Here is a 57208-nt window from a genome sequence, read left to right on the forward strand (position 1 = left end):
CGTCTGGTCGCCCGCCTACGCCGGCGAGGTGGCGCTGTGCCGCGTACTGGCCGATCCGACAGGCGAGTTGGCGGAGCTCCGGGCGCAGACGGCGACGTACCCGGAGCCGTTGCGCGCGGCGCTGGTGGAGGCCGCGTGGGAGGCGGAGTTCTCCGTCGCGGCGGCGCGCAAGTCGGCGGGGTCGGGTGACACGCTGCACGTCTCGCTGTGCCTGTCCCGGGCGTTCGGCGTGCTGGTGCAGTCGCTGCACGCGTATCACCGCGTGTGGTGCCTGAACGAGAAGGGCGCGCTGGCGGCCGCCGCCGCGCTCCCGGGTGTGCCCGGTGACTTCACCGCGCGCGTGTCGGCGGCGCTCGCCGGTCTGGACGCGGCGGCGGTGGAGTCCGCGGGCGAGCTGGTGCGGGAGGTCAGGTCACGGCTGACCTGAGGGCACCGGCCGGGGGCGCTGCCGGGCGGGTCAGGTCAGCAGCCCCCGTATGCGCCGTGCGGTCGCCTCGTCACGGGCGGCCGTGAAGGGCAGGCTGTTGCCGCCCGTGATGCGGAACGGTTCGCCGGTGAGGGTGAGGTGGGCGCCGCCCGCCTCCGTGACCAGCAGCAGTCCGGCCGCGTGGTCCCAGGCGTACTCCCACGAGAAGGCGACGGCGTCCAGGACGCCCCTGGCGACGTCCAGGTACTCCAGGCCCGCCGATCCACACGGACGCGCCAGCACCCCGGGCTCCGTGAGTCCGAGCAGCGCCCGCTTCTGCTCGGGGGTCGTGTAGTCCGGGTGCGACATGGCCACCTCGAGCACGGCGCCGGGGGCGGGCGAGCCGGAACGCAGCGCCTCGCCGCCCAGCCGGGCGCCCCCGCCGCGCACGGCGACCGCGAGCTGGTCGGGCACGGGCGCGTACGTCCAGGAGGCGAGGACCTCGCCACGGTGCGCGAGCGCGACCAGGGTGCAGAAGCCGGGCTCGCCGTGGACGAACTGGCGCGTGCCGTCGACGGGGTCCACGATCCACACGGGCGCGTCGCCGTGCAGCGCCTCGTACACCGCCGGATCCGCGTGCACCGCCTCCTCGCCGACGACCACGGAGCCCGGCAGCAGGGCGGTCAGCGAGGCGGTCAGATGCGCCTCGGCGAGCCGGTCGGCGGCGGTGACGAGGTCGTGCGGGCCGTTCTTCTCGACGATCTCGTGCTCGGCGAGCTGCCGGAAGCGCGGCGTGATCTCGGCGGCGGCCGCCTTGCGCAGCGCCTCCTCGACGTCGGAGAGATCACCGGTCAGAAAGTCATCGATCATGCCACCAGCCAACCACGCCCCGCTGACATCGCGGGAGGCGGCCGGTTCCCCGCCCCGTAACCCCGCGTTCCTCCGCGGTTCGGCCCGGCCGGACGCCCGGGGGCGCCGCTCAGGTGCCGTCGGCGGAGAAGTGCTGGTAGTCGGGCGGTGACCAGTGGCCGCCCCACTGCCAGCCGGCGCCCTCCATGGCACGGGTGACGGCGTCGCCGGGCATGATCAGCCCCTCGGCGGCCGGGTCGCGCTCCAGGTGGCGGCCGGCGGCCGGCGGGTGGACGGCGCCCGAGCGGTCCACGTACGGGTTCTCCAGCGGGTTGATGTCGACGGCGTCGCCGTAGGAGTGGCGGGACAGGTGGCCGGCGTCGCCCGTCACCCGGCGGCAGTTGAAGGCGGAGGTGTTGTCGTCCGCCATGGCGCGCGCGTCGCTCCCGTCGTACTCCGCCATGACGCGCATGCGCCGGATCGGGAAGCGTTCGTCGAAGATCTCCCGGAAGACGCGCAGCACGGGGCGGACCATGTCCTGATGGACGATCAGTTCGCCGCGGTGGACGCGCCCGTCGAAGCCCCAGTGGTTCATGGTGATCAGCCGCAGCCGCTGCGGCGGCACCGGGCAGCCGGGCCCGTGGCTCGCTCCTAGCTTCTCCCCCGGCACGTCCCGCACGGTCGCCGCGAGCCGGGGCGCGTCGGCCGCGAGGGCGTGGCCGGGCAGGAGACCGAGCGCCAGCCCCAGACCCAGGGCGAGCGCGGCGCATCGGCGAGCGATATGCACCCTTTCAGGGTAATTATGTGGTGCCCGGCCCGCATCAGGCGGGCGTCAGCGCCCGGCGGGCGGTACGGGCAGGCCGTTTCCGCAGCTCGGAGCGACCGCGCCGCGCGCCAGCAGCAACAACGCGTCGACCAGGTCCTCTGCGGGCCCGCCGGTGGCCAGCCGGCGCAGTTGCAGGCCCATCACCAGGGCGACCGTCGTCGCCGCGTACCGCTCGGCGTCCGGGACGCCGAGACCGGTCAGGATCTGGGCGGCGAGCCGGTCGTACGCGGCGAACGCCTCGGCCGCCGCCTCCCGCAGCCGCTCGTCCCTCCCCGCCTCGACGTACAGCTCGAACGTGGCGATGTGCTCGCTGTCGAAGCCGATTCCGCCTGCCACCCGGCCGGCGAGCGCCGCCGCGCCCGCGATGTCGACGCCCTCGCCGCGGCACTGGTCGGCGAGTGCGGTGAAGCGCCGGGTCTCGTCGCGGACGAAGTGCAGCAGGCTCTCCCGCAGCAGGTCGTGCTGGGTCGCGAAGTGGTACGTCACCGAGCCGAGCGAGACCCCGGCCTCCTTGGCTATCCGCCGGTTGGTGACCGCCGCGACCCCGTCCCTGCCGATGATGTGCAGGACGGCCTCGATGATGCGCTGCCGGGTGGCGACGGCGCGGGCGGCGGTGGACATGGACGCCATTGTCCCATCGGCACGCTTCCGCTGGTCACGGGGTGGGGGTGCCGCCGACGGCCGCCAGGCCGTGCGGCGAGGGCGGACGCTTCTCGTACCACCGCTGATCGGCCTCCAGTTGGGCGGCGAGGGAGATGAGCCGTTCCTCGCTGCCCGCGGGGCCGAGGAGTTGGGCGCCGACGGGCAGTCCGGCAAAGGTGAGGCCGGCGGGCACGTTCACCCCGGGCCAGCCGAGCACGTTCCACGGCCAGGCGTACGGGCACGCCGCGGCGATCTCGATGTCGGTGCGCTGCGCGGACAGGCCGTCGAAGTCCCCGACCCGTGGCGGCGGGACGGCCGTGGTGGGGGTGAGCAGCACGTCGAAGCCGCCGAAGAAGGCGCCGATCCTGCGGTGCTGCGCTGCCTCGCGGGCGCGTGCGGCGGGCACGAGACGGCCGAGGCGGTGGCCGGAGCGGGTCGCGGACCGGGTGCGCGGGTCGAGCAGGGCGGGGTCGGGGTGGCGGTCGGCGTACGCGGCGATGCCGGCCGCCGCACGGGGCAGGAAGGCGAGCCCGATCAGGCCGTAACGGGGGCGGGCCTCCTCGACGTCGTGGCCGAGGCGGGCAAGTGTCTCGGCGAGCGCGGTGACCGCGCGGCGCACCTCGGGGTGGGCACGGGCGCCTGTGAGGGTGAGCGGCGGACGCAGGGCCAGGGCGATGCGCAGCCGTCCCGGTGGCCGGCGGGCCGCCGCCGACGCGTCGATCGCGGCCGGCCGGAAGCGCTCCCGCGGGTGGGCGCCCGCGGCCGCGTCGAGCAGCAGGGCGGCGTCGGCGACGGTTCTAGCGAGCGGGCCGTTGACGGTCAGGCCCTGGAAGCAGTCGTCGTACGGGTGGACGGAGACGCGCCCCCGCTGCGGCTTGATGCCCACGAGATGGGTCCAGGCCGCGGGAATGCGGATGGATCCCGCGCCGTCGGAGCCGAGCGCCGCGGGCACCAGTCCCGCCGCCACGGCCGCCGCCGAGCCGCCCGAGGAACCGCCGGGCGTGTGGCCGGTGGACCAGGGGTTGCGGGCGGCGCCGAAGGCCGGGCCTTCGGTGAACGGCCACTGGCCCAGCTCGCACGTGTTGGTCTTGCCGACGATCACCGCGCCCGCGGCACGCAGTCGGCGCACCGCCTCTCCGTCCTCCGCGGCGGGCGGGATGTCGCCCGCGCAGCCGAAGAACGTGGGCACACCGGCCACGTCGGTGTCGTCCTTGACCGCGATCGGCACGCCGAGCAGTGGCAGCCTCTCCCCCGCGGCGAGCCTGCGGTCGGCCGCGCGCGCCTCCTCGACGGCGGCCTCGCCGCGCACGGTACGGAAGGCGTTGAGGGTGCCCTGAGTTGCCTCGATACGGGCGAGCGCGCCCGTCACGAGCGCCTCGGACGTGGTCTCGCCCGCCGCCAACGCCCTTGCGTGCTCGGCCAGTCCGCCGAACGGGTCTGTGGACACGCTGCCCCCGCCTCCTTATTGTTCGTTCGAACGAACAGAACTGGAGGGTAACCAGATGCGGATCACCGGAGCAAGCGTTCTGCTCACCGGCGCGACCGGCGGTATCGGCGGCGCCCTGGCCGCCGAACTCGTGGCCCGCGGGGCCACGTTGACGGTGAGCGGCAGGCGCGCCGAGGCTTTGCGCCCCCTCGCCGAGCGCCACGGCGCCCGCGCGGTCGTCGCCGATCTGGCCCAACCGGACGACGTGCGCCGCCTCGCCGACGCAGCCGCCGGCACGGACGTCCTGATCGCCAACGCCGCGCTGCCCTCCAGCGGTGATCTCCTCGACTACACCCCCGAGCAGGTCGAGCGCGCCTTCGCTGTGAACCTGCACGCGCCGGCCATGCTCGCCCGCCTGCTCGCGCCCGCCATGGTGGCGGCGGGCCGGGGCCATCTGGCGTTCATCGGTTCCATCTCGGGCAAGGCGGCCACGAAGTCGGCGTCGCTGTACAGCGGCACCAAGTTCGGGTTGCGCGGCTTCGCGCTGGGGCTGCGCCAGGACCTGCACGGCACGGGCGTCGGGGTCTCGGTCGTCCAGCCCGGCTTCGTCCGGGACGTGGGGATGTTCGCGGAGACGGGCGCGAAGCCCCCGGCGGGCATACGGACGGTGTCACCGCGTCAGGTGGTGGCCGGCGTGATGCGGGCGGTGGAACGCGACGTCGCCGAGATCAACGTCGCTCCGCTCGAATTGCGGCTGCTCGGCGCCATAGCGGGACAGTTTCCCGGTTTCGCGGAACGTGTCCAGCGCGGCGGACCTGGCGAGAAGACGCTGCGCCGGCTGGTCGCGGCCCAGCGCGACCGCCGCTGAGAGAGCTTGTCGGCGGCACCTGTTACGGTCGCACCGCCCGTGCCGACCCAGGAGGTGTGCACCGTGCGCGAGGCCCGTCGCGCGGCCCTCGATCATGTGCTGCGTCTGATCGCCACTGCTCCGTGGAGCGGCGGTCTGGTGCTGCGCGGCTCCATGACGCTGACGGCGTGGCTGGGACCCGCGGCCCGGGAGCCCGGCGATCTGGACTTCATCGCCCTGGAGCCGGCCTCCGACTCGTTTCCGGACCCTCTCTCGCCCTTCCCCCACCTCGACGCGATCGCGGACGTGCAGCAGTGGCCCGAGGCCGCCCACGGCGCGGCCGCCGCCCAACTGTGGTTTCCGGAAGGTGAGTTCGACACCTTCGGCAGCCGTCCCGTTCTGCCGCCGGAGGGACTGCGCTGGCTGGGGCGGTCCGCATACGAGCCCGCCTCCCCGCACGAGGACCTGGTGGCGGCCGTGCGAGCGGACCCGCACGCGGCCGGTGGCGTCCTCCTCGACGCCGACGGCATCGAGGAGGACGGCAACTGGACGTACCGCGAGTACGAGACCGCCGGCGTCCGACTGAAAGTGCCCTTCCGGCGCCGCTGGGGCGAGCGGGGCGAGATCCACATCGACTTCGCGAGCGACGAGGTGCTGCCCGAGGCACCGGTGTGGACAGCGGTTCCTCAGGGGGACGGCGGACCGCCCACCCCGGTGCCGACCGCGAGCCCCGCGCTGTCCCTCGCGTGGAAGCTGCTGTGGCTGTGCACCGACGCCGCCGGGGACGGGGTGGCGGGCGCCAAGGACCTCTACGACGCCGTGCTGCTGGCCGAGTCGCCCCGCACCCGGCTGCGCTCACCACTGCTGCGCAAGGTGCTCGGCGAGCACGCGCACGGCTTCGCACCGGACACCGTGCACGGCTGGCAGGCCGACTGGCGCACCTTCCGCGCCGCGCACCCAGGGGTGACCGGCGACCTCGCGAGCTGGCGGGACCGCCTGGCGACGGCGCTCACGCCGGTGTGCGCGAACCCCGCGTCCCCATGAGCGCCACGTACAGCACCAGCGACGCCATCAGGCCCACCGCCCAGCCGTAGTCCGCGAGGGGCCGCAGGAACGGGATCAGACCCTCCGAGGGGAAGGGGCCCTTGCCCGGTGCCGAGTGGGAGCCGCCGATCGCGAGCACGCCGCCGACCGTGAAGGCGGCGACCGCGCGCAGATTCCAGCCGGACGTGTACCAGTAGCGTCCGCCCGGCGTGTAGAGCGCGGGCAGATCGAGGACGGTGCGCCGCACCAGCCAGTAGTCCGCGATGAGGATGCCGGCGACCGTGCCGAGCAGTCCGCCGACCAGCCCGAGCCAGGTGAAGATGTACAGCTCGGGCGTCGCGGTCAGCTTCCACGGCGTGATCAGCACACCGACGACACCCGTGATCAGCGCGCCCCTGCGGAAGTTGACGAGGCGCGGCGCCAGGTTCGCCAGGTCGTACGCCGGTGAGACGACGTTCGCCGCGATGTTCACCGAGATCGTCGCGACGAGCACGGTCACCAGCGCGAAGAGCAGTCCGAAGACGTTGTCCGTCTTGCCCGCGAGCGCGACCGGGTCCCAGACCGCCGCTCCGTACACGGCCTGCGAACCGGAGGTGACGAAGACGGACAGCAGGGCGAAGAGCGTCATCGTGGTCGGCAGCCCGAGCGTCTGGCCCCAGATCTGGGCGCGCTGGCCCGCTCCGAAGCGGGTGAAGTCGGGGATGTTGAGCGACAGCGTGGACCAGAAGGCGATCATGCCCATCAGGGACGGGAAGAACACCGGCCAGAAGTCCGCGCCCCAGCCCAGCTCCGACGGCTGGTCGAGCAGCGGCCCGAGGCCGCCCGCCTTGGCCGCGATCCATGCCAGCAGCACCAGCGCGCCGACGATGACGAACGGCGCGGCCCAGTTCTCGAAGCGGCGCAGGGCCTCCATCCCCCGGTAGATGATGGCGAGTTCGAGCACCCAGAACAGGACGAAGCACACCCACAGCGTCCACGGCTGGCCGCCGACCTTCGCCGCCTCCGCCCAGCCGCCGAACAGCTTGCCCAGCAGGACGAAGATGCCCTGGCCGCCGATCCATGTCTGGATGCCGAACCAGGCGCACGCCACGGCGGCCCGGATGATCGCGGGCAGGTTGGCGCCGCGCAGCCCGAACGAGGCACGGGCGAGCACCGGGAAGGGAATGCCGTACTTGGGCCCGGCGTGCCCGGTGAGCAGCATCGGCGCCAGCACGATGAGGTTGGCGAGCGCGATGGTGAACACGGCCTGCTTCCAGTCCATGCCGAGCGCGACGAGGCCGGAGGCGAGCAGCCAGGAGGGGATGTTGTGCGCCATGCCGACCCACAGGGCCGCGAAGTTGTACGTGGTCCAGCGGCGGCGCGAGACGGGCACGGGCAGCAGGTCGTCGTTGACGAAACGGTCGTCGGCGGGGAGGGCGCCCGGCGGGAGTTCGACGCGTCCTGCCGGGTCGGCTATGGGTCCTGTGGGGGGCACGGGCGGGACGGTCGCGGTCATGAGGCCTGGCCCTTCAGCAGATGCTCATCTGGTCAGTGCGGGGATGATCTGCGCGCCGTAGGCGTCGATCGTCGCTTCCTTCGCGTCGTGCATGTTGTAGACGGCGAACTGGTCCACGCCCAGGTCGCGCAGCGCCTTGAGCTTGTCGATGTGCGCCTCGACGGGCCCGAGGAGGCAGAACCGGTCCACGATCTCGTCCGGCACGAAGTCGGTGGACGGGTTCCCGGCGCGGCCATGGTGGCTGTAGTCGTAGCCGTGCCGCTCCTTGATGTAGGCGGTCAGCGCCTCGGGGACCATGTCGGAGTGCTCGCCGTAGCGGGAGACGAGGTCGGCGACGTGATTGCCGACCATGCCGCCGAACCAGCGGCACTGGTCGCGGGCGTGCGCGAGGTCGTCGCCGACGTACGCGGGGGCCGCGACGCAGACGGTGACCGACGACGGGTCGCGTCCGGCGTCGGCGGCCGCCGCGCGCACGGCCTTCACCATCCACTCGGTGAGGTACAGGTCGGCGAGCTGGAGGATGAACCCGTCGGCCTTCTGCCCGGCGAGTGCCAGAGCCTTGGGCCCGTACGCCGCCATCCACACGGGCAGCCTGCCCTCCTTCACCCAGGGCAGGCGGATCGGCTGCCCGTCGACGACCGCCTCGCGGCCCTCGGCGAGATCGCGGATCACGCCGATCGCCTCGCCGAGCCGGGCGAGGGTGTTGGGCTTGCGGCCCGCCACCCGCATGGCCGAGTCGCCCCGGCCGATGCCGCACACCGTGCGGTTGCCGTACATGTCGTTGAGCGTGGCGAAGGTGGAGGCGGTGACCTCCCAGGTCCGGGTGCCGGGGTTGGTGACCATGGGGCCCACGGTCAGCTTCTGGGTGTGTTCGAGGATGCGGCTGTAGATGACGAACGGCTCCTGCCACAGGACCGCGGAGTCGAAGGTCCAGCCGTAGCGGAAGCCGTTGCGTTCCGCGCGCCGCATCAGCCCGACGACGGCGGACGCGGGCGGGTCGGTCTGCAGGACGAGTCCGAAGTCCACGAGGTGGCCTCCTGGTTCTGGCTAGTTCAGGTACTGGCAGGTGGAGCGCGGGGTGTAGACGCCGTGGCCGGCGCGGCCCGTGAACGTGCGCCGGTCGATGACCACCTCGCCACGCGACAGCACGGTCTCCACCTGCCCGGTGACGGTCCGGCCCTCGTAGGCCGAGTAGTCGACGTTCATGTGGTGGGTCTCGGCGGACAGCGTCTGTTCGGTGTGCGGGTCGTAGATCACGACGTCCGCGTCGGCGCCGGGTGCGATGGTGCCCTTCTTCGGGTAGAGGCCGAACATCCTGGCCGGGGTCGCGCAGGCGATCTCGATCCATCGGCGCCGGCTGATGCGGCCGTCGACGACGGCCTGGTGGAGGAGGTCCATGCGGTTCTCCACGCCCGGCAGCCCGTTGGGGATCTTGGAGAAGTCGCCGCGGCCCAGCTCCTTCTGACCGCTGAAGCAGAACGGGCAGTGGTCCGTGGAGACGACCTGGAGGTCGTTGGTGCGCAGACCGCGCCACAGCGCGGCCTGGTGCTCCTTGGGCCGCAGCGGGGTGGAGCAGACGTACTTGGCGCCCTCGAAGTCCGGTTCGGCGAGGTTGTCGGTGGACAGGAACAGGTACTGCGGGCAGGTCTCGCCGAAGACGTTCAGCCCCTTGTCGCGGGCCGCCGCCAGTTCGGCGACGGCCTCCTCGGCCGAGACGTGCACGACGTACAGCGGCGCGCCGGCGACGCGGGCGAGCTGGATGGCCCGGTGGGTCGCCTCGGCCTCCAGGAGGACCTTGCGGACCTCGCCGTGGTAGCGGGGGTCGGTCTCGCCGCGGGCGAGCGCCTGCTCGACGAGGACGTCGATGGCGATGCCGTTCTCCGCGTGCATCATGATCAGGCCGCCGTTGGACGCGGAGCGCTGCATGGCGCGCAGGATCTGTCCGTCGTCGCTGTAGAAGACGCCCGGATAGGCCATGAAGAGCTTGAAGGAGGTCACGCCCTCCTCGACCAGCAGGTCCATCTCCTTGAGCGAGGACTCGTCGACGTCGGAGAGGATCATGTGGAAGGCGTAGTCCACGGCGCAGTTGCCGTCGGCCTTGGCGTACCAGGCGTCCAGGCCCTCGCGCAGGGAGCGCCCCACCGACTGCACGGCGAAGTCGACGATGGTGGTGGTGCCGCCCCAGGCCGCCGCCCGGGTGCCGGTCTCGAAGGTGTCGGAGGCGGACGTGCCGCCGAACGGCAGCTCCATGTGGGTGTGCGCGTCGACGCCGCCCGGGATGACGTACTTGCCCGTGGCGTCGATGACGCGGTCCGCGGTCCAGGACTCGGCGGCGGAGGTGCCGTGTGCGGCGAGTGCGGCGATCCGGCCGTCGTCGATCAGGACGTCTGCGTGGATCTCGTCGGCGGCGGTGATGACGAGACCGCCGCGGATCAGGGTGCGGGTGCTCATGGTCTCCTCGTGTGTGGACTCGGTCGGCCGGACAGGCCTAGACGGCGCGCAGGGCCTGTTCGAGGAGGGACGCGCCCTCCTCCGCCTCGGCGACGGTGAGCGAGAGCGGCGGGGCGATGCGCAGGACGCTGGTGTTGTGGCCGCCGCCCTTGCCGATCAGCAGGCCGCTCTCGCGCGCGGCCTCCAGGACCTTGCCGGCGGCCTTGGGGTCCGCCTCGTCCGTGCCCGGCCTCACCAGCTCGACGCCGATCATCAGGCCGCGTCCGCGCACCTCCCGTACGGCGGGGACGCCCGCGCCGATCGCGCGCAGCCGCTCGAGGAGCAGCCCTCCGACGCGCCGGGCGTTGCCCTGGAGGTCGTGCTCCAGCAGGTAGGAGAGGTTGGCGACACCGGCCGCCATGGTCACGGGCGAACCGCCGAAGGTGGAGATGGAGTTGGCGTCCAGGCAGTTCATGACCTCGGCGCGGGCGACGACGCCGCCGATCGACATGCCGTTGCCGATGCCCTTGGCGAAGGTGAGGATGTCCGGCGGGCCGTTCTGGGCGTGCGCCTGCCAGCCCCAGAAGTGCTCACCGGTGCGGCCCCAGCCGGTCTGCACCTCGTCGGAGATCCACAGGATGCCGTGCCGGTCGAGCACCTCGCGGAAGGCGGCGTAGAGCCCGTCGGGCGGGGAGGTGAACCCGCCGACACCCTGCACCGGTTCGGCGATCAGCGCGGCGACGTCGCGGGTGTGGCCGAGCAGGTCCTCCAGGTCGGCGACGCAGGCCTGGATGAACTGCGCGTCGGTCAGCCCGGCGTAGGGGCCCCGGGTGCGGACGCCGCCGTGGACGTACAGCGTCTGGAGCGGGGAGAGGCTGGTCGGGGACCAGGCGTGGTTGCCGGTGACGGAGACCGCGGAGAAGGACCGGCCGTGGTAGCTGTTGCGCATCGCCAGGATCTGGTTGGAACGGCGGTACGCGGTGGCGAGCAGCAGGGCGGTGTCGTTGGCCTCCGTACCGGAGGTGGTGAAGAAGACGCGCGCGTCGGGGATGCCGGAGAGGGCGGCGATGCGCTCGGCGAGCTCCACCATGGGGCGGTTGAGGTAGAGGGTGGAGGAGTGGATGATCCGCGCGGCCTGCTCGCTCACCGCCTTGGTGACCTCGGGCAGGGCGTGCGCGGTCATGGTGGTGAGGATGCCGCCGAAGAAGTCCAGGTAGCGGTTTCCGTCCGCGTCCCAGACGTGGCGTCCCTCGCCGTGGGTGATCTCGATGGGGCGGTCGTAGTAGAGGGCGAGCCAGTCCGGGAGGACGGCCTTGTGGCGCCCGTACAGGTCGGTCACGGCTGCACAAGCCCTTCGTACGCGTCGGGGCGGCGGTCCCGGTAGAACGCCCACTGCTGCCGTACGGCCTCGATCAGGTCGAAGTCGAGGTCGCGTACGACCAGTTCCTCCTCCTTGTCGCTGGCGAGGTCGCCGACGAACTGGCCGCGCGGGTCGACGAAGTAGCTGGTGCCGTAGAAGTCGTTGTCGCCGTACTCCTCGATGCCGACGCGGTTGATGGCGGCGACGAAGTACTCGTTGGCGACGGCGGCGGCCGGCTGCTCCAGCTGCCAGAGGTGGGAGGACAGACCACGGTGGGTGGCGGACGGGTTGTAGACCAACTGAGCTCCCGCAAGGCCTAGTTGGCGCCACCCCTCCGGGAAGTGGCGGTCGTAGCAGATGTAGACGCCGACCTTGCCGACGGCGGTGTCGAACACCGGCCAGCCCGCGTTGCCCGGCCGGAAGTAGTACTTCTCCCAGAAGCCCTTGACCTGGGGAATGTGGTGCTTGCGGTATTTGCCGAGGTAGCTGCCGTCGGCGTCGATGACCGCGGCGGTGTTGTAGTAGAAGCCCGCGCCCTCGCTCTCGAAGACCGGGACGACGATCACCATGCCGGTCTCGCGGGCGAGGTCCTGCATCCTGCGGACGGTGGGGCCGTCCGGGACGGGCTCGGCCCAGCGGTAGTGCTCGGGCTCCTGCACCTGGCAGAAGTACGGAGCGTTGAAGACCTCTTGGAATCCGATGATCTTGGCGCCCTGCCCGGCGGCCTCGCGGGCGTGTTCCTCATGTTTGGCAATCATCGATTCGGTGTCGCCGGTCCAGGTGGCCTGGACGAGGGCGGCGCGTACGACATGGGCCATGAGCTGCTCCTTCGACGGGACGCCAGAGAGCCTCTACGCACGTAGACGCAATACGCAGATGGAGAACGTAAGCCACGTCACACAGCGGGGCAAGACCATCGTCGTCAACCCGCAGAGTCGATCATGTTTCGCACCCGAGCGGTCGATTTCGGATCGGTTTCGTCTCGGTCAGGCACCGAGGTAACCGGCCACGCGCAGCGCGTGGACGAGATCGCGCTCGCGGTCCGGCGAGACGTCGCGGGCGGCGTCGAGCAGGGCGGGGACGAGCCGGGCCGGGTCGCGGCCTGCGACCCTGGCGGCGTCCTCGGCGGGGCGCACCTGCGCGTACGCGGCGAGCAGCGCACGGGCGCGGGCGCCGAGGCCCTCGTCCGCCAGCGCGAGCGCGGTGTCGGCGATCTCCTCGGCGGGCCGCGAGACCCCCTGGCGCAGCAACTGGTGCCCGTCGTCGGGCCGTCCGGCCGCGGCGAGCGCGTCGGCGGCCGCGGCGAGGTGCGCGGCGGGCTGGGACGCCACCTCCCACAGGAGAGTGCCCCAGTCGGCGTCCAGTCCGCCGCGGTGGAGCTCGGCGGCGAGCGCGGGCAGCCAGCCCGGCGGCCGGGCGGCGGCCTCGCACAGCACGACGTGCGCCTCGCCGCTGCGGCCCTCGGCCCGGAGCCGCCCGAGAGCGGCGACGGTCTCGCGCGCGGCCCGTTCGGCGCCTGCGGTCTCGTGCGCGGACAGGGGTGTCGGGGCCGGCTCGGGGGCTGCGGCAGCGCCTCCGTACCGCGCGCCCCGGGGCACGTCACCGGCGACGGGCAACACGGGCACGGCGACCGCGCCGCCCCCGTCGTCCTCCACCCCCGCGAACCGGGCCCCTCGCCGGATCTTCCGCTTCCCCCGGGAGGAGGCGCCGCGCTCTGCGGGTTCGCCGGCGGCGACCCTGCCGGGCCCGGGGACCCCGTACGGAGCCGTGCCGCCTGCGGCGGCGCCGGGCAGCGCAACCGCCCCGGCGTCTCCGGCCGCGCCGGTTCTCCCCGGGGCCCCGTGCCTGCCCGTCCCGTAGGGGCCGGCGTCGGCGCCCGGCGCGCCGAGGTCGGCCCCTGCCGGTGCGGAGCGGGGACCTGCCCTGCCAGGGTCGCCGTGCCCGCGAGGAGCACCGGGCTCGGCCGCGCCGACGGCGCCGGTCCCCGCCGCGCCCGTCGTGCCGGCCCGGCCGGGAGCCGCAGCCGTGCCCGCAGTGCCGGCCCTCGCGGGCCCGGCCGGGCTCGCGGCCCACTGCCCGTCGGGTGATCCGCCCATGACGGGCTGCCCGGGGCCGGCCGTCTCGGTCGCGTACGCCCCAGCCTCGCCGGGCATGCCGGTCGGCCAGGGCCCGTCGGGTCCCTGCTCCCCGGCGCCGGCCGGGCCGGACAGCGCGGCCGGACCGGTGGCGTCGGGTCCGGCCGGGGTGAACCAGGACGAGGGGTGGGGCAGCGACTCGAGGCGGGACGTCAGTTCCCTCACGCGCGACGTCGCGCGGGCGTGGTCGTCACGCGTCCAGGACAGTTCGTGTGTCAGGCGCTCCGCCGCCGCCGTGCCCTCCGGCTCACCGGCCAGCGACCGCAGCAGCTCCTCCGCGCGAGCCGCTGCATACGCCTGCTCGCGGCGCATCAGCTCCCGCCGCTCCTCCAGTGCCTCGCGTCCGCCCGGCAGCCGGTCGTGTGCCGCCGCTGCCGCCGCGTGGAGCGCACGGGCCCGGCCCCGCTCCCGCTCGGCGTGCTCCGGGCCCGTCGGCGCCGCAAGGTCGTGGAGCAGGGACTCGACCACGTCCCACGGAGGGATCTCGATCCCTTCCAGGCAGGCCCGCATTCCGTCGGGGTCACGCTGCCAGAAGATCGCGCACCAGCCGCCCGCGGGGTCGAGCCGCCTGGTCAGCTCTTCGAGGTACCGCGCGAACATCCCGACCTCCGCCGGGAGTTGATGCACCGCCATCGCTGCCCCTGACCACTCGGAGGTAGAACCCCAGGCATTCGACCGCAGGCGTGTTACGCCGGTGCTACACGCCGTTTTCGGCGGGGAACCGCGATGCCCCGAGACCGTCGGCCGCTCTCGTGAGCTTCCCGGGCCACGAGCAGTTCGGGTAGACGCGCCCGCGCCCGGTCGCACGCCGCGTCCATCGGGCCGGACACCGACCGCCCGACTCGGTGAACTCGTACGCGATCCGCGGCGGGTCTCGTCGCACTCGGTACGGCTCACGAAGCCGCCGTGCTCCATGGCGGGCAGGGTTCGTGAGCACCTTCGGCGTGACAGCCCGCGCCGTCACCGCGACCTGCGGCGGTAGCGAACCGGGGCCGCCCCTCAGGGTGGTCAGGCGGCCGGCACGAGGGCGCAGCGCACGACCAGTTCGTCCATGGACAGGCCGAGCGTCGCGGCGAGGGCGGCGACGGTGAAGAACGCGGGGGTGGGGGCGCGGCCCGTCTCGATCTTGCGCAGGGTCTCGGCGGACAGTCCGGCCGCCGCCGCGACCTCCACCATGCTGCGCTCGCCGCGCGCCTGCCTGAGCAGTCGGCCGAGCCTCTCGCCGCGCTCGCGCTCTTCGGGGGTGAGGGGGGTGCGCACCATGCCGTTATTCTAATCCCGGCCGTGCCGGTATAAGAATAACGGTGAGACCGGTATAGTAATTGGCATGGTGGAGATCAAGACAGACGCGTCGATCGAGGCGATGCGCGAGGCCGGCCGCATCGTGGCCCAGGCGCTCACGGCCGCGCGGGAAGCGGCCTTCGTGGGCGTCGCGCTCAGTGAGCTGGACAGGGCGGCCCGCGCGGTCCTGGACGAGGCGGGAGCCGGTTCCCCGTTCCTCGGTTATCACCCCGGCTGGGCACCCGCCCCGTTCCCGGCCGTCCTCTGCGTGTCGGTCAACGACGCGATCGTGCACGGCGTCCCGGGCGCCTACCGGCTCCGCGACGGCGACCTGGTCGGTCTCGACTGCGGAGCCGTCCGCGCGGGGTGGGTCGGCGACGCGGCCGTGAGCTTCACGGTCGGCCGCGCACGGCCGGCCGACACGCGCCTGATCCGGACGGCCGAGGACGCGCTCGCCGCGGGCATCGAGGCGGCCGTCGTCGGCAACCGCATCGGGGACATCGCCCACGCCGTCGGCACCGTGTGCCGTTCCGCCGGGTACGGCGTCCCGGACGGCCTCGGCGGGCACGGAGTGGGCCGGCGCATGCACGAGGACCCGGGCGTGCCGAACGAGGGACGCCCCGGCCGGGGCATGCGCCTGCGGCACGGCATGGTGCTCGCCATCGAGCCGATGGTCGCCGCGGGCGGCCGCGACGACCACTACACGGCGCGCGACGGCTGGACGGTGCGCACGGCGGACGGCAGCCGTGCCGCACACGTCGAGCACACGATCGCGGTCACCGACGACGGGCCGCGCATCCTCACGGCACTCTAGGAAGACGGCTCCCCCAGGGCGTCGTCGACCATCCGGCGGGCCAGCTCGTCGCCGAGTGCGGCGTCCGCCCCGCGGACGTACCGACGGGCCAGCCTGTCGCCGATCGCGACGGCCGCCTCGTGGCTCTCGATCGGGGCCGCGCGCACGTTCTTGAACAGGATGTAGGTGACGCCCGAGGAAGCGCCGCCGTATGTCGGATGCGGGTCGATGCCGAGTGCGTCGGCGGCGGCGTACGACGCCTCGCCGATGATCCCGGTCGGGCCCGTGTCGCCGACGACGGCGTACACGACGCGGTCCCGGTACACCAGCGCGGCCACGGTTCCGCCGCTGATACCGGAGTCCCGGTAGTCCCAGATGTCGCTCGGACCCGGCACGACGACGAACGGCAGCTTCGCGGCGTTGAGGTGCCTTCCGTTGGACTGCTGGAAGGAGGTGTGCGGCTGGAACCAGCGGTCGGTGGTGCTGTTGCACTTCCGCGTGCGCACCCCGTCGCAGTCGATGTCGAGGTCGGCGGTCCAGTGCACGACCCCGTTCTGTTCGCAGACGGGGACATCGGCGGGTGCGCCATTGTCCGTGCGGTACTTGCCGTTGGATATCTGCCGGCAGGTGCCGAGGGCGTCCAACAGGTCATCGGCGGGGACGGTGCCCTCGGCCGGCAGGGCTGCCCGGTGGGCGGCGAGGGCCCGTGGCGGCGAAGCCGTGGCGGTCGCGGCGGCGGCGGGCAGGGCCGCCGCGGCGAGAAGGACGGAACCGGCGGCGGCCGCGAGAGCGGTGCGTGATATGTACACAATGGTCCTTTCTGTCGAAAGGCTCCCTACCCGCGGGCGCGCGAACCGGCTCCGTTTGTCCGCCGGACGGGTTACCCCGTCGTGCCCCGGCCGCCCTCGCGCGTCACGGCACCGGGTGGACCACCATGGCCGAGCCGCCGCCCCGCCGTACCTTCTCGGCCGCGGCCAGCCACCGGCCGTCGGGCAGCCGCTGCACGCCGGTCGCCGCGCCGATCTCCGGGTTCAGCCGGAAGGCGTGGCCGATGCGCTGGAGCTCGGCGCGCAGCTCCTGGTCGTTCCACAGGTCCGGTTCCAGCTCGGTCGTCGCCTGGTTGCGCTGGCTGGCGCGCGGCGCGGCGATCGCGTCGACGAGCGGCAGCCCCCGGTCCAGATGCGCCGTCAGCGTCTGCAGGACGGTGGTGATGATGGTCGCGCCTCCCGGCGAGCCGAGCGCCAGCAGGGGCCGGTCGTGGTGGTCGAGCACGATCGTCGGCGACATGGACGAACGCGGCCGCTTCCCGGGGCCGGGCAGGTTCGGATCGTGGACCGCGGGATCGGCCGGGGCGAAGGAGAAGTCGGTCAGCTCGTTGTTGAGCAGGAAACCGCGTCCGGGCACGGTGATGCCGCTGCCGCCTGTCGACTCGATCGTCAGCGTGTAGGCGACGACGTTGCCCCACTTGTCGGCCGTCGTCAGATGCGTGGTGTTCTCGCCCTCGTACGTGGTCGGCGCGGCTTCGCCGGTCGAGCCGCAGGCGGCCGGCCGGCGCGGGTCGCCCGGTGCGAGCGGACTCTTCAGGACCGCGTCGTCCTTGATCAGGCACTCGCGCGAGTCGGCGAACCGCTGCGACAGCAGCCCCTTGACGGGCACGTCCTCGAAGGCCGGGTCGCCGACCCAGCGGCCCCGGTCCGCGAACGCGATCCGGCTCGCCTCGATGAAGCGGTGCAGGTACTGCGCCTGGGTGGCCTCGTCCTCGGACAGGTCGGAGCGCTCCAGGATGTTGAGCGCCTCCCCGACGCTGGTGCCGCCGGAGGAGGACGGCGCCATGCCGTACACGTCGAGCCCCCGGTAGGAGACCTTCGTGGGGGCGCGGCGGATCGTCTCGTAGGCCCGCAGGTCGCGAGGGGTCAGGTCGCCGGGGCGCACGACGCGGTCCGCGCCCTCGGCGACGGGGGGCTCCTGCACGGTGCGGACGATGTCGTCGGCGATGGGTCCCCGGTAGAGGGCGCCGACGCCCTTGCGGCCGAGCTCCTTGTAGGTGCGGGCCAGGTCCGGGTTCTTGAACACCGAGCCCACGACCGGGAGTCCGCCGCCGGGCAGGAAGAGTTCGGCGCTGGCCGGGAAGTCGGCGAAGCGGTCCTGGTTGGCCTGCGTCTGGGAACGGAACGTGGCGTCGACGGTGAATCCGTCCTCGGCCAGCCGCTCGGCCGGACGCAGCAGCTCCTTCAGCGGTTTGCTGCCCCAGGCCTCCAGAGCGCTCCGCCAGGTCGCGGGCGTGCCGGGCGTACCGACCCCGAGGCCCGACGTCATGCCCTCGGCGAACGGGATGGGCTTGCCGTTCTCCAGGAACAGGGACGCGTCGGCGGAGAGCGGCGCGGTCTCGCGGCCGTCGACGGTGTGGACCGTACGGGACTTGGCGTCGTAATGGACGAAGAAGCCGCCGCCGCCGATACCGGCGGAGTACGGCTCGGTGACGCCGAGCGCGGCGGCGGTGGCCACCGCCGCGTCCACCGCGTTGCCGCCCTTGCGCAGGACCTCGATGCCGGCGGCCGACGCGTCGGCGTCGACGCTGGCGACGGCGCCGCCGTATCCGACGGCGAGCGGGGTCTTGGCAGGTGCCGCGTCCGGCGGGGAGGAGGTCGGTGGAGCCGCCGCGCCGATCGAGGCGACGGCCGCGGCAACGGCCAGTACCGACACATTCCGTACGACGGAACGACGCATGCGTACCTCCCCGAGGGCGAACGTCCGCGCAGCCTAACCCTGTCGCCGCCGCCCCGTCAGGACCGCCCGGTACGCCGTTCGGCCGACACCGCTAGCATGCGCGCCCATGACGGACGACGTACGCAACATCGTGCTCGGTGTGGTGGCCGCCGGGATCAGCGCCTCGATCGGCTGGATAGCCCGCACCTACCTCTGGCGGCGCAGGCTCCGGCGCAAGCAGGCGTTCTTCGGGCTGCCGGGCAACTCGGAGTGCCTGCTCGTCGTCAACCGGGAGGCAGGACGGGACGGTTCGGTCCACCGCTTCGACGTATTCGCACTGCTGGAGTTGTCGGCGCTGGTGAAGGACTGCGGGGCGAACGCCCAGATCATCTGGCACGACGCGACGCAGCAGGGCTTCGGCGAACGCACCGAGTTCTGCGTCGGCGGGCCCTTCACCAACCGGCGGACGGCGGCGCACCTGCAGAGCCTGCTGCCCGGCGTGCTGGTCGACACCGACACGGAACGCGGCCCCGACCAGGGGTCGTTCGTGATCGGCACGGAGCACTACCGGATGGACCGGGGCACGGCCGAGTACGTGCTGCTGGCCCGCCTGACGGCCGGTGAGGGAAGCCGCCCGGTGTTCCTGTTCTGCGGTCAGCGCGCCATCACCAACCAGGCCGCCACCCGCTATCTGGCCCGCCACCACGGGAAGCTGTACCGCAAGCACGGCCGGAACTCCTTCTGCCTGCTGCTGAAGGTGGTCAACTCGCAGGCGTACGGGCCGGACGTGGTCGAGGTCGTCGCCGACGTGACGAGGGCCGCCCTCAGCGCCCTCCCCGCGCCGAGCACCTCGGACAGCGCGGTGAGCTGACCGAAGGTCAGAGGAGGCCGAGGGGCCGGGGCACGTCGGGGAAGGGCACGGGCGCGCGCCCGTGCCACGCCCGTGAAGCGGTTTTGCGGCTGGGACGGAAAGGTCCGGCGCGTGGGACCGGCGCCGAAGGATTCGAGGCGAGCGGCGCCCTCGTCGTGTACCGGTGACGACGTGGGGCCCGCTCGGCCTCGGCAAGCTGGTGGCACAACCCGACCGGCGCGCAGCTGACCTTCTCCTCTTCGCCCACCGACCCGTCCTGCCCGTCGGTCCGGCTGCGAGGGAGTGATCACCGGCTGCCGCCGGGCCCTGCGCACGGCAGGGCGGGGTGGTGCCCCAAGAGCTGCTGCCCTCTCACCCCCGCACCGGCGTGCGCGAAGGACCCCGGACAACAGCGTTCGTGGTTCGGCCGGCGCTGCTGGCGCGGCCTGTGTCAGCCTCGTCTATGGGGACGAACTGCGGCGGCGGGCGCCACCTCGAGCGCAATGAGAAGTAGGTGTTGACGTCAGCTCGATCAACGGATCGACGGCCATACGCTGCCCTGCCCCTTTTCGCCGTGTCGCGGTCAGCGCAAACTATCCAGCCCGGCGAGGCCCTTCACACCCGACACGCATAAACACGACATAAGCCGTATAAATCGAGAATTCCTCCGGGCAGCGGGCGCACTCCGGGGCATCCGCCAGGCGCGGGAAGCGCACGGAAGGCCCCGGTCCGACGCGGCGCCCTCCGCGCCCGGTCAGGCCTCGGCGGCCTCCGCGTAGACCTGGGAGAGCTCGGGCGCTCCGTTGACCGCCCACTCGAGACCCGCCTCCACGACGCTCACCTCTCGGCCCGACGCCAGCCGCACCACGGGGTGCCCACCCGGCCAGACGTGCCAGGCCGCGCCGGGGACCGTCCGCACGATGACGGTGCCCAGGTACAGGCCCGCGTCGTTCCCCAGCCAGGGCAGCTCCTCCGGGTCGTCCCGCCAGCGCGGGGGCAGCTGGTCGAGCGCCGTCAACGAGGCGGGGGAATCGTCCAGTTCCAGCCCGGCCTGCCCCGCTCGGACGCGCAGCAGCTCACACTCGGACAGCAGCTCGGTGATCGCCGCCGCGCGCTCGGGATCGAACTCCTTCGCGGCGGCCTCTCCCCCGTGCTCCCGATCGTCGTCATGGCGCCTGAGCCAGTTGTCCAAGAAAGGGATGTTCATACCGCTCAGCCTCGCATCCCCCCGGCCGGACGCACCACAGGGCGCGCGTCCACAAACGCTAGATGTCGAGATCGACAACAACAGGTGCATGGTCCGACGCACCCTTGCCCTTGCGCTCCTCACGGTCGACGTAACTGTCCTTGACCGCCTTGCCGAACGACCCGTTCCCGTAGACCAGGTCGATGCGCATGCCGCGGTTCTTGGGGAAGCACAGCTGGCGGTAGTCCCAGTACGTGAAGGGGTGCTCGTACTTCAGGGGGCGGGGAACGACGTCCGAGAGGCCTCGCTTGCGCAGCGCCTCCAGCGCGGCGCGCTCGGGCGCGGTCACATGGGTCAGGCCCTCGAACGCGGCCACGTCCCACACGTCGTCGTCGGTGGGGGCGATGTTGAAGTCGCCGAGGACCGCGAACGGGCGCTCACCCGCCCCGTCCTCGGTCACCGCCACCGACAGTGCCTCCAGCCAGCGCAGCTTGTAGCCGTAGTGGTCGTGGGCGACCTCGCGGCCGTTCGGCACGTAGACCGACCAGACGCGGACCGGGCCGCAGGTCGCCGAGATCGCCCGGGGCTCCTGCACGCCCTCGTAGTCGGGGGCGCCGGGCAGGCCCCTGACCACGTCGTCGAGGCCGACCCGCGAGACCACCGCCACGCCGTTCCACCGGCCCGTGGCATTCACCGCGGACTCGTAGCCGAGCTCGCGCAGGGCCTCGGCGGGGAACTGCTCCTCGGTGCACTTGGTCTCCTGGACGCACAGCACGTCGGTGCCGCTGCTCTCCAGCCAGGCCAGCAGCCGCGGCAGCCGGGCGGTGATCGAGTTGACGTTCCACGTGGCGATACGCATGCGGCAAGCCTAACGGCGGGGTGTGACAGGCACAGGTCCGCCCGGGGCACGCCGTCAGACGTCCCGGGACTCCCCCGGCGCCAGACGTCCGTGCTCGGCGCCGCCGAGTCCGCCGATCTGCCGGTCGTAGATCGGCCGGGCGATGTCGGCGAGATACGCGTCGTGGACGTCGATGGCCCGCCGCGGCCGCACCTCGCGCACGTAGTCGATGACCTCGGAGATCTTGTTCCACGGCGCGTGCACCGGCAGCATCAGGGTGTCGACCGGTTGGTCCGGGACGGTCAGCGCGTCACCGGGGTGGAAGAGCGAACCGTCCACGAGGTAGCCGACGTTCGTGATCCGCGGGATGTCCGGGTGGATGACGGCGTGCAGTTCGCCGTGGACCTGGACGTCGAATCCGGCGGCGGTGAAGGCGTCGCCGTGGCCGACGGTGTGGACCCGGCCGGGGAATGCCGCCGAGATCTGGTCCGCGACGCTGCGCAGGGTCCAGATCCCGGCGGCCGGGTTCGCCTCCAGGGCGGCCCGCAGCCGTCCCTCGTCGAAGTGGTCGGGGTGCTCGTGCGTGACCAGAACGGCGTCGGCGCCCAGCGCCGCGTCCTGTTCGCTGAAGCCGCCGGGGTCGATGACGAGCGTGCGCCCGTCCTTCTCCAGCCGGACGCAGGAATGAGTCTTCTTGACGATCCTCATGCGCCACATCCTGCTATGCGCGGGGCTTCGTCTCCTCCTGGATCACCGCCTGGGCGACCTTGAACGCCGAATTGGCCGCCGGCACGCCGCAGTAGACCGCGGCGTGGATGAGGACCTCCTTGATCTCCGCGGGCGTCAGCCCGTTGCGCAGCGCCGCGCGCGTGTGGAAGGCGAGCTCGTCGAGGTGGCCCCCGGCGACCAGGGCGGTGAGCGTGACGCAGCTGCGGGTGCGTCTGTCGAGGCCCTCACGGGACCACACCTCGCCCCAGGCGTAGCGGGTGATCAGCTCCTGGAAGTCTCCGGTGAAGTCGTCGGCGGCGGCCGTCGCCCGGTCCACGTGCGCGTCGCCGAGCACCTCCCGGCGGATCTTCATCCCCGCGTCGTACGGGTCGGGCCTGCCGTAATGCACCGCCGCGGGCTGCTCGGGCGCGGCCGGCGCGATCTCGGCGACGGGCGAGACGGGCGCCGATGTGGCGGGCGCCTGCGGGACCGGGATCGACGCCAGGGTGTCGTTCCAGGCGGTGTCGAAGTGGTGGGCCAGCAGGTCGGTCACGGCGGCGGGCTGCTCGACGGGCGCCAGGTGGGAGGCGCCGGGCACCAGGGCGAGCCGGGCGTCCGGTATGCCGGCGACCAGAGTGCGGGCCTCGGCGGGGCCGGTGACCTGGTCCTCGGAGCCGACCAGGACGAGGGTGGGCACACCGACCCGGGACAGTTCGGAGCGCACGTCGAAGGCGGCCAGGGCCTCGCAGGCGGCGATGTAGCAGCCGGGGTCGGTGGTGCGGACCATCTGGACCGCCCATTCGACGATGGCGGGCTGCGCGGCCGTGAATCCGCCGGTGAACCAGCGCTCGGGTGCGCTGCGGGCCATCGGGTCAAGACCGTTGGTGCGCACGACCACACCGCGCTGGCGGAACTCGTCGGCGGTGCCGAACCGGGGCGAGGCTGCGACCAGCGCCAGGGACGCCAGTCGGTGCGGGTGGCGCAGAGCGAGTTCGATACCGACCGCGCCGCCGATGGAGCAGCCGGCGTAGCCGAAGCGCTGCACGCCGAGCAGGTCGAGGGTGGCCAGCAGCCGCTCGGCGAGCTCGCCGACGGAGTCGGCGGGGTGCGCGGGAGCGCCGCCGTGCCCGGGCAGGTCGAACCGGATCACCCGCCACCGCGCGGACAGCTCACCGATCTGGCGGTCCCACATGTGCCATGTAGTACCGAGGGACGGCCCCAGGATCAGGACCGGGGCGTCTTCTGGCCCGTCAACGCGGTATTGCAGGGTCTTAGTCGTCGTCGTGCTCACCCGCTCACGCTCCCACATCTCACAATTTCTCACGGGCGGGGGGTAGGACGCTCGCCAAGCCTCCCCAAGCTTCCGCCGCCGGGCGAAGGTCTTCCACGTCCGGCTTCACGTACCACTTCTTGGTCGTCTTGACGTTGGTATGACCCGCCCACCGGGCCAGGATGTGATCCGGGACACCGCTGTTCGCGAGATAGGTCAAGCACGACGCCCGCGCATCGTACAAGCGGACCCTACGAAGGCCGTTCTCGTCCATGATCTTGTATGCCCGGACGCGCAGCTGGCGACCGTTGAGCGCCGTGCCGAGTCCATCCGCGAGCACGTAGCCGCTGCCGCTGTACGCCTCCCCCGCAGCCAGTTTCTCGGCCGCCTGCGTGGCGCGGAAACCCCTCAGTGCCTCGCGGACCAATGTGGGCAGCGGGAGCAAGCGCTCACCCGCCATCGACTTCGTGTCCTTCTCCACCACCGTCTTGTTCCCCATCAGCGTTCGCGTGTTGGCAACGTCCAGGGTGGCCTTCTCCAGGTCAACGTCGGCCCAGCGGATGCCGCAGACCTCGGCCGGACGCAGACCCATCAGGGAGAGAAGGAGGGGGGCGTACAGCCGATCATCCTTCACCGCGAGCACGAAGGCATGAACCTCCGCTAGATTCCAGGGCGGCACCACCGTTCTGGTCTTGCGCTCCGCCTTGCGCGCCTTCCGAGGGATCGTGACCTCTTGGGCGACGTTCACAGCCACCAGGCGCCGTGTCACCGCCCGGTTGAGTGCGTCCTTCAGTCGCGCGAGGGACATCTCTACCGAGGTCACCCCTAGGCCCGTGCCCGCCTTGCCGCCATGCACGCGCCCCTCCCGGAGCGCCCACGTCATCCACGTCTCGACGTTGTCCTCGGTAAGTTCCTGGAGCCGGATGTGCCCAAGCTTCCCGCGAACACGGTCCAGGGTCACCGCATAGTTGTAGATCGTGGTCTCTTCCAGGTCTTCCGCCTTCTTGGCGAGCCACTGATCGAGCCATTCGTTCACGGTGATCTTGTTGGGCGGTACGAACGTCCCTTCGTGGCGCCGGTTCGTGATGCGCGCGTACTCGGCCTTCGCTTCCTTCAGCGTGTCGAAGGTGCGGGTCAGCTGTTTGCGCTTCCCGGTGGCTGGGTCGTTCCCTACATCGACCACGAACCGGTACCGGACTTGCCCCTTCGCGTTCGGAGGGAGCTTCTTGATTGGGTCGGACAGGGTCACTCACTCCTTGAGAGCGTGGAGACTACGCATAGACGGCAGCGTCGCTGCGTTTGAGCAAGGGGCGCCGAAATCATCAGGGCAGCAGCAAGCAATGCCGCTCGCATCCCCCTCAGGAGCTTCCGACGCTGTCTACTGTGTCCGCTGCGGCTCCACCGCCAAGCGCAGCCGAATGCGAACGCCCTTGATGGTCGCGACATCCGCCGGTTTGGCCAACCGCCGATTCCGGCCTATGTTTCGCTGGCATCCAGCCGCGCCCCGTCCCCGGTTTCCCAGCCACAACGTCAACCAGTAAAATCTCACGTTCTTGAAGCTCTTCTGGTCTGCGACCAAGTCTGCTCCGCTGAGGCGTCTGGGCCTTGCGGCAACAACATCTTTCGATACACCTCACATTTGATCCTCTCGGGGGTCAACTGGAGAGGCGCCCAAACAGGCAACTGAGGAGAATGCTCCGTAGTCGGATTGGGCCTGTACTTCCACTCTTTAAGTGCACCGAGGGGAAGTGGACAGGGCGGCCAGACGAACAGGGCGGAGCGAGCGCGTGCACAGAAGAGGATCCTTTTCGAGTCGCCCGGCGGGCCATTCGCCGACCGCGTACTTTCGGGTGTTGTACGTTGGCATAGTCCCCGAAAGGGTTCCAGCCTTATGAGGTGATTTCTCGTCTGCCGTGGGCGAAGGGTCACCAACGACGCCGCCGGCACGGGGGAGAAGCCTGGCGGGCACGTCCACAGACGCCGCCCGACTGATGACTCCCGTCAGGTTCACGACAACATTCTGTACCTGGCAACAGCAGTGCGGCGGACATCCTGACGTCCGTTTGCGGTGACCCAGTTGAATCCACCGGCCACAAAAACCTGGGACCCTCGGCCCGGTGGCTGTGCACTTCCACCTGCATCATGCCGTCATCCACCAGCGCCTCCGTCACCGGCAGCGTCTCACCCCAGGGTGTCGAGGCACGGATCCTCGACAAAGCCCACCACGAAGCCGCCCTCTTCACCCACTCCTCAGCACGCGCGTATCCCGTCGAGCACTGCATCGCCCACCTCAAGAACTGGCGAGCCCTCGCCCAACACCACACCGCCGCGACAAGCTCCCTGACACCATCGGGCCATCGCCGGATTTCAAGTCAAGGTCGCGTACTGCACCGCGTCATCACCGCGGGAATCCATGCCCAGTCAACACGCGAGCCGGGGATGGTCAACGGCCCGGTCAACGTCGCCAGGGCCCCCGCCTGGGCTCCCTCGGACGACGGACGCACGAACGGCCCCGCCACCGAAGACGACGGGGCCGCCCCTTACCTCCCCAGGCGTGCTCACACCGTACGCCCTGCCTCCGACATCGAGGCCCGTCCGGCCCCGCGACCACACCGGGGCCCACCCCATGCGGTGTCCCAGCCGGCCGTGAAACGGACGGCGGCCCTCGACGCCGGGGGTCGAGGGCCGTCACACGCGTCGTCCGGGGCGGGGCCACTGCACGTGTCCTTCCGCTGCTCCGGGTGGGAGGTCAGGCGCCGGGCGAGTGCATGCCTGTGGGCGCCCGGCCACACGGGAGCCTCGCGCACGTGGTAGGTCCCGAATGACCCAGGTGGACATCCGGGGGAGAGCGAGAGCGGACGTCCACCACCGTGATCACCGCGATGAACACGACGGGGAGCGCCGGCAGCGTACGGCTTGCCTGTCATGACTCTCGCAGACCGGCAAGCTGCCGCTGAAGCCCTGCTCGACGCCCCTGGGGAGGACTGATCAGTGGCGGTTCAGTGAGGTTCGACGGCCAGGAGCGTTTCAGCGAGGTCGGCGTGCTGCCAGGAGGCGAGCTGGCGCGGATCTGGTCGGCCTGGCCGCCGGGGGTCATATTTCCGGCGATGAGGAGGACGCAGAGTCGCGATCAGTGCGTCAGGCGGGGCGGCTCGCAACGTAGGTTGCGTGCCGCCCCGCCTGTCCTGGGGTGTCAGCTCGTCGAGGTGACCTTCACCGGGTCGGTGCCTGTTTCGCTGTGCCTCTCGGCCCAGTTCTCCAGCGCCGTGCGGCAGGCATGGTCCAAGTGGTGCAGCCCGGACAGGTTCAGCTCGACCGGCCGGTCCTGGGGCAGCGCCTCCAGGCTGTCGAGGATCTTCGGCAGCCGCAGGAAGGTGGCGTTGCCCGAGAGGTGCGCCTGGACGGGGCCGGCGCCCTTGTCGATGACCTCGAGCTTGACGTGCGAGGCCTCCCAGGCGGTCTTGGCGATCGACAGTGCCAGACCGATCAGCACGCCCTCGAACATGTTGACCGCGACGATGGCCACACCTGTGACCACCAGGATCAGCGCCTCACCGCGGTGCGTCCGCCACAGCGGCACGATTTGCCGGAATGGGATGAGCTTCCAGCCCGCGTGCACGAGGATGCCGGCGAGGGCGGGAATCGGGATCAGTGCCAGGGCGGCTGGCAGTGCGGCGGCGAACAGCAGCAGCCACACGCCGTGCAGGACACGGGAGGCCTTGGTCTTCGCGCCCGCGTTGACGTTGGCGGAGCTGCGCACGATCACCGCGGTCATCGGCAGCGCGCCGAGCAGGCCGCACACGGTGTTGCCCGCGCCCTGGGCGATCATCTCCTTGTCGTATTGGGTGCGCGGACCGTTGTGCAGCCGGTCCACGGCCGCCGCGCTGAACAGGCTCTCCGCCGAGGCGATCAGCGCGAACGCGATGATGGTGCCCCAGATGGCCGGGCCGGCCAGCTCACCGAAGGCTTCGGGCCCGGGCGGCTGGATGACGCCGAGCAGACCCTCCACCTCAACCGTGGCGACCGGCAGGCTGAAGGCGAGCGTGGCGACCGTGGCCAGCATGACCGCCGCGAGGGCGCCGGGCACGGCCTGCGCTGCCTTCGGCATTTTCTTCCACAGCACGATGACGGCGATGGTGCCCGCGCCGATCGCGAGCGAGGCCAGGGCCTCGGTGCTGCCCAGGGCGTCGACGAGCGCCCCCGGGACCCCTACGATCTTGCCGATACCGGTCTCCGGGGCCTTCAGGCCCGCCGCCGCGTACAGCTGGCCCGCGATGATCACGAGTCCGATGCCGGCCAGCATGCCCTCGACCACCGAGACCGAGATGGCCCGGAACCAGCGGCCCACCTTCAGGAAGCCCATGGCGAGCTGGAGCAGCCCGGCGATCAACACGATCACGCCGAGCGTGGACACCCCGAACTCGCGGACGGCCTCGAAGACCAGCACGGTCAGGCCCGCTGCGGGCCCGGACACCTGCAGGCTGCTGCCGGGCATCAGGCCCGTGAGGAGGCCGCCCACGATGCCGGTGACCAAGCCGAGCTCTGCGGGGACGCCGGAGGCGACCGCCACACCGACGCATAGCGGCACGGCGACCAGGAAGACCACGATCGAGGCGGCGAAGTCCTGCCGCAGGTAAGGGAACTTGGACATGGTGGTCACCAGTCCCCTCAGAGCGTCTCGAATGTGTCGGACTCCGCGCGGTGTTCCCGCACGGTCCCGGTGTGCACTTCGTAGTACCAGCCGCGCACCCGCAGCCGTCCCTCGGCCAGTCCCTTTTCCACACAGGGGTACGAGCGCAGGCGGAGTAGCTGGGCGAGCACGTGGTGCTGCACGGCCGCGGCGACCGCCGGGTCGCCCGGGTCGGCCGACGCCGGCTTGTCCGCGGCATGCGCGAGCCAGTCGCGTACGGCGGGCACAGGGTCGAGATCGTCGCCGCGCACCAGCGCGCCGACGGCACCGCAGTGCGAGTGACCGCATACGACGATGTCCGAGACGCCGAGCACCTGCACGGCGTACTCGATGGTGGCCGCCTCGCCCGTGGGGGTGGGAGAAGCGTACGGGGGGACGATGTTGCCCGCGGTGCGCAGCTCGAAGAGCTCGCCGGGGCGGGCGCCCGTGATCAGGGCCGGTACGACTCGGGAGTCCGAGCAGGTGATGAAGAGAACCTGTGGGGACTGGCCCTCGGCGAGCTTGGCGAACTCCTCAGGGCGCTGTCCGAACGTACGGGCGTTGTCGATGAGGGGCTGCATGCGTGGTGATTCCTCCTGGCGCGCCGTGGCGGCGCGTCGGACGGGCAGGACAAAGGTGGGGGGTGGAGACAGCTCCGCTGTCAGCAGCGGAAGACCTGGAGTGCGGCCGGGAAGTGGGCCGTTGAGGATCCCGGCGAGCGGTGGTGCCCGGCGCTGGACGCGACCGGTTCGTCCGCGGCTGCCCGATCCTGCGCCGCTGGCAGGGGGCGCTCGGACGGCTGCGGCGCGGAGTCGGCGGCGCGGTGTCGGTCGAGGGTATACGGACGGCCTACCGGGCCGCCGAGGTGGACGGCGTCGCGAAAGGTGACGACCTCGTCGCGCAGCACCTTCCCAGAGGGCTTGATTCCGGACTGGACTTTGGCCTGAGCATGACCTGCCATGTGCGCGGGTGCGAACGACGCCGTGGGCGCCAAGAACGGGAGGGCGAGCAGGACGGCAGCGAGGACCGCGAGCATGGTCCGGGCCGTCGCACCTCGGAACATTCGCCCCCTCCAGGCGGTTTACACTTCTTGCGCGTGCCATCGATTGGTCAATGACTGGTCAAGAAACACGTTAACTGGGCGGAGTTGTTTGCTGGGTTAACGCAACGTTTCATGCTGGAGAGAGCCCGAAAATGATGGCCGGGTTGGCCTGAACTGGCTCTTGACCTGGGAGTATTGGCGCGGTATGCGATGCTCCGTTTCCCGTCACCACCCAGCCACATCGACAGCCCGCACAGAGCACCAAGTTCGCCCAGCACCACGGCCAGGAGAACGAGTACGGCCTGCCACGCTTCCACCAGGACTCGCTCCGTTCGCACTAGACAGCCACAACGCCCCATGGTGCGCCGCCCAGCGACCTCGCACGTGGAGGCGCGGCCCAGGAGGGCGGAGAGGGCCGCGCCCAGAGGCACATCGGTCGACATAGATACCCCCCAGGGGTATAATTGGGTCCACTGAGAAGGGAGCAATCCGATGGTTCGGGATGTGTACGACGTGAAGGGCATGACATGCGACCACTGCGTGCGCGCGGTGACCTCGGAGGTCAGCGCCCTGAGCGGCGTCGAGCAGGTGAAAGTCGACCTCTCGACGGGCGAGGTGACCGTCACCAGCAAGGACCGCCTCGACTACCGCGAGGTAGCAGCCGCCGTGGATGAGGCCGGTTACGAGCTTGTCGGGCGTGAGGAGAAGTGATCCTCGGCTCACGGGATGCCTTGCGCAGAGCGGCAGCGCACCCCTTGGTCCGGGCCGTTGCCGTCGCGCTGCTGCAGTACGCGGCGGCGCGACTGGCAGAGCCCAGCTCAGCCGTACCGACAGCGCGCACCGCATGCGGGAACGACAGATCACCCGCGGCGAAGACCACGGACAGCTAGCACCGAGATGCACCTGAGGGGCGGACTGAACCGGTCCGCCCCTCTCCTATAGCGCATCAATGACGCTCAGACAGACAGCCGATGCGGTTGATCAGTCAAGCGGTGTTGGGGAAGGCGGTCTGCTCGTCGTAGGGGATGCGGTGGGTGAGGCAGTGGTGCAGGCAGCCCAGTAGGCGGTTGAAGAGGTTGCGCTGGGCTGCGACATGCCGGTCTTCGGCTGCGCGTCGGCGGTCGTAGTGGGCTCGTGCTCCGGGGGATGCGGCGAGGGCGGCGAAGGCCCAGATGTAGCCGGCTGAGGCGAGACGCTGGTTCATGATGTGCCTGGCCAGGACGGTGGTCTTGCGTCCGGAGGATCTGGTGATGGGGGCGGATCCGGCGTAGGCCTTGAGCGCGCGCGGGCTGGTGAAGCGGGTGTGGTCGTCGCCGAGTTCGGCCAGGACGCGGGCTCCGGTGAGAGCGCCGAGGCCAGGGAAGCTGGTGATGATCTCGGCGTCCTGGTGGGTGGCGAAGGCGGCGGTGGTTGCTGCTTCGAGGTCGTCGGCGCTGGTGCAGGCTGCGTTGAACTGCTGTAGCAGAGCGAGGGTTTTGGTGCCCATGGCCTGCTCGATCACGGGTGGCTGGTGCATCTGTGGTACGCGGAGCAGGGTGTGGAGTCGTTCGACCTCGCCGGTGATCTCCCGTTGGCGTCCGGCCCTCTTGAGGATTGCTCGCAGTTGCGGGCGGGTGAGCTGGGCGGCTTGGGTGGGTGTGGGGGCCGCGGCGAGCAGGGTGCGGGTGACGGGTGAGGCGAGGCCTTCGCGGAAGTGCTTGAAGACGGTGAGGAAGCCGGGGAAGTATTCGCGCAGGTGGGAGCGGAGGCGGTTGCCGGTCTGGACGCGGTCCCAGACGGCGTCCTGGTGGGCTCGGGCCAGGACGGCGATGGCCTGGGCGAGGTGGCTGTCCGCGGGCAGGGGCCGGTGTTCGGCGGGGTCGGTGCGCAGGATGTTGGCCAGGACTTTGGCATCGAGGTGGTCAAACTTCTTGCGGCTGAGTGCGTAGCGGTCGCGGTAGCGGGCGGCGGTGAGCGGGTTGATCACGTAGATGGGTCTGCCGGTGGCGCGTAAGCAGGCGACCAGGAGTCCGTGAGAGGTCTCGATGGCGATCGGGATCGGGTGATCTGGTCTGTCGCCGTGCTGGGCGAGCGCAGGAGCTGGCCCAGACCCTCTGGGGTGTCGTCGATGCGGAGCTTGCCCAGGAGGGTGCCGGCCTGGTCGAGCAGTGCGATGTCGTGGTGGTCGGTGGCCCAGTCGATGCCGCAGAACACGCTGGTCACGGTGGTGTCCTTGGGTGGGTGGCGGTGGTGTGAGGGTCGTCGCCGTGGCGGGGTTGCGCGTCTCCCTAATGGCAGGGCTCAGGGCCCGTCATCCGATTAGCCGTTCACAATCCCAGCGGTCGCCAGGGGCCTCGGTCAGCTGCGGAACTGGGGGCGTTCGCCGAGCGGTGAGAGGTGTTCCCTGGCGGCGGCTTGGACCACGAGAGTCAACGATGCCGCTGTTTGTGTGCGAGCGGGGGTGGCGGGGCAGGTGCGCGCGGGACGAAGGCAGGAGCGCGGACCGGCCCCGCCACCCCCGCGATGCTGAACTGGACAAGTAGGCACGGGGGCCGGCTCTGTCTTGAGAGGTCAAGCCTCAGGAGCGACTACGGATCACCACATGCCGACCCGCCCAAAGACGCTCGGCCATGAGACACCGCCAAGCGTCTTACGGCGCCATTAGGAGCGTGCACGGCTGAGGGCCGACGTCACGTCGACCCTCGTCCCGCTCGGGCACAGCAATTGCCGCATCCCGCCACACCAGTCAGTGCTGGTGTTCGCTCACCCCCTCCTCGTCGTGGGCCGGCTCCTGTGCAGTGGGGCCACCCGCGTGGACGGTGAACGCTGCTGTGCGGACCTTGCCCTCGTGCTGGAAGTCGAGGAAGAGGCGGTAGGCGCCCTTGCTCGGAGCCGTTGCGGTGAAAGAGATCTCCGGTCCGGGCTTGGTCTTGCCATCGCCCGGCTCGCCGTTGGGGTGGACGTGCAAATAGGCGAGGTCTCCGGACCGCAGCGCAACGAGGTGGCCGTACGCCCCCAGATAGGGCTGGAGGTCCGTGATCGGCTTGCCGTCCTTCGCCACGTCGAGCTTCAACTCACTGCCCGCCCCAGGGCGAAGGTCGCCCTTCAGCGTCACCTGGTATCCGTCCACGGTCGCCGTCCTCTCGGGCCGAGGCAGCGAGTCCGGCTTCGACGAGCCGGATACCGCCAGATCCGCCCCCAGGGTGAGGCCCTCGACCCCCTTGACGTCGGGCGCGAAGTCGGCGAAGACCCGGTATCCGCCGGCCTTCGGGAGTTCCACGGGCGTGGACCACGTGCCGTCCGCCGCCCTCACCGGGTGCAGGTGGCGATACGTGGTCAGGTCGCGTGAGGCAACGATCAGGTGCAGCTCCTTGCCGTGCTCGCGACGGAATGCCGTCACGTTGTGCTCGGCACTCTCGTCCACGACGGCGAAGCGCAGCTCGGCCTTCTCGCCGGCGGTAACGCGCGGAGTCTTCAGGTCGAGCGTGTACCCACCCTCGGAGATCTGGAGACCGCCGGGCAGAGAGGCCTTCCCCTCCCCCGCCTCCGTATGTCCCTGGTGCGTACCGTCGCCGGCCTGCTCCTTCGCGCCATGTCCCGCATGCTTCGCCGGCTCCGACTCCGCAACCACGGGGTCCATGCCGTTTCCCACCGCATACGCCGCACCGAACGTCGCCGCGAGCGCGGCCGCGAAGGCGGTGATCTTGAGACCAGTGTTCATGACCCAACTCCTTCATCAAGGTCGCCCATGCGCGACTAAGAAACAACATACCCCCAGGGGGTATAAAGTCAAATGGGATCAAGGCTTGCGCCGGATACACCTGGGGGGTATACATAGAGGCGTTCGCAGAGATACCCCCCAGGGGTATAAACCCTTTTCGCCAGGAGGAAGCATGTCGTCGTGCTGTACACCCGATGGAAGCTGCAACACCGACAAGGCGACGGAGACCTCGACCGCGACCGTCGTCGCTGACGGCCACACCACGGTCTACAAGGTCAACGGCGTCGGCAGTGCCCACTGCCAGAGCGTCGTGGCCAAGGCCATCGGCGGACTCGACAACGTGATCTCGGTCGACGTCGAGATCGGCACGGGTCTGGTCACGATCACCACGGGCGGTGCGCCCGATGACGACCTGATCGCCAAGACGATCGGCGAGGCCGGCTACGAGTACGCCGGCCGCGCCTGAACAGCAGACAGCCGGCCGGGGCCCTCCGGCCCCGGCCCCCTCCCTACGTTCTGAGCCCGAGGAGCACGTCATGGGTACCCCAACGACGACAGCCGGCACCGCCGCGGTCGAGCTCGCCATTGGCGGGATGACCTGCGCCTCGTGCGCGGCGCGTATCGAGAAGAAGCTGAACCGCATGGACGGCGTCGAGGCGACCGTGAACTACGCGACCGAGAAGGCGAAGGTCACCTTCGCCGACGGGATCGATGTGGCGGACCTGATCGCCACCGTCGAGGCGACCGGTTACACCGCCCAGGAGCCCGCGCCCGCGAAGGCGGAGACAGCGGGTACGGAGGGCCCCTCCGACGAGGAGAGGGCCGACGAGGAGTTGCGACCCCTGCGCCAGCGCCTGATCACGGCCGTGGTGCTCTCCGTCCCCGTCATCGCGATGGCGATGGTCCCGGCCCTGCAGATCGAGTACTGGCAGTGGCTCAGCCTCACCCTCGCCGCCCCGGTCGTCACCTACGCCGCCTGGCCCTTCCACCGCGCCGCGTTCACCAACGCCCGCCACGGCGCGGCCACCATGGACACCCTGATCTCGGTCGGCACCTCGGCAGCGTTTCTGTGGTCGCTGTGGGCCCTGTTCTTCGGGACCGCCGGCACGCCCGGCATGACGCACCCCTTCGAGCTGACGATCGGCCGCAGCGACGGCGCCGGGAACGTCTACCTGGAGGCGGCCGCCGGGGTCACCGCGTTCATCCTGGCCGGGCGGTACTTCGAGGCCCGCTCCAAGCGCAAGGCGGGGGCCGCCCTCAAGGCGCTGCTGGAACTGGGCGCCAAGGAGGTCACGGTCCTGCGCGGCGGCCGGGAGGAGACGATCCCCACGGCCGGACTCCAGGTGGGGGACCGGTTCCTGGTGCGTCCCGGGGAGAAGATCGCCACCGACGGCACCGTCGTCGAGGGCGCCTCCGCCGTCGACGCCTCGATGCTCACCGGCGAGTCCGTTCCCGTGGAGGTCACCGTCGGCGACGGCGTCACCGGCGCGACCCTGAACGCCGGCGGCCGCCTGGTCGTCGAGGCCACCCGCGTCGGCGCCGACACCCAGCTCGCCCGCATGGCCAAGCTGGTGGAGGACGCGCAGAACGGCAAGGCCGCCGCCCAGCGGCTCGCCGACAGGATCTCCGCCGTCTTCGTCCCCGTCGTCATCGGCCTCGCCCTCGCGACACTCGGCTTCTGGCTCGGCAACGGCGCGGGCTGGACCGCCGCCTTCACCGCCGCCGTCGCCGTCCTGATCATCGCCTGCCCCTGCGCCCTGGGCCTGGCCACGCCGACCGCGCTCATGGTCGGCACCGGCCGCGGCGCCCAGCTGGGCATCCTGATCAAGGGACCCGAGGTGCTGGAGACCACCCGCAAGGTCGACACGATCGTCCTCGACAAGACCGGCACCGTCACCACCGGCAGGATGACCCTGCTCACCGTCCACACCGCCGGCACCACCACCGAGACCGAAGTCCTGCGGCTGGCGGGCGCGTTGGAACACGCCTCCGAGCACCCCATCGCCCAGGCCGTCGCCACCGGGGCGTTGGACCAGGTCGGCCCCCTGCCCACCCCCGAGGACTTCGCCAACATCCCCGGCCTCGGAGTCCAGGGCATCGTCGACGGCCACGCCGTCCTCGTCGGCCGGACCAAGCTCCTCGCCGAGTGGGCCATGGAACTGCCCGCCGACCTGGCCCGCGCCCAGCACGAGGCCGAGGCCGCCGGCCGCACGGCGATCGCGGTCGCCTGGGACGGCGAGGCCCGCGCCGTCCTGGAGGTCGCCGACGCCGTCAAGGACACCAGCGCCGAAGCCATCCGGCGGCTGCGCGCCCTCGGCCTCACCCCGATCCTGCTCACCGGCGACAACAAGGCCGTCGCCGAGACCGTGGCGAAGGAGGTCGGCATCGACGAGGTCGTCGCCGAGGTCATGCCCGAGGACAAGGTGAACGTCGTCAAGCGCCTCCAGGCCGAGGGCCGCAGCGTCGCCATGGTCGGCGACGGCGTCAACGACGCCGCCGCACTCGCCCAGGCCGACCTCGGACTCGCCATGGGCACCGGCACCGACGCCGCCATCGAGGCCGGCGACCTCACCCTCGTACGGGGCGACCTCAACGCCGCCGCCGACGCCATCCGTCTCTCCCGCAAGACGCTCGGGACCATCAAGTCCAACCTGTTCTGGGCCTTCGCCTACAACGTCGCGGCCCTCCCCCTCGCCGCCGCCGGCCTCCTCAACCCGATGATCGCCGGAGCCGCGATGGCCTTCTCCTCCGTGTTCGTCGTCGGCAACTCCCTCCGACTCCGCAGCTTCAAGGCCGCGTGAAGGGCGTGACAGAAGATGGCCGGATATGAGCACCAGAAGGATGATGTACTCAGGCGCCTCAAGCGCATCGAGGGCCAGGTACGCGGACTGCACCGCATGGTCGATGAAGACACCTACTGCATCGACGTCTTGACACAGATCTCGGCCACAGGGGCCGCACTCAGATCGTGCGCCCTGGCACTCCTGGACGAACATCTCAACTGCTGTGTCGCCGAGGCAGTCGCGGCAGGTGGGGACCAGGCCAAGGCCAGAGTCAGTGAAGCCTCGCAGGCCATCGCGCGGCTCGTGAAGGCCTGATGGTCCAACAGCTCATCGCCAGGCTGAATCCGCCATACCCTCCAAGGGTATGGCGGATTCGGCGTTGCGGGCCGCACCCTACGATGTGGCACAGCGTGAGTAGTTCACGGGGAGGAAGGGACATCATGCGACGGCTGGGGGACTTGGAAGCCGAGATCATGGACCGCGTGTGGCGATGGCAGAAACCGTCAACGGTCCGTCAGATAGTCGACGACCTCAACCGGACGCGACCGATCGCCTACACCACGGTCATGACGGTTGCCGACATTCTGCACACCAAGGGCTGGCTGCGGCGCGAGAAGGTGGGTCGCGCTTGGGTGTACGAGGCACAGCAGAGCCGGGAGGAGTACACGGCCGGCCTGATGCAGGCCGCGTTGGGCGGAACGGATGACCGGCATGGCGCCCTCCTGCGGTTCGTCGAGCATATGTCTGCTGACGATGTGCAGGCGCTGGACGCCGCCCTTCGCGCCGTCCACCGACCTGAGGCCGACGGCGGCCCGCGGTGAACCACCACGTAGTACCACCGCTGGTGCTCGCGCTCATCACGGGCACCATTCTCCCCATCCCTCTGGCCCGAGGTCGCTGGTCGCACCAGGCGCCGCGCCTGGCCATCGCCACGTGGGGTGGGCTGACCGGTGTCTTTGTCATCGCTACGTCGATGACCGTGCTGCAGGTCTTACTGCCGTACGACAGCAGCCACCGCCTCTCGGCGCTGCCCGAGGCCTGCCTGCCCTGGAGCGCGGATCCGTGCGCAGCGCCCGACATCGCGAGCCTTTCCGCTGCCGACCTCTCCGCAATTCTCGGTGCGACTGCCGTGTTCTTTCTTCCCGCAGTCGCCTTCCTGCGTCACACCCTCCGCGTCCGGCGCCAACGGTTCCGTCATGCGGAAGTGCTGACTCTTATGGGCAGACGAGAACCGGCGTTGAGGGTGACCATAGTCGAGCACACCACACCGGCGATTTACTGTTTGCCGGGACGGGCACCCCAAGTAGTGGTCAGCACCGGCGCTCTGCACACGCTGACCAGCGCCCAACTCAAGGCCGTGCTGCACCACGAACGAGCCCATATCCGCGGTCGTCACCACCTTGTGACCGCAGCCGTACAGTCACTGGGCCGACTCTTTCCTGCGCTTCCCCTGATTCGACACATCTGCAGCGAAGTTCCGCTTCTTCTGGAGATGGCCGCCGACGACCGGGCACTTCGCCGATGCTCACGCGAGGCGCTGGCTACAGCGTTGTACTCCATGGCAGCAGGTCAGGTTCCGCAATCGGCGATGGCGGCCGGAGGACCCTCCGCCGTCCTGCGCATGCGACGGATCCTGACGCCGGAAGCGGGCCATCCGGTACTCCACGGCTTACTCACGACGGCAGCCGCGATCGGTGCCGTCACACCCGTGGTCCTTGCGTGTTGTTCAATACCGGGCTGATTGCTTTACGGAAGTACTTAGTACATTCGTAAATAGGTTGAGAGTGACCGTGCAGTTCAATTGAAGGCTATTGTGGGCGCGTTAGAGTTCACGCCCACCCCGGGAGGTCCTCAGCTCATGCACGTTGTGGAGGTGCGGTCCGCAATGCTGGCCGAGGCGCCCGCGATATCGCGACTGCTGGCGGAAGCAATACGCGGCACCTATACAGACGTTCTGAGCGAGTCGGCCGTGCAGCAGTTGGTGAGCGCGAATTGCTCACTGGCGCAGATCAAAGCAGAGATCGGCATCCCGGGCGGTGCACCGGGTTGGCTCGGCTGGCTCGTCGCCGTTGACGGCGAGCGAGTGATCGGCGCCGCAGCGGGAGGAGTTCCCACTGCAGGCGAGGGTGAGCTGTACTCCTTGTGCACGGCTCCGGACCGCAGAGGCCAAGGCGTTGGCGCCTCCCTGCTCGCAGCGGCGACCGACCGTATGCTCGAGCATGACGCGAAGCGCCAAGCGGTGAACCTGCACTCCGAACAGGATCCCACTGAGGGGTTCTTCCGTCGGTACGGCTTCGACGGGACGGACAGACGGCTCAAGCGCGCCCTCCGAGCACACCCTCCGCAGCCCGGCCCCTGAACAGCTGTGGCGCATACGCGCTATGGCGTGGACGCGCAACCGTCTGAGCTGGCCTCGTCCGAAGAGTTCCGGACACCATGGTCTTCAGCACGGTTTCCGGCGGCACCGGAAGCCCGGACGGCGACAACAGGCCGAGTGCCCTCGGAGGACCAATGCACACACAGACCGGGACACCACTACGTGCTGCGCTCGAAGTCCTGCCGACTCACACCCCGATCGCGCCGGCCTTCTCCTCACGGCTTCCAGGACTGGAGTCGGTGTCGCCCCTCGGCGAGCAGGACGTCTGGCTGCATGAAGCCCTGCTGGGGCCGTACAGCGAGGACATCCTCGAGTACCTGAACCTCGCCAGGCGCACGGGCGGCCCCGTTCTCGACCTCGGATCCGGTGCCGGACGCCTCGCCGTTCCGTTCGCGCAACACGGCTTCGCCGTCGACGCCGTGGACCGGGACGCGGCGAGCCTGGCTCGGCTTCGCGCCTGGGCAGCCCGCATCGGGCCTCGGACACATCAGTTGGTCGGCACGACACAGGCAGAGCTCGAGCGCCTCCGGCTGGACAGCACCTACCAACTCGCGCTCATGGCAGGAGCGATGGTCGCAGCGGTCTCCCCCGCCGCCCGGCCCGGACTGCTCCACGAGGTTGCCTCCCATCTGGACGCAGGCGGCACACTCGCCCTCGACTACACGGCACATGAGGTCGGCGCACTGTCCGAACACCCCGACCGAACCTGGCGCTTTCAGGTACCGAGGTTCGACGGGCTCACGGAGTGGGTGGTGGCTCGGCAGGTCTTCGATCTTGAGGCGATGACCGAACGGATCACCTACCGCACGGAGCGGTCCGGCTGCGCCCAGCCGAGCAGCTCCGTCCTCACGACGTTCAAGTGGATCGTCGACCAGGAAGACTTGTGCGACGAGCTCCACGCGGCCGGCCTTCATATCACCGAGTGCAAGCAACATCGTCTGGATCGCCGCACGCTGAGTGTCTTCGTGGTGTGCCATGCCGGAAAGTGACTCGCGTCACATCATCGATCAAGGGTGCGAGACCTGCGCCACGTGTGTGTTTAAGGTGTAACGCGGTGCGATGTTTCCAGATGGGCCAGGGGGGCGCTGCGCATGAGTAAGACGGAGAAGGCACGTACGCGGTCGGCTGATCTGGCAGTCTCGCTGTACCAGGAGCTGCGTGCCCGGGGTGCCTCCAGCTACGACAAGGTGGTCGCGGATCTCGAGCTCGACATCGATGAGCGTGAACGATGTCGCACCGAGCTGCTGAACTTAGGTCTGATCGTCCCCACGAACTCCAAGCATGACAGCCGCCTTGACGTCGAGAGCGGAGCGCCGCCGGAAGCCGAGACCGACACCGTGGCGGTCATCGATCCTGAGATCGCCCTTCTTCGCTTGCTCCAGCGCGAGCAGCAGCGCCTCCAGGCCCATCTTGCCGAGGCCGACCGGTCGTACAGCACTCTGGAATCTCTGGCCGGCCGCTTCCTGAGGCCGGGAACACTGACCAAGGGGTCAGAAGTCGAAGTCGAGGTCCTGACCGACTACCGCCGCATCCAACAGGTGCTCGAAGACATGAGCCATGTCGTTCAGCACGAAGAGGCGCTGATGCATCCGGGCACTCTGCAGCGGGAGTATCCCGAGCGCGTCCTGGAGCGGGACCGACGCCAGCTGGACAAGGGTGTGAGGATCCGTGCGATCTTCAACCAGCGGTTTGCCTCCGTGCCGGAACAAGCGGCGTACTTCCGGCGCAAGGCCGAACAGGGCGCGGAGATCCGCATGTCCCCGGTCGTGCCGATGAACATGGTCATCGCGGACCACCACTTCGCACTGATACCCCTGGACCCGTCGAACCCGACGCTGGGCGCGATACTCGCCCGCGGGGCCGCACTCGTCCGCTCCTACTTGGCTCTGTACGAGTACTGCTGGCACACCGCCACGCCCTACGGCGAAGTGGTCAACTCGGAGCAGGGCGGGGACGGCCTCACCGAGCAGCAGCGAGCCGCTCTGCGCATGCTCGCCTCCGGCATGAAGGACGAGAAGATCGCTCGTAGCATGGGCGTGTCCCTGCGAACTGTCAGCCGCATGCTGTCCGAACTCATGGCGGAGCTCGGTGCGTCGAGCCGATTCGAGGCGGGCGTGCGTGCCGCCCGCCTCGGCTGGCTGGACTGAACCTTTCCTTCACCGGCCCCTGCCGCTCCCGCCGCTTCCCGCCACCCAAGAGGTACGATGCCTCCAAAGGTTTGGTCGAACCAGGTGGCGGAGACATGACACGCGAGGCAGTGGCGAGCGAGCGCGATGAAGCGATCCAGCGACTCCGCGACGTCGGCTTGCGCGTGACCGGTCCGCGGCTGGAGATCCTGCAGATCCTGGCCGGCGGTGAACACTTGGACGTGGAGTCCTTGACCGCGGCGGCCCGCGAGAGGCTGGGCACTCTCACCAGCCAAGCCGTGTACGAAATGCTGCGGCATTTTCTCGACACGGGACTGGTGACCAAATTCGATCGTCCAGGATGGCCGGCGGTTTTCGAAATCGCTGACGCACCCCATAACCATGCCCTCTGCATATCATGCGGCCGCGTCGAGAACGTCGAAAGCACTACCCCCCGAAAGCCGACCACCGGATTGCCGGGATGGCACGTGGACGGCTCAGAGGTCGTCTTCAAGGGGCAATGCCCCGACTGCCGGGCATCCATAGAGGGCTGAGCTTTCCGCCCGAACAGCGAAAGGCCCGGAGAGACCTGCCAACCAGGTTCTCTCCGGGCCGTTCACGCTTCCGTCAGCCTTACGGCACCGGCCACTCACCGTCCGCCGGCTGCACCGGCGTGGGCTCGGGCACGGGCCACTCGCCGTCCGCGGCCTGCAACCGAGCCGAGGTGGGCGCCGGCCACTCCCCCTCGGCCAGGACCACGGTCGTGCCGGGAGCCGGCCACTCACCGTCGCCGCCGGACGCCTCGAAGGCCACCCCGTCACCGGCCGCCAGAACCGGCGGAACGGCTATTCCGGAACAGAGAATCGTGGCCACCGCGAGCTGCCGCGCGACCTTGCGAATTCCGGAATTGCGGACGCGAGAAGACATGTTTCCTCCAGGATGAGAATCGTTACGGGCATCTCCAGGGCCCGTGCCGCCGGGCCCTCTCGAAGACATATAAATAATCTCCTACGGGAGGCCTCACATCTAGAGATGCGAGCGTCGTGGACCTGCCATGGCGCAGACGCGTCATAGTCGAATCCGCGGTAAATGAACGAGAGGTTATTCTCGGGCGCACAACAAGAGCGAGGCCCCACACGGAGCCTCGCTCTTGAATCAGTTCATCTTTTGGTCAAACCAAAACAGATGGTACGCTGGTACTCCGGCTCCCCTGTTCCTCCAGGAAGGGGCGGCCGACGGGGCAGGGGCATGCCGCTGCCCTTGCCCCACCCAACGCCCGGGTCCTCACGGCGCGTTCGTAGACACCCAGCGTCCTGTCGGCGGCGAACTGCCAGCTCATCCCCTCCGCGTGCCGAACCGCAGCATGTCCCATCGACGCCAGGGCATGGGGGTGCTCGGCAAGCCACAACAGCCGGGATGCGTAATCCGAGGGATCGTGTCCGCGCACGAGCAGCCCCGTGACCCCGTCCCACACAGCAGTAGGCAGTCCCCCTACGGCCGCTGCCAGGACCGGCGTGCCGCAGGCCTGCGCCTCCAGCGCCACCAGGCCGAAGGATTCACTCCGCGACGGGACGACCAGGACATCGGCTGCCCGATACCAATCGGCCAACTGCTCCTGTGACACGGCAGGAACGAAGCGCATGACGTCGAGGACGCCCTCCTCGCGGCACAGGTGCCGCAGCGCGTCGGGGGCCGCGGTACCGGCGCCGCTCAGCCCGCCCACCACAGGAACGACCATGCGGCTGCGCATGGCCGGAGCTGACCGCAGCGCGTCACCGACCGCCCTCACCAGGACATCCGGAGCTTTGAGCGGCTGGATGCGACCGGCGAAGAGCGGCACGAAGGCACTCGGTGGCAGTCCGAGGCGCGCCCGGGCTCGCTGCTTGCCGTCTCCGGGATGGAACAGCCTCGTGTCCACTCCGGGACTCACGGTCTCAGTGCGCAGCCGATCGGCTCCGTACATGCTGACCAGAGCCCCTGCTTCGTCGGGAGTGTTGGCTATCAGGCGATCCGCCGCCCGGACCACACCGGCTTCACCGCGGATACGCCACTGCGGTTCCGGTGTGTCGTCCGGCGCCAGGCAGGAGTTCTTCACCTTCGCGAGCGTGTGCATGGTGTGCACCAACGGGACTCGCCAGTGCTCGGCAGCGAGCGCTCCCGCCTGGCCGGACAGCCAGTAGTGCGAGTGGACGAGGTCGTAGGGGTGCTCCGCACCGCACCTGACGAGAGCCAAGGAGAATTCGAGCAGGAGATCCCGCATGGACTCTTTGGGCAGCGGTTTGCAGGGGCCGGCGTGCAGGTGCCGGACCCGGACACCGGCGGCGACGTCAACGGAGTCGGGCAAGCCTTCACCACGACAGCGCGTGAACAGATCGACGGAGGCGTTCTGTTCGGCCAGCGCGCGTGCGAGCTCGACCATGTACACGTTCATGCCGCCGGCGTCTCCGGTGCCGGGCTGATGCAGTGGCGAGGTGTGGACGCTGAGCATGGCGACGCGTAGGGACACAGCAGCTCCTCGGTTGGAGGCCGCGCGTCCCGTCGCCGCGGATCACCGGCGCCCGGCCTGCGCGGCGGATCGCTGGAAGGACAATCATTCAGAACCCGAAAACGGGTCCCGAGAGCCGTGCGAGTCGGGTGCCGGGGGCGGGGGCTGTCAACGCGTCGGCGGTGACCGGGTGCCCCGGTTCGATACGGAGGGCGGATGCCAGGCGCTTGGTGCCTTCAGGCATCACGGGACCGGCCCAGGCGCAGAGTGCCGCTGCCACGCTCAGCTGGGCCGCGAGGGAGGGAAGGTGCCGCCCTCCTGCGCTCGGCCGTCGGCGTTGATACGCGTTGGCATGCCCGAAGTCCGCTGTCGACAGCACGATCTCGTCGAGCAGAAGCACGACTCGACGAGGATCGAAGGTCTCGGGCGCGTACGCGTCCCGCAGGTCGTCGACGGCTCGCTGGAGGCGCCGCAGCTGCGTCACCCACCCTGAGCCTCCCGGCGCCGTGGCAGGCACCAAGCCGTCGTTCTCCTCGTACACCGCGTCGAACAGTCGGTTCAGCCATCCGTTCCACGTCTCGGTGAGGGTCCGCCGTGTCCGAGCCAGGTCATCCATGCGGAAGTCGGTTCTGCGCGCGGCGGGGCGCCCTTCGAGCACATGCCTGCGCAGTGTGTCCGAGCCGTACTCGATCAGGAGATCCAGTGCCCACGCCTCCTCCGGCCCTTCCGCGGCGGCGTAGGTCTCATTGACGTAGAAGTCCTGCGGAAGCTTGACCCCTCGTGCCAGCAGCAGCGCGGGAAGCAGGACGGCATGGCAGAAGGTGTGGCCGAATCCGCCGAAGTGCGCGATGCGTTCGGGCAGCGGACGTCTGTCGAATCCCTGCCCGAACAGATGCATGGCCGCGGCCTCGAAGCAACCGTCGATCCGGTGGTCCTCGAATCCGTCGACGGGGACCGTAACGCCCCAGGCGCCGGGGTGGCCCACGGCCACGTCCGGCAGGCCGTCCTCCACCAAGGTCTCGCACAGGACCGCGAGCCGGGGCGGAAGCTCCGACGCGGCCCAGTAGTCGGCCAGGGGCTCCCGGTACTGCTCCAGGAGAAGGTACGGCCGACGGATGCGGCGCATCTGCGCCTCCGCGCCGCACAGCCCACAGGACGGGTCGGTCAGGGCGCCACCGTCATTGGGCAGCGCACAGGTCCGGCACATGCCGCCCTCGGCCGCCGCTTGGCAGTGCGGGCAGCCGCCTGTCACCAGAGCGCCGTGAAGCCAGCGGTCGCAGGACGCGCAGTAGGGCATGGGGCGGGTGCGCAGGACAACGGCTCCGTCGGTGTGGAGCTCCCGGAAGAGCTGCCGGATCCAGCGGGCGTACCCGCGGTCGCGGCGCGGATGGACGATCTGGTCGAACTTGATTCCCGCATGGAGCCAGTCGGCTGTGATCCAAGACCGGTAGGAATCGGCGACCTCACCCGGATCCCGGTACGCGCGCAGCGCCTTGGCCTGTACGGAAGCGGTGTGATCCGCAGTGCCTGTGGTGAACAGGACGCGCTCGCCGTCTGCTCGCAGGAATCGGGCGAGGACGTCGGCGGCTACGTAGGGGCCGGCCAGGTGGCCGATCTCGAGTTCGGCACAGGGCGCGGGCGGGGTCGCGGTGATCCAGAGCGGCGTATTCACGGATGGACCTCCTTGACGCGGAGTGACGCGGGTGCGGTGCTCAGCGCGGTTCGAAGTGGAAGGAGCGGATGAAGCAGTCCCGCGGCTGCTCGACCGCGTAGACGATGCATTCGAAGAGTGCCTGAGTGGTGAGCTTCTCTTCGGCGCTCTGCCTGCCGGGGCCCATCCCTTCCCATTCCGCGGAGCGCGGGTCGGAAGTGGAGAAGTCCGGGGGGTAGAGCGAGAAGACGCGTACACCGGCGGGGCCGAGACGCCTGGCAAGGATGTCGGCGAAGCCGGCCTGCGCGCCCTTTGCCGCGTAGAACGCTTCGTGCGCGGTGGAGCCGAACGTCGAACCACCGCCGCAGACGGCGACCATGTTGACGATGTCAGGGCGACTGGAGGCACGGAGGAGAGGCAGGAAGTGCTTGACCATCAGCACCGTACCGCCGGCTGTTGATTCGATCGTCTCCACGATTTCGTCGTCGGAGGCGTCGTCGAGTTCGAGGCCGTCCAGCCAGCGGGCCCCGTTGTTGACCAGGAGGTCGACCCGGTCCGTGCGCTCGCCGACATGGCGTGCGAACTCCCGGATGTCGGCCGGCTTGCTCAGGTCGCATCCGAAGGCGTGAATGCGGTCCCTGGCAGATCCCATGACCTCTGTTCGCGTGCGTTCAGCCGCATCGACGGTGCGGGCCGAGACGTAGACCTCGGCTCCCAAGTGGGCGAAGCCGATGGCGAGCGCACGGCCGAAGTACCGGGACGCTCCGGTCACGACGACCCGTAGGTTCTCGAATTTCATCCTCTGCTGCACTCCCCACGCAGGACGGGAACGGGCGCGACTTCCCTTTGCCCATGGGCAGTTGGGAAGTCCCTCGCGATCCAGCGTGGCAGAGTTTCAACGCCGAACAGAGGTCAGAGGGGCTGCGTACTCACGCCGTGACGCGGATACGCCACGGCAGTGGCACCGCTCGTTCCCACACGTGGGCACGCTTTCCATGGACTGCGATGCTGCGGATGTACGGCCCCTCGACGGCAGCCGACACGCGCACGATGCCACCGGGTGTGACGATCTCCAGCGCTGCGCTCTCCGCCAGGCGATGAGGCACCGTGCCCGGGATGGCCGCGGCTGCTGCCAGGCATGCGGCCCCGGTCAGGGCGAGACTCGGATGCCAGCCGCTCACTGTGACGCCTCGGGCGAAGGGCCGTCCGCAAGGGCCGGTACCGACGGCAGTGATCTTGGGAAGTGCTGTGTCCGGGCCGCAGCCGAGCAGTCGGGCCGCGGCTGCTCGGGCACGCAGAAGAACGCGTAGCACTTCGCCGCCGGCCTCGAACAGCGCCTGTGCGGTGGGCACACCGAGCGCTGCCGCGTCGACGAACACATAGGGGTTGCCGAAGCGGACCAGCGACGCGTCCAGTCCGCCGATCCGGTCCACAGGGCGTCCGGTCGGCAGCAGCGGACGCGTCGGCCCGGGGCCGTTGAACCTGACGGTGTGAGAAGCGTGCGGCTCCGGCTCGCAGACGACGGTGTCACCGGTCGTCAGAGACCGCACGCGCACCGTGCCTGTCAGGCCTGCCGCCGTGACGCAGGCGAGCAGCGAGTGACCACAGCCGCTCCGGAAGTCGAAGCCGTGGGGCATGCTCTGGACGAAGCGGTAGTCCAGGTCTGAGTCCGGTGCGGGTGAGGCTCCGTACAGGCCGATCTTGTGGATGTGTCCCCGTCCGGTGCGGTCGAGCCACCGGCGGATATGGAGCAGCTCCTCCCGTAACGCGAGGGCGCCGGAGGGGAGCATGTCGCGCGCGAGGACGAGTGTGGGGCACGGAGCTCCCTCCACGCGCACGATGTCCGCCTTCATGCCGCTGCACCGATGGGGATGCGCAGTCCCTGTACGACCTCCGTCCACAGCTCGTGAACGGCGATGGCCCACAGCGCAAGGGCGTCGGAAGTGGACGGCCGGGCGACCTGGCGGGCGAGCAGCGCCTGGACGCGGTCGGGGCGCAGCCGCCCCTCTCGCGCCAGCCTTGCGGGCGACAGCAGCTCGCGTACGGTGTCGAGCAGCGGGTTGCCCGGCGTCAGCATGGCGGCGAGCGGGAGGGTGAACGGCTGCTTCGGTCGCTTGAGGACAGTGCTGGGCAGCAGGCCACGGCCCGCTTCGTACAGTGCGCGTTTGCCTTGGCGGTCGCGAGCGGGGAGAGCGCGCGCCAGTGCCACGGTCGCCGGCTGGCAGAAAGGCATTCTCGTCTCCACTGCCCAGGCCATGCTCAGGTGGTCCAGCCGCCGAAGGTGGTAGGCAGGCAGACGGCATCGTGTCTCGAAGTCACTGAGCGTGGAGAGCCGGTCCGTGCGGGAATCCCGCAGCCGGGCGGCTATGCGGTCGCTGTCCGAGCCTCGGTCATCGATGAAGGCCCGGTAGGCCGGGGTGTACAGGCGTTCGCGGAGCAGTCTGGGGGCGGCCGCGAGCGAGTCGACGTAGGCGCCCGTCCAGTCCTCGCCTTCAGGGGCCGCCAGCGCGTTGCGCACCCGCTCGTAGCCGCCGAAGAGTTCGTCCGCCCCGTCACCGGTGAGCGCGACCGTGAACCCGGCTTGGCGCACACCGCGGAAGAGAGCGTAGGTGCTCAGCGCGATGGGGTCGGCGTTGGGCTGCCCCAGATGACGGACGGTCCTGGTGAGAAGGGAGACCAGCTCCGACGGGGGGACGTCGATCTGGTGGTGCGCGGTACGCGCTCGATTGGCGATGGCTTGCGCATACGTGTGCTCGGCGTCCGGCCAGCGGCCCTTGTAGCCCAGGTGGAAGGTGTGAAGGCGACTGTCCTCGAAGCGGAGCTCCTCGGCTGCGAGGGCTGTGACCAGTCCCGAGTCGAGGCCACCGCTGGTGACGGCGCAGACCGGCACGTCGGCGGCGACGAGTCGCTCCGTTTCGTGGCGCAGGGTGTCCAGGACCCCCAGGCCGTCCTGCGGTGGGCTGTCGCGCCGAGCACGTCGGCGGACGCGAAGAACCGCACCGGGGTCCGCCACTGCCGTGGCGCCGGCGGGGAGGACGTGGACGCCGCGCAGCGCCGTCTCGGTACCCAGCGGCGTCTTCGTGGCCAGGACGGAATCAAGCGCCTCCTCGCGGACGTCGGTGGGCACCCCGTCGAAGGCGAGGAGCGCAGGTATCTCGGACGCGAAGCGCACGGATCCGTCCTTGGCCACGTGGTAGTGGATAGGTTTCATGCCCATGTCGTCGACGGCGAGTACGAGTCGGGGCCGCGAGCGCAGATCGAGTACGGCTATCGCGAACATGCCGTCGAGGTGCTGGGCGAAGTCGGGACCGTACTCCGTGTAGAGGGCGGGCAGCAGACTGCCGTCGCACTGGTCACTGAAACGGTGCCCACGGGCGACCATGCGCCGCCGCAGCTCCCGGTGGTTGTAGATCTCCCCGTTCAGTACGGCCAGAACGCCGGGGGCGGTCCGTAACCGGTAGGGCTGACTCCCGCCGCAGGGGTCCGTGATCGCCAGCCGGTCGCATCCGAGGGACCAGCCGCGCCCGCTGAGGACGCCCTGTTCGTCGGGTCCGCCATGGCGCTGCCTGCCCGAGACGGCAGCCAGCTCGGGGTCCGTCACCCCGGCGGCGAACGTACCGAAAATCCTGCACATGCCAGTCGCCTCCGGCCATCGCTTTCTCTTACTTCAACCAATGATTTGAAGTTACCAATTTTTTGGGTGGCGCGTAAGTGCCATGTCGTAGATGCGCCACCGGATGCGCCTTGCCTCAGCCACGACCGCACAAGAGGCTGACGGTATGGACGAGTTGAGGACCGACAGCCCCGACCGCAGTGCGCCCGAAAGCCTGCTGGTCGTGGCCGCGCACCCGGATGACATCGAGTTCTGCGTCAGCGGGACGGTGATGCAGTGGATCGCCCGTGGCACACGGACGACCTACTGCATCGTCACGGACGGAGGGGCCGGCGGTTACGACGAGCAGCTCCCTCGGCAGGCGATGGCGGACCTGCGCCGCGCCGAGCAGGTCCACTCGGCGAAACTCAGCGGAGTCCAGGACGTGCGCTTCCTCGGCTATCCCGACAGCCTCGTCGAGCCCAGCGTCGACTTGAGGCGCGACCTGTGCCGGGTCATTCGTGAAGTGCGACCGCAGCGCGCCATCATTCCCAGCCCTGAGATCAACTGGAAGCGGCTTGCCGATCTCCACCCCGATCACCGCGCCGTGGGCGACGCAGCCCTTCGGGCGATCTATCCGGAGGCACGGAACCCCTTCTCTTACCCCGAGCTCCTGAAGAAGGAGGGGCTCGAGCCGTGGACCGTGCCGGAACTATGGCTCATGACGGGCCCCACGCCCAACCAGTACGTCGACGTCACGAGCGTCTTCAGCCGCAAGGTCGAGGCCCTGCGCATCCATACCTCACAGACCGCGCACTTCGACGATCTGGCCGGCCTCCTGCACGACTGGCTGTCCGAGCACGCGCAGGCGGGCGGCCTCCCGCAGGGCCGCCTCGCCGAGGCCTTCCAGATCGTCGCCACCGAGTAGCAGGCGGTGCTGCAGGTCAGCGGTAGATGACCAGCTCGTGTTCTTGAGCGCCGCTGAGGTCGTAGCGCGTGCCGACCAGAGGCCGGCCGGAGTAGAGCCGGATCAGCGTCGGTGCGTCGGCGGCCAGCCGGGCAGGCGGCCGCCCGGAAATGTCGTTCCCGAGTACGAGAGGATGTCGGCCGTCGTCGAGCGTCGCATGCAGCCGCGGTGTGTCCCGCCTTCTGCTGGCGACCGACAACAGCTCCAAGGCCGGCGCCGCCCCGCCCCCGCCGTACGCGCCCGGTTCATCCCAGGCGTCTCTCACATCGCCGGCGTGCACCCACTCGCCCAGGGCAACCGTGTCCAGCAGGCCGTCCTCGTGTGTCGCAATCACCGGCCCCGCCTCTGTGAAGCCGCGCTCCAGCTCGTCCAGCACACGCCCCAGCGGCCAGTCCGCCCGCTCTGCGACATCAGCGGCATTGGACTCCGGGGAGAAGACTCCCTCTTCGAGGCAGCCTTCCACGATCCGGACGAGCGCGGCTCCGCAGTGGGCGAGGACTTCGCGAACCGTCCAGCCCGGGCAAGCCGTGCGAAGGGCGAACATCTCCTCGGGCGCCGACCGGAGCAGCGGCATCAGCGTATCCCGCTCAGTGAGCAGAAGGCGGCCGGGCAGATCAGGGTCGCGGTGTTCGTCGGACATGCTGCGCCCTCCTTCAACGAAATCAGTAGCGGTAGTGGTCGGACTTGTACGGGCCCTCGACCTTGACGCCGATGTACTCCGCCTGCTCCGGGCGCAGGGTGGTGAGCTTGACGCCGAGGGAATCGAGGTGGAGACGGGCGACCTTCTCGTCGAGGTGCTTGGGGAGCACGTAGACGTCGGTCGGGTAGTCCTGGGGCTTGGTGAACAGCTCGATCTGGGCCAGCGTCTGGTCGGCGAAGCTGTTGGACATCACGAACGACGGGTGTCCGGTGGCGTTGCCCAGGTTGAGCAGCCGGCCCTCGGACAGGACGATCAGGACCTTGCCGTCGGGGAAGGTCCAGGTGTGGACCTGGGGCTTGACCTCGTCCTTGACGATGCCGGGCACCTGGGCCAGACCGGCCATGTCGATCTCGTTGTCGAAGTGACCGATGTTGCCCACGATCGCCTGGTGCTTCATCTTGACCATGTCGGAGGCCATGATGATGTCCTTGTTGCCGGTCGTGGTGACGAAGATGTCGGCCGTCTCGACGACCTCGTCGAGGGTCGTGACCTGGTAGCCGTCCATGGCCGCCTGCAGGGCGCAGATCGGGTCGATCTCGGTGATGATCACCCGGGCACCCTGGCCGCGCAGGGACTCCGCGCAGCCCTTGCCGACGTCGCCGTAGCCGCAGACGACGGCCGTCTTGCCGCCGATGAGGACGTCGGTGGCGCGGTTGATGCCGTCGATCAGCGAGTGCCGGCAGCCGTACTTGTTGTCGAACTTCGACTTCGTCACGGCGTCGTTCACGTTGATCGCCGGGAACAGCAGCGTGCCTTCGCGGTGCATCTCGTAGAGACGGTGGACGCCCGTCGTCGTCTCCTCCGTCACACCGCGGATCTCAGACGCGAGCTGGGACCAGTTGAGGCTGGTGCGGTGCAGCAGTTCGAGGATGACGCGGTATTCGTCGTTGTCGGCAGTGGACGGATCGGAGACGGCACCGGCCTTCTCGAACTCAACACCCTTGTGCACGAGGAGGGTGGCGTCGCCGCCGTCGTCGAGGATCATGTTCGGGCCTGCGTGGCCGGGCCAGGTCAGGGCCTGCTCCGTGCACCACCAGTACTCCTCCAGCGTCTCGCCCTTCCAGGCGAACACGGGGATTCCGGCTGCCGCGATGGCCGCAGCGGCGTGGTCCTGGGTGGAGTAGATGTTGCAGGACACCCAGCGGACCTGGGCGCCGAGGGCGACCAGGGTCTCGATCAGCACCGCGGTCTGCACGGTCATGTGCAGCGAGCCGGTGATGCGGGCACCGGCCAGCGGCTGGGCGGCGGCGTACTCCTTGCGGATCGACATCAGGCCGGGCATCTCGTGCTCGGCGAGAGTGATCTCCTTACGGCCGAACTCGGCCAGGGACAGGTCCGCGACCTTGAAATCGGCGAAATCAGCAGACATGGAGGCTCCTAGGCGTCTGGATATGGCGGTGGATGTCGAGTGCCGCGGTGGAGCGGTTCAACGTGATGTAGTGCAGGCCGGGGGCGCCTTCGGCGAGGAGCCGGTTCGCCATCGCCGTGGCGTGGTCGACCCCGATGCGGTAGGAGGTGGCCGGGTCGTCGCGCGCGATCTCCAGGCGAAGCGCAAGCTCTCGGGGGAAGGACGCGTCACTGAGCTCGGCGAAGCGGCGGATCTGCCGCACGTCGGTCGCCGGCATGATCTCGGGAATGATGGGCGTCGAGCAGCCTGCTGCGACCACGCGGTCCCGGAACCGGAGATACGTCTCGGCATCGAAGAACATCTGCGTGATGGCGTAGTCCGCGCCTGCGTGGCACTTGGCGACGAAGTGGCGGATGTCTTCGGCCGGAGACGCCGAGCGGGGATGGCCCTCGGGAAAGGCGGCCACTCCGATGGTGAAGTCGCCGAGGGAGCGGACGAGTTCCACCAACTCGGCAGCATGTGACAGGCCGTGCGGGTGGGCGTTCCACGTCCCTCTCGGGTCACCGGGAGGATCGCCGCGCAGAGCGAGAACATCGCGGATTCCCGCATCGGCGTACTGACCGATGATGCGGCGCAGCTCTGCCACCGAATGCCCGACAGCGGTGAGATGAGCGACGGGACGCAACGTCGTTGCGGCGGCGATCCGCTTGGTGACGGCAACCGTACGCTCGCGCGAGGACCCCCCGGCACCATAGGTGACGGACACGAAGTCTGGTGCGAGCGGCTCGACGCGCCGTATCGCCTCCCAGAGCGTCGCTTCGCCGGCCGGTGACTTCGGTGGGAAGAACTCGAAAGAGAAGGTGGTCACGGACGTCCTCCGGCGTTGAAGTAGCTCGCCTCGGGGTGGTGGACGACGATCGCGTCCGTGGACTGCTCCGGGTGGAGCTGGAACTCCTCGGACAGCTGCACGCCGATCCGCTCGGGCCGCAACAGCTCCGCGATCTTGGCGCGGTCCTCCAGGTCGGGGCAGGCGGGATAGCCGATCGAGTAGCGACAGCCCTGGTACTCGGTACGGAACATGCCCGCCACAGAGTCCGGATCGGCTCCCGCGATGCCGAGTTCGGCGCGGACGCGCGCGTGCCAGTACTCGGCGAGGGCCTCCGCCAGCTGGACGGACAATCCGTGCAGTTCGAGGTAGTCGCGGTAGGAGTCGGCCTCGAAGAGCTTCGCGGTCTCCTCACCGATCCTGGACCCGACGGTGACCACCTGGAGGCCGACGACATCGGTCTCGCCGGACTCCTCGGGACGGAAGAAGTCCGCGAGGCACAGCCTGCGGCCACGGCGCTGGCGCGGGAAGGAGAAGCGGGTGCGCTCGGAGCCGTCCTCGTTCAGGAGGATCAGGTCGTCGCCCTTGGACACACAGGGGAAGTAGCCGTAGACGACGGCCGCCTCCAGCATGTTCTGCGTGTGCAGGCGGTCGAGCCAGCCGCGCAGGCGCGGCCGGCCCTCCTCCTCGATGGTGTGCTGGTCCTTCAGCCCCCACTGGCCCTTGAAGAGGGCGCCTTCGTCGAGCCAGGAGGCGTACTCCTTGAGCGGGATGCCCTTGACGACGCGGGTGCCCCAGAACGGCGGCTCCGGCACCGGATTGTCAGCAACGACGTCCGAGCGGCCGGCGGCTTCGGGTTCGACGAGGAGGTCGAGCAGCGGACTTTCTCGCTGGGGAACGCGGCGCTGCTTGAGCTCGGGCAGGATGGCGCCGGGCACTCCGCGCTTGACCGCGATGAGGGCGTCCATCAGGCGCAGGCCCTCGAAGGCGTCGCGGGCGTAACGCACCTCGCCCTCGTAGATCTCGTGGAGGTCCTGCTCGACGTAGGCGCGGGTGAGGGCGGCGCCGCCGAGGATGACGGGGTAGGAACTCGCGAGTCCCCGGGCGTTCAGTTCCTCGAGGTTCTCCTTCATGATCACCGTGGACTTGACGAGCAGGCCGGACATGCCGATGACGTCGGCCTTGTGCTCCTTCGCCGCGTCCAGGATCGCGGCGACGGGCTGCTTGATACCCAGGTTGACCACGTTGTAGCCGTTGTTGGACAGGATGATGTCGACGAGGTTCTTGCCGATGTCGTGCACGTCGCCGCGGACGGTGGCCAGGACGATGGTGCCCTTGCCTTCGTCGTCCGTCTTCTCCATGTGCGGTTCCAGGTAGGCGACCGCGGTCTTCATCACCTCGGCCGACTGGAGCACGAACGGCAGTTGCATCTGGCCCGAGCCGAACAGCTCGCCGACGACCTTCATGCCGTCGAGCAGCGTGTCGTTGACGATGTCCAGGGCGGGCCGGTCCCGCAGCGCCTCGTCGAGGTCGGCCTCGAGGCCGTTCTTCTCGCCGTCGATGATGCGCCGCTTGAGGCGCTCCTCCAGCGGCAGGGCGAGCAGTTCCTCCGCCTTGCCGGCCTTCATCGACTTGGTGTTGACGCCCTCGAACAGCGCCATCAGCTTCTGCAGCGGGTCGTAGCCCTCGGCGCGCCGGTCGTAGATCAGGTCGAGCGCCGTGCTGACCTGCTCCTCGTCGAAGCGGGCGATCGGCAGGATCTTGGAGGCGTGGACGATCGCCGAGTCCAGGCCGGCCTTCACGCACTCGTCGAGGAAGACGGAGTTGAGCAGGATGCGGGCGGCCGGGTTGAGGCCGAAGGAGATGTTCGACAGACCGAGGGTGGTCTGCACGTCCGGGTGACGCCTCTTCAGCTCCCGGATCGCCTCGATGGTGTTGACGCCGTCCTTACGGGACTCCTCCTGGCCCGTACAGATCGTGAACGTCAGCGTGTCGATGAGGATGTCCGACTCGTGGATGCCCCAGTTGCCGGTGAGGTCGTCGATGAGCCGCTCCGCGACCGCCACCTTGTGCTCGACGCTACGGGCCTGGCCCTCCTCGTCGATCGTCAGCGCGATCAGCGCGGCACCGTGCTCCTGGGCCAGGCGCGTGACCTTCGCGAAGCGGGACTCGGGCCCGTCGCCGTCCTCGTAGTTCACCGAGTTGATGACGGCCCGGCCGCCCAGCTTCTCCAGGCCGGCGCGGATGACCTCGACCTCGGTCGAGTCCAGCACGATCGGCAGCGTCGACGCGGTGGCGAACCGGCCGGCCAGCTCCTCCATGTCCGCCACGCCGTCACGGCCGACGTAGTCGACGCACAGGTCGAGCATGTGGGCGCCCTCGCGGATCTGGTCGCGGGCCATCTCCACACAGTCGTCCCAGCGGCCCTCCAGCATGGCCTCGCGGAACTTCTTCGAGCCGTTGGCGTTCGTCCGCTCACCGATCGCCATGTAGGCGGTGTCCTGCCGGAACGGCACCGTCTGGTACAGCGACGCGGCGCCCGGCTCCGGGCGCGGCTCGCGGACCGCCGGCCGGATGCCGCGCACCCGCTCGACGACCTGACGCAGGTGCTCCGGCGTCGTACCGCAGCAGCCACCGACGAGCGAGAGGCCGTACTCACGGACGAACGTCTCCTGCGCGTCGGCGAGCTCGGGCGCCGTCAGCGGGTAGTGGGCGCCGTCCTTGCCGAGGACCGGGAGACCGGCGTTCGGCATGCAGGACAGCGGGACGCGGGAGTGGCGGGCGAGATACCGCAGGTGCTCGCTCATCTCGGCCGGGCCGGTGGCGCAGTTCAGACCGATCATGTCGATGCCCAGCGGCTCCAGCGCGGTCAGGGCCGCGCCGATCTCCGAGCCGAGCAGCATCGTGCCGGTCGTCTCGACCGTCACGGAACAGATCACGGGCAGATCGAAGCCACACCATTCCAGTGCCCGGCGGGCACCCACAAGTGCCGCCTTCGTCTGGAGCAGGTCCTGCGTCGTCTCGACGAGCAGGGCATCGGCCCCACCGCGAATGAGACCTTCCGCGTTCTCCTGGTAGGCGTCACGCAGAGCGCCGAATTGCACATGGCCCAGCGTCGGCAGCTTCGTGCCGGGGCCCATCGAGCCCAGCACCCACCGCTGCCGGCCGTCCCGTGCCGTGTACGCGTCCGCAGTCTCGCGGGCGATACGCGCGCCCGCCTCCGACAGCAGATAGACGCGGTCGGCGATGTCGTACTCGCCGAGCGCCGCGAGGTTCGCGCCGAACGTGTTCGTCTCGACACAGTCGACGCCGACCTCGAAGTAGGCCTCGTGGACGGAACGGACGATGTCGGGGCGCGTGACGTTCAGGACCTCGTTGCAGCCCTCGAGGTTCTCGAAGTCCTCCAGGCTGGGGTCCTGGGCCTGGAGCATCGTGCCCATCGCGCCGTCGGCCACCACCACCCGGGTGGCGAGCGCTTCGCGGAAGCCCCTCATGTCAGCTCCCTGAAGTGCGCCACCAGGTGGGCGACGGCCTCCGGACCGTAGGCGGTCCGGAGACGGCCGATGAGGGAGTCGCGGTACAGGCGGTATTCCTGTGTGCCGACGTAGTCCAGCACGGTGGCCGCCACGGCACAGCCGAGTTGTGCCGCATGCTCCTCCGGCACCCCCCAGGCGAGTCCCGCGAGGAAGCCTGCCCGGAACCCGTCACCGACGCCGGTGGGGTCCACGACGCCGGCCACCTCGACGGCTGGCACCGTCAGCGGCTCTGCGCCGTCCCGGTCGATGCGTACGCCCTCGGCGCCGTGTGTGGTCACCCAGCAGTCGACCTTGCCCAGGATCTGCTGCTTCGTGAGGCCCGACCGCTCCTGAAGCAGTGCTTCCTCGTACTCGTTGGTGAACAGCCAGCGAGCACCGGTGATGAGCTCCAGGACCTCCTGCTTGCCGAGCCTGGCCAGCTGCTGGGAGGGATCGGCAGCGAACGGAATGCCGAGCTTTCGGCATGCCTGCGTATGCCGGACCATGGCCTCGGGATCGTCCGGGGAAATCATGACCAGCCCGAGTCGGCCGGCCCGGCGGATCACGGAGCTGAGGTCGATCTCCCGCGCTTCGGCCATGGCTCCGGCGTAGAAGGTGGCGATCTGGTTCTGCATCCGGTCCGTCGTGCAGAGGAATCGGGCGGTATGGAGGTCCGCGCTCACCCGCACGGAATCGGTGTCGACCCCGTGCTGCTTGAGCCAGACGCGATAGGGCTCGAAGTCGCTCCCTACGGCGCCGACCAGTACTGGGCGCAGTCCGAGGACCCCGAGCCCGAAGGAGATGTTTGCTGCCACTCCTCCTCGCCTGATCTCCAGTCGGTCCGCGAGGAAGGACAGGGACACCCGGTCGAGCCGGTCGGCCAGGAACTGGTCGGTGAACCTCCCGGGGAACGTCATCAGATGGTCGGTGGCGATGGAGCCGGTGACAGCAATGCGCATCTCAGTCCTCCGCTGCCCGGCGCAGGGCGTCGGCCCGGTCGGTCCGCTCCCAGGTGAAGTTCGGGAGCTCGCGGCCGAAGTGGCCGTACGCCGCGGTCTGGGCGTAGATGGGGCGGAGCAGGTCGAGGTCGCGGGTGATCGCGGCCGGGCGCAGGTCGAAGACCTGGTCGATGGCCTGCTGGATACGCTCCACGGGCACGCTCTCGGTGCCGAACGTCTCCACGAACAGACCGACGGGCGCGGCCTTGCCGATCGCGTACGCGACCTGGACCTCGCAGCGGGCCGCGAGGCCGGCCGCGACGACGTTCTTCGCCACCCAGCGCATCGCGTAGGCCGCCGAGCGGTCCACCTTGGACGGGTCCTTGCCGGAGAACGCGCCGCCGCCGTGGCGGGCCATCCCGCCGTACGTGTCGATGATGATCTTGCGGCCGGTCAGACCCGCGTCGCCCATCGGGCCGCCGATCTCGAACCGGCCGGTCGGGTTCACCATTAGCCGGTAGCCGTCGCTCTCCAGGTCCACACCTTGCTCGGCCAGCGCTTTGAGCTCGGCCTCGACGACGTACTCACGGATGTCCGGGGTGAGCAGCCCTTCCAGGTTGATGTCCGCGGCGTGCTGCGTGGAGATGACGACCGTGTCCAGGCGTACGGGCCGATCACCGTCGTACTCGATGGTGACCTGCGTCTTGCCGTCCGGGCGCAGGTACGGAACGGTCCCGTCCTTGCGCACCTCGGCCAGCCGGCGGGAGAGCCGGTGCGCGAGGTGGATCGGCAGTGGCATCAGCTCGGCCGTGTCGTTGCAGGCGTAGCCGAACATCAGGCCCTGGTCGCCCGCGCCCTGCTTGTCGAGTTCGTCGCCGTCCTTGCCGGAGGTGTCGACGCCCTGGGCGATGTCGGGTGACTGGGCACCGATCGACACGGACACCCCGCAGGAGGCGCCGTCGAAGCCCTTCGCTGAGGAGTCGTAGCCGATCTCGAGTACAGCGTCCCGTACCAGCTCGGCTATCGGCACGTAGGCGCTGGATGTCACCTCTCCGGCGATGTGCACCTGCCCGGTGGTGATCAGGGTCTCGACGGCTACGCGGGACGTCGGGTCCTGGGACAGGAGAGCGTCGAGGATCGTGTCGCTGATTCGGTCTGCGATCTTGTCGGGATGCCCCTCGGTGACGGATTCGGAGGTGAAGAGCCGTCGGCTCATGTCACTTCACCTCCGCACAGAAGAAGTTGCTGTCGATGGCGCCCAGCGTGCGGATGGCGTCGACCTCGAGGGTCTCCATCTCGATGGTCCGGCCGCTGAGCTGCTCGAGCAAGAAGACGAACTCGACGAACGACAGGGAGTCGATCAGGCGGTTCTCGATCAGGTCGAGGTCGGGGGTGAT

General features: G+C 69.9%; 51 protein-coding genes and 1 pseudogene (2 of these 52 only partly in view). 16 read left to right on the forward strand and 36 right to left on the reverse strand.

The window, feature by feature from the left end:
* Window positions 1–427: the 3' portion of a nucleotidyltransferase domain-containing protein gene (locus QFZ82_RS08875; RefSeq protein WP_307712624.1), read on the forward strand. Its footprint begins 368 nt before the window's first position; only the last 427 of its 795 coding nucleotides appear in the window; its start codon lies beyond the left edge, outside the window; its stop codon occupies window positions 425–427.
* 30 nt (window positions 428–457) lie between these two features.
* Here the strand turns inward: QFZ82_RS08875 and QFZ82_RS08880 are convergent, their stop codons facing one another.
* The 4 genes from QFZ82_RS08880 to QFZ82_RS08895 all read right to left on the reverse strand — a co-directional run bounded on the left by QFZ82_RS08880 (window position 458) and on the right by QFZ82_RS08895 (window position 4170).
* Window positions 458–1276: an inositol monophosphatase family protein gene (locus QFZ82_RS08880; protein ID WP_307712625.1), complete on the reverse strand. Its 819-nt coding sequence runs from the start codon at window positions 1274–1276 to the stop codon at window positions 458–460.
* A 109-nt stretch (window positions 1277–1385) separates the two neighbouring features.
* Window positions 1386–2042, reverse strand: a complete 657-nt coding sequence (locus QFZ82_RS08885) for a M15 family metallopeptidase (protein WP_307712626.1) — start codon at window positions 2040–2042, stop codon at window positions 1386–1388.
* A 45-nt stretch (window positions 2043–2087) separates the two neighbouring features.
* Window positions 2088–2702 (reverse strand): TetR/AcrR family transcriptional regulator, encoded by a 615-nt coding sequence (locus QFZ82_RS08890; protein WP_307712627.1) that lies wholly within the window; start codon window positions 2700–2702, stop codon window positions 2088–2090.
* 34 nt (window positions 2703–2736) lie between these two features.
* Window positions 2737–4170 (reverse strand): amidase, encoded by a 1434-nt coding sequence (locus tag QFZ82_RS08895; RefSeq protein ID WP_307712628.1) that lies wholly within the window; start codon window positions 4168–4170, stop codon window positions 2737–2739.
* Between the two features lie 55 nt (window positions 4171–4225).
* On the opposite strand from QFZ82_RS08895, the gene QFZ82_RS08900 reads away from it, so the two are divergent.
* A complete protein-coding gene (locus QFZ82_RS08900) occupies window positions 4226–5017 on the forward strand; it encodes an SDR family oxidoreductase (RefSeq protein WP_307712629.1) in 792 nt (263 codons plus the stop codon).
* A gap of 39 nt (window positions 5018–5056) precedes the next feature.
* A complete protein-coding gene (locus tag QFZ82_RS08905; protein WP_307712630.1) occupies window positions 5057–6040 on the forward strand; it encodes a nucleotidyl transferase AbiEii/AbiGii toxin family protein in 984 nt (327 codons plus the stop codon).
* Here QFZ82_RS08905 and QFZ82_RS08910 read toward each other — a convergent pair.
* From QFZ82_RS08910 to QFZ82_RS08940, 7 genes are all read right to left on the reverse strand, one after another.
* On the reverse strand, window positions 6006–7535 hold the full coding sequence (locus tag QFZ82_RS08910; RefSeq protein ID WP_307712631.1) for an NCS1 family nucleobase:cation symporter-1: 1530 nt from the start codon (window positions 7533–7535) through the stop codon (window positions 6006–6008). The two genes, QFZ82_RS08905 and QFZ82_RS08910, sit on opposite strands and share 35 nt — an antisense overlap.
* Window positions 7536–7559: 24 nt before the next feature.
* Window positions 7560–8561: a TIGR03842 family LLM class F420-dependent oxidoreductase gene (locus QFZ82_RS08915; protein ID WP_307712632.1), complete on the reverse strand. Its 1002-nt coding sequence runs from the start codon at window positions 8559–8561 to the stop codon at window positions 7560–7562.
* A gap of 21 nt (window positions 8562–8582) precedes the next feature.
* Complete coding sequence (gene hydA / locus QFZ82_RS08920) at window positions 8583–9986, reverse strand: dihydropyrimidinase (protein WP_307712633.1); 1404 nt, start codon at window positions 9984–9986, stop codon at window positions 8583–8585.
* 37 nt (window positions 9987–10023) lie between these two features.
* Window positions 10024–11304: an aspartate aminotransferase family protein gene (locus tag QFZ82_RS08925; RefSeq protein ID WP_307712634.1), complete on the reverse strand. Its 1281-nt coding sequence runs from the start codon at window positions 11302–11304 to the stop codon at window positions 10024–10026.
* Window positions 11301–12143, reverse strand: coding sequence for a nitrilase-related carbon-nitrogen hydrolase (locus tag QFZ82_RS08930; protein ID WP_307712635.1), 843 nt, complete (start codon window positions 12141–12143; stop codon window positions 11301–11303). The genes QFZ82_RS08925 and QFZ82_RS08930 overlap by 4 nt, the downstream gene beginning before the upstream one ends.
* A gap of 168 nt (window positions 12144–12311) precedes the next feature.
* Window positions 12312–14093, reverse strand: coding sequence for a hypothetical protein (locus QFZ82_RS08935; protein WP_307712636.1), 1782 nt, complete (start codon window positions 14091–14093; stop codon window positions 12312–12314).
* A 375-nt stretch (window positions 14094–14468) separates the two neighbouring features.
* Entirely contained in the window at window positions 14469–14723 is a 255-nt protein-coding gene (locus QFZ82_RS08940; RefSeq protein ID WP_307712637.1) for a helix-turn-helix domain-containing protein, read from the reverse strand.
* Window positions 14724–14787: 64 nt separating this feature from the next.
* Between QFZ82_RS08940 and map the strand changes: the two genes are divergently transcribed.
* The gene (gene map / locus QFZ82_RS08945) at window positions 14788–15555 is read left to right on the forward strand and encodes a type I methionyl aminopeptidase (RefSeq protein ID WP_307712638.1); all 768 of its coding nucleotides are present in this window, start codon (window positions 14788–14790) and stop codon (window positions 15553–15555) included.
* On the opposite strand, the gene QFZ82_RS08950 is transcribed toward map, so the two are convergent.
* The gene (locus tag QFZ82_RS08950) at window positions 15552–16343 is read right to left on the reverse strand and encodes a glycoside hydrolase family 75 protein (RefSeq protein ID WP_307712639.1); all 792 of its coding nucleotides are present in this window, start codon (window positions 16341–16343) and stop codon (window positions 15552–15554) included. The two genes, map and QFZ82_RS08950, sit on opposite strands and share 4 nt — an antisense overlap.
* Before the next feature lie 103 nt (window positions 16344–16446).
* The gene (ggt, locus tag QFZ82_RS08955; protein ID WP_307712640.1) at window positions 16447–18261 is read right to left on the reverse strand and encodes a gamma-glutamyltransferase; all 1815 of its coding nucleotides are present in this window, start codon (window positions 18259–18261) and stop codon (window positions 16447–16449) included.
* Window positions 18262–18367: 106 nt separating this feature from the next.
* Between ggt and QFZ82_RS08960 the strand changes: the two genes are divergently transcribed.
* Complete coding sequence (locus QFZ82_RS08960) at window positions 18368–19111, forward strand: hypothetical protein (protein ID WP_307712641.1); 744 nt, start codon at window positions 18368–18370, stop codon at window positions 19109–19111.
* Between the two features lie 733 nt (window positions 19112–19844).
* Here QFZ82_RS08960 and QFZ82_RS08965 read toward each other — a convergent pair.
* From QFZ82_RS08965 to QFZ82_RS09000, 8 genes are all read right to left on the reverse strand, one after another.
* Window positions 19845–20297, reverse strand: a complete 453-nt coding sequence (locus tag QFZ82_RS08965) for a DUF6278 family protein (RefSeq protein WP_307712642.1) — start codon at window positions 20295–20297, stop codon at window positions 19845–19847.
* 58 nt (window positions 20298–20355) lie between these two features.
* Window positions 20356–21135, reverse strand: a complete 780-nt coding sequence (locus QFZ82_RS08970; RefSeq protein WP_307712643.1) for an exodeoxyribonuclease III — start codon at window positions 21133–21135, stop codon at window positions 20356–20358.
* 54 nt (window positions 21136–21189) lie between these two features.
* On the reverse strand, window positions 21190–21822 hold the full coding sequence (locus tag QFZ82_RS08975; protein WP_307712644.1) for an MBL fold metallo-hydrolase: 633 nt from the start codon (window positions 21820–21822) through the stop codon (window positions 21190–21192).
* Between the two features lie 13 nt (window positions 21823–21835).
* Complete coding sequence (gene pcaC, locus QFZ82_RS08980) at window positions 21836–23131, reverse strand: 4-carboxymuconolactone decarboxylase (protein ID WP_307712645.1); 1296 nt, start codon at window positions 23129–23131, stop codon at window positions 21836–21838.
* Window position 23132: 1 nt separating this feature from the next.
* The gene (locus tag QFZ82_RS08985; RefSeq protein WP_307712646.1) at window positions 23133–24341 is read right to left on the reverse strand and encodes a tyrosine-type recombinase/integrase; all 1209 of its coding nucleotides are present in this window, start codon (window positions 24339–24341) and stop codon (window positions 23133–23135) included.
* Between the two features lie 1944 nt (window positions 24342–26285).
* Window positions 26286–27743: a SulP family inorganic anion transporter gene (locus tag QFZ82_RS08990; protein ID WP_307712647.1), complete on the reverse strand. Its 1458-nt coding sequence runs from the start codon at window positions 27741–27743 to the stop codon at window positions 26286–26288.
* A gap of 17 nt (window positions 27744–27760) precedes the next feature.
* On the reverse strand, window positions 27761–28342 hold the full coding sequence (locus QFZ82_RS08995; RefSeq protein WP_307712648.1) for a carbonic anhydrase: 582 nt from the start codon (window positions 28340–28342) through the stop codon (window positions 27761–27763).
* A gap of 80 nt (window positions 28343–28422) precedes the next feature.
* A complete protein-coding gene (locus QFZ82_RS09000; protein WP_307712649.1) occupies window positions 28423–28824 on the reverse strand; it encodes a hypothetical protein in 402 nt (133 codons plus the stop codon).
* Between the two features lie 471 nt (window positions 28825–29295).
* On the opposite strand from QFZ82_RS09000, the gene QFZ82_RS09005 reads away from it, so the two are divergent.
* Window positions 29296–29514, forward strand: coding sequence for a heavy-metal-associated domain-containing protein (locus QFZ82_RS09005; RefSeq protein ID WP_307712650.1), 219 nt, complete (start codon window positions 29296–29298; stop codon window positions 29512–29514).
* 274 nt (window positions 29515–29788) lie between these two features.
* Here the strand turns inward: QFZ82_RS09005 and QFZ82_RS09010 are convergent.
* Together QFZ82_RS09010 and QFZ82_RS09015 are read right to left on the reverse strand one after the other, a co-directional pair.
* Window positions 29789–31005 (reverse strand): annotated as a pseudogene (locus QFZ82_RS09010) (IS110 family transposase).
* A gap of 523 nt (window positions 31006–31528) precedes the next feature.
* Window positions 31529–32503: a hypothetical protein gene (locus QFZ82_RS09015; protein WP_307712651.1), complete on the reverse strand. Its 975-nt coding sequence runs from the start codon at window positions 32501–32503 to the stop codon at window positions 31529–31531.
* A 172-nt stretch (window positions 32504–32675) separates the two neighbouring features.
* On the opposite strand from QFZ82_RS09015, the gene QFZ82_RS09020 reads away from it, so the two are divergent.
* The 9 genes from QFZ82_RS09020 to QFZ82_RS09060 all read left to right on the forward strand — a co-directional run bounded on the left by QFZ82_RS09020 (window position 32676) and on the right by QFZ82_RS09060 (window position 40343).
* Window positions 32676–32969, forward strand: coding sequence for a heavy-metal-associated domain-containing protein (locus QFZ82_RS09020; RefSeq protein WP_307712652.1), 294 nt, complete (start codon window positions 32676–32678; stop codon window positions 32967–32969).
* Window positions 32970–33039: 70 nt separating this feature from the next.
* Window positions 33040–35304 (forward strand): cation-translocating P-type ATPase, encoded by a 2265-nt coding sequence (locus QFZ82_RS09025; RefSeq protein WP_307712653.1) that lies wholly within the window; start codon window positions 33040–33042, stop codon window positions 35302–35304.
* Window positions 35305–35319: 15 nt separating this feature from the next.
* On the forward strand, window positions 35320–35601 hold the full coding sequence (locus tag QFZ82_RS09030) for a metal-sensitive transcriptional regulator (protein WP_307712654.1): 282 nt from the start codon (window positions 35320–35322) through the stop codon (window positions 35599–35601).
* Window positions 35602–35726: 125 nt separating this feature from the next.
* Entirely contained in the window at window positions 35727–36107 is a 381-nt protein-coding gene (locus QFZ82_RS09035; RefSeq protein ID WP_307712655.1) for a BlaI/MecI/CopY family transcriptional regulator, read from the forward strand.
* A 23-nt stretch (window positions 36108–36130) separates the two neighbouring features.
* Window positions 36131–37027 (forward strand): M56 family metallopeptidase, encoded by an 897-nt coding sequence (locus QFZ82_RS09040; protein WP_307712656.1) that lies wholly within the window; start codon window positions 36131–36133, stop codon window positions 37025–37027.
* A 117-nt stretch (window positions 37028–37144) separates the two neighbouring features.
* On the forward strand, window positions 37145–37645 hold the full coding sequence (locus QFZ82_RS09045; RefSeq protein ID WP_307712657.1) for a GNAT family N-acetyltransferase: 501 nt from the start codon (window positions 37145–37147) through the stop codon (window positions 37643–37645).
* Between the two features lie 152 nt (window positions 37646–37797).
* Window positions 37798–38652 carry a bifunctional 2-polyprenyl-6-hydroxyphenol methylase/3-demethylubiquinol 3-O-methyltransferase UbiG gene (locus QFZ82_RS09050; RefSeq protein ID WP_307712658.1) on the forward strand — a complete coding sequence of 285 codons (855 nt, stop codon included), beginning with the start codon at window positions 37798–37800 and terminating at the stop codon, window positions 38650–38652.
* A gap of 102 nt (window positions 38653–38754) precedes the next feature.
* Entirely contained in the window at window positions 38755–39810 is a 1056-nt protein-coding gene (locus QFZ82_RS09055; RefSeq protein WP_307712659.1) for a LuxR C-terminal-related transcriptional regulator, read from the forward strand.
* 95 nt (window positions 39811–39905) lie between these two features.
* Complete coding sequence (locus QFZ82_RS09060; RefSeq protein WP_307712660.1) at window positions 39906–40343, forward strand: Fur family transcriptional regulator; 438 nt, start codon at window positions 39906–39908, stop codon at window positions 40341–40343.
* 79 nt (window positions 40344–40422) lie between these two features.
* Here QFZ82_RS09060 and QFZ82_RS09065 read toward each other — a convergent pair whose 3' ends face one another.
* The 6 genes from QFZ82_RS09065 to asnB all read right to left on the reverse strand — a co-directional run bounded on the left by QFZ82_RS09065 (window position 40423) and on the right by asnB (window position 47559).
* Window positions 40423–40716, reverse strand: coding sequence for a hypothetical protein (locus QFZ82_RS09065; protein ID WP_307712661.1), 294 nt, complete (start codon window positions 40714–40716; stop codon window positions 40423–40425).
* Window positions 40717–40960: 244 nt separating this feature from the next.
* A complete protein-coding gene (gene mshA, locus QFZ82_RS09070) occupies window positions 40961–42277 on the reverse strand; it encodes a D-inositol-3-phosphate glycosyltransferase (protein ID WP_307717667.1) in 1317 nt (438 codons plus the stop codon).
* A gap of 106 nt (window positions 42278–42383) precedes the next feature.
* Entirely contained in the window at window positions 42384–43946 is a 1563-nt protein-coding gene (locus QFZ82_RS09075; protein ID WP_307712662.1) for a class I tRNA ligase family protein, read from the reverse strand.
* A 40-nt stretch (window positions 43947–43986) separates the two neighbouring features.
* Complete coding sequence (locus QFZ82_RS09080) at window positions 43987–44724, reverse strand: SDR family oxidoreductase (RefSeq protein WP_307712663.1); 738 nt, start codon at window positions 44722–44724, stop codon at window positions 43987–43989.
* Window positions 44725–44854: 130 nt separating this feature from the next.
* Entirely contained in the window at window positions 44855–45778 is a 924-nt protein-coding gene (locus QFZ82_RS09085) for a hypothetical protein (protein ID WP_307712664.1), read from the reverse strand.
* Window positions 45775–47559: an asparagine synthase (glutamine-hydrolyzing) gene (asnB, locus tag QFZ82_RS09090; protein ID WP_307712665.1), complete on the reverse strand. Its 1785-nt coding sequence runs from the start codon at window positions 47557–47559 to the stop codon at window positions 45775–45777. Before asnB ends, QFZ82_RS09085 begins: the two co-directional genes overlap by 4 nt.
* 145 nt (window positions 47560–47704) lie before the next feature.
* Here asnB and QFZ82_RS09095 point away from each other — a divergent pair, with 145 nt between their 5' ends.
* Complete coding sequence (locus QFZ82_RS09095; protein WP_307712666.1) at window positions 47705–48445, forward strand: PIG-L deacetylase family protein; 741 nt, start codon at window positions 47705–47707, stop codon at window positions 48443–48445.
* 16 nt (window positions 48446–48461) lie between these two features.
* Here QFZ82_RS09095 and QFZ82_RS09100 read toward each other — a convergent pair whose 3' ends face one another.
* The 7 genes in view from QFZ82_RS09100 to QFZ82_RS09130 are tightly spaced (at most 22 nt apart) and all read right to left on the reverse strand, a layout consistent with a single transcriptional unit that may run on beyond the window.
* Entirely contained in the window at window positions 48462–49124 is a 663-nt protein-coding gene (locus QFZ82_RS09100; RefSeq protein ID WP_307712667.1) for a maleylpyruvate isomerase family mycothiol-dependent enzyme, read from the reverse strand.
* Window positions 49125–49146: 22 nt separating this feature from the next.
* A complete protein-coding gene (ahcY, locus tag QFZ82_RS09105) occupies window positions 49147–50553 on the reverse strand; it encodes an adenosylhomocysteinase (protein WP_307712668.1) in 1407 nt (468 codons plus the stop codon).
* Window positions 50543–51400, reverse strand: coding sequence for a methylenetetrahydrofolate reductase [NAD(P)H] (metF, locus tag QFZ82_RS09110; RefSeq protein ID WP_307712669.1), 858 nt, complete (start codon window positions 51398–51400; stop codon window positions 50543–50545). The genes ahcY and metF overlap by 11 nt, the downstream gene beginning before the upstream one ends.
* On the reverse strand, window positions 51397–54852 hold the full coding sequence (gene metH / locus QFZ82_RS09115; protein ID WP_307712670.1) for a methionine synthase: 3456 nt from the start codon (window positions 54850–54852) through the stop codon (window positions 51397–51399). The genes metF and metH overlap by 4 nt, the downstream gene beginning before the upstream one ends.
* Complete coding sequence (locus QFZ82_RS09120; RefSeq protein ID WP_307712671.1) at window positions 54849–55832, reverse strand: carbohydrate kinase family protein; 984 nt, start codon at window positions 55830–55832, stop codon at window positions 54849–54851. The genes metH and QFZ82_RS09120 overlap by 4 nt, the downstream gene beginning before the upstream one ends.
* Before the next feature lies 1 nt (window position 55833).
* Entirely contained in the window at window positions 55834–57027 is a 1194-nt protein-coding gene (metK, locus tag QFZ82_RS09125; protein WP_307712672.1) for a methionine adenosyltransferase, read from the reverse strand.
* 1 nt (window position 57028) lies between these two features.
* Window positions 57029–57208, reverse strand: partial view of a 4'-phosphopantetheinyl transferase superfamily protein gene (locus tag QFZ82_RS09130; protein WP_307712673.1) — the 3' portion only. The gene runs 558 nt beyond the window's last position; the window shows 180 of its 738 coding nt (coding positions 559–738); its start codon lies off the right edge, out of view; the stop codon is at window positions 57029–57031.

It is taken from the genome of Streptomyces sp. V4I23 (assembly GCF_030817975.1).
Lineage (GTDB): Bacteria > Actinomycetota > Actinomycetes > Streptomycetales > Streptomycetaceae > Streptomyces.

Coding starts and splice junctions, on each gene's coding strand:
- QFZ82_RS08880 (WP_307712625.1), bottom strand. CDS start 1,276: ATGATCGATGACTTTCTGACCGGTGATCTCTCCGACGTCGAGGAGGCG.
- QFZ82_RS08890 (WP_307712627.1), bottom strand. CDS start 2,702: ATGTCCACCGCCGCCCGCGCCGTCGCCACCCGGCAGCGCATCATCGAG.
- QFZ82_RS08900 (WP_307712629.1), top strand. CDS start 4,226: ATGCGGATCACCGGAGCAAGCGTTCTGCTCACCGGCGCGACCGGCGGT.
- QFZ82_RS08910 (WP_307712631.1), bottom strand. CDS start 7,535: ATGACCGCGACCGTCCCGCCCGTGCCCCCCACAGGACCCATAGCCGAC.
- hydA (WP_307712633.1), bottom strand. CDS start 9,986: ATGAGCACCCGCACCCTGATCCGCGGCGGTCTCGTCATCACCGCCGCC.
- QFZ82_RS08930 (WP_307712635.1), bottom strand. CDS start 12,143: ATGGCCCATGTCGTACGCGCCGCCCTCGTCCAGGCCACCTGGACCGGC.
- QFZ82_RS08935 (WP_307712636.1), bottom strand. CDS start 14,093: ATGGCGGTGCATCAACTCCCGGCGGAGGTCGGGATGTTCGCGCGGTAC.
- QFZ82_RS08940 (WP_307712637.1), bottom strand. CDS start 14,723: ATGGTGCGCACCCCCCTCACCCCCGAAGAGCGCGAGCGCGGCGAGAGG.
- map (WP_307712638.1), top strand. CDS start 14,788: ATGGTGGAGATCAAGACAGACGCGTCGATCGAGGCGATGCGCGAGGCC.
- ggt (WP_307712640.1), bottom strand. CDS start 18,261: ATGCGTCGTTCCGTCGTACGGAATGTGTCGGTACTGGCCGTTGCCGCG.
- QFZ82_RS08960 (WP_307712641.1), top strand. CDS start 18,368: ATGACGGACGACGTACGCAACATCGTGCTCGGTGTGGTGGCCGCCGGG.
- QFZ82_RS08965 (WP_307712642.1), bottom strand. CDS start 20,297: ATGAACATCCCTTTCTTGGACAACTGGCTCAGGCGCCATGACGACGAT.
- QFZ82_RS08970 (WP_307712643.1), bottom strand. CDS start 21,135: ATGCGTATCGCCACGTGGAACGTCAACTCGATCACCGCCCGGCTGCCG.
- QFZ82_RS08975 (WP_307712644.1), bottom strand. CDS start 21,822: ATGAGGATCGTCAAGAAGACTCATTCCTGCGTCCGGCTGGAGAAGGAC.
- pcaC (WP_307712645.1), bottom strand. CDS start 23,131: ATGTGGGAGCGTGAGCGGGTGAGCACGACGACGACTAAGACCCTGCAA.
- QFZ82_RS08990 (WP_307712647.1), bottom strand. CDS start 27,743: ATGTCCAAGTTCCCTTACCTGCGGCAGGACTTCGCCGCCTCGATCGTG.
- QFZ82_RS08995 (WP_307712648.1), bottom strand. CDS start 28,342: ATGCAGCCCCTCATCGACAACGCCCGTACGTTCGGACAGCGCCCTGAG.
- QFZ82_RS09000 (WP_307712649.1), bottom strand. CDS start 28,824: ATGTTCCGAGGTGCGACGGCCCGGACCATGCTCGCGGTCCTCGCTGCC.
- QFZ82_RS09005 (WP_307712650.1), top strand. CDS start 29,296: ATGGTTCGGGATGTGTACGACGTGAAGGGCATGACATGCGACCACTGC.
- QFZ82_RS09015 (WP_307712651.1), bottom strand. CDS start 32,503: ATGAACACTGGTCTCAAGATCACCGCCTTCGCGGCCGCGCTCGCGGCG.
- QFZ82_RS09020 (WP_307712652.1), top strand. CDS start 32,676: ATGTCGTCGTGCTGTACACCCGATGGAAGCTGCAACACCGACAAGGCG.
- QFZ82_RS09025 (WP_307712653.1), top strand. CDS start 33,040: ATGGGTACCCCAACGACGACAGCCGGCACCGCCGCGGTCGAGCTCGCC.
- QFZ82_RS09030 (WP_307712654.1), top strand. CDS start 35,320: ATGGCCGGATATGAGCACCAGAAGGATGATGTACTCAGGCGCCTCAAG.
- QFZ82_RS09035 (WP_307712655.1), top strand. CDS start 35,727: ATGCGACGGCTGGGGGACTTGGAAGCCGAGATCATGGACCGCGTGTGG.
- QFZ82_RS09045 (WP_307712657.1), top strand. CDS start 37,145: ATGCACGTTGTGGAGGTGCGGTCCGCAATGCTGGCCGAGGCGCCCGCG.
- QFZ82_RS09050 (WP_307712658.1), top strand. CDS start 37,798: ATGCACACACAGACCGGGACACCACTACGTGCTGCGCTCGAAGTCCTG.
- QFZ82_RS09055 (WP_307712659.1), top strand. CDS start 38,755: ATGAGTAAGACGGAGAAGGCACGTACGCGGTCGGCTGATCTGGCAGTC.
- QFZ82_RS09060 (WP_307712660.1), top strand. CDS start 39,906: ATGACACGCGAGGCAGTGGCGAGCGAGCGCGATGAAGCGATCCAGCGA.
- QFZ82_RS09065 (WP_307712661.1), bottom strand. CDS start 40,716: ATGTCTTCTCGCGTCCGCAATTCCGGAATTCGCAAGGTCGCGCGGCAG.
- mshA (WP_307717667.1), bottom strand. CDS start 42,277: ATGCTCAGCGTCCACACCTCGCCACTGCATCAGCCCGGCACCGGAGAC.
- QFZ82_RS09080 (WP_307712663.1), bottom strand. CDS start 44,724: ATGAAATTCGAGAACCTACGGGTCGTCGTGACCGGAGCGTCCCGGTAC.
- QFZ82_RS09085 (WP_307712664.1), bottom strand. CDS start 45,778: ATGAAGGCGGACATCGTGCGCGTGGAGGGAGCTCCGTGCCCCACACTC.
- asnB (WP_307712665.1), bottom strand. CDS start 47,559: ATGTGCAGGATTTTCGGTACGTTCGCCGCCGGGGTGACGGACCCCGAG.
- QFZ82_RS09095 (WP_307712666.1), top strand. CDS start 47,705: ATGGACGAGTTGAGGACCGACAGCCCCGACCGCAGTGCGCCCGAAAGC.
- QFZ82_RS09100 (WP_307712667.1), bottom strand. CDS start 49,124: ATGTCCGACGAACACCGCGACCCTGATCTGCCCGGCCGCCTTCTGCTC.
- ahcY (WP_307712668.1), bottom strand. CDS start 50,553: ATGTCTGCTGATTTCGCCGATTTCAAGGTCGCGGACCTGTCCCTGGCC.
- metH (WP_307712670.1), bottom strand. CDS start 54,852: ATGAGGGGCTTCCGCGAAGCGCTCGCCACCCGGGTGGTGGTGGCCGAC.
- QFZ82_RS09120 (WP_307712671.1), bottom strand. CDS start 55,832: ATGCGCATTGCTGTCACCGGCTCCATCGCCACCGACCATCTGATGACG.
- metK (WP_307712672.1), bottom strand. CDS start 57,027: ATGAGCCGACGGCTCTTCACCTCCGAATCCGTCACCGAGGGGCATCCC.